Genomic DNA, 57671 nt, shown 5'->3' with positions numbered 1-57671 from the left:
GTACCAATGCTGTCGAGATTACCCAAAACATGGGCATTGCAGGGATACGGCGTATTGAAGAGTATTTTGCCACCAAGGCTGAAACTCCCCATTACGACCCCATGCTGCAGCGTATCTACAAAGGGCTTAACCAGCAGCTATTTACCATTAGCAAGCAACCCGAGCCTATTTTAGCCATTGACGATATCGATGCCTATAACAAACAAGAAGGCCTTGCGCTAAGTGCGGATGAAGTTGAATACCTGAACATTCTGAGTAAAAAACTGAACCGACCCCTCACCGACAGCGAAATATTTGGTTTTTCTCAAGTGAACTCAGAACATTGCAGGCATAAAATCTTTAATGGCACCTTTGTGATCGACGGAGTTGAAAAGCCCAGTACACTTTTTCAGCTTATTAAGTTAACCACCCGCAGGAATCCCAACAAAGTGGTATCGGCCTACAAAGACAATTGTGCTTTTCTTTCAGGGCCCGTTATCGAGCAATTTGCACCTGCAACTCAGGATAAACCCGACTATTTTGTATTAAAAGATATAGAGTCGATCATTTCGCTAAAGGCCGAAACCCATAACTTCCCCACTACTGTTGAACCATTTAACGGTGCAGCCACCGGATCGGGTGGCGAAATACGCGACCGGGTAGCCGGCGGGAAAGCTGCTATTCCATTGGCAGGTACAGCCGTGTACATGACTTCCTATTCCCGCCTTGAAGAAGGGCGCGAATGGGAAAAAGGCATGGCAGAACGCAAATGGCTTTACCAGACACCCGCCCAGATTCTTATTAAAGCATCCAATGGAGCAAGCGATTTTGGCAACAAATTTGGTCAACCCCTTATTTGCGGAAGCGTGCTAACCTTTGAACACAGCGAGCAGACAAAAAAGTTTGGTTTCGATAAAGTAATTATGCTGGCGGGAGGCATTGGTTATGGAAAAAAGGAAGATACCGAAAAAGGCACCCCTGGTATTGGCGATAAAATTGTATTGTTAGGTGGCGATAATTACCGCATTGGTATGGGTGGAGGTGCTGTGTCTTCGGTAGCTACCGGCGAATTCGAGAATGACATTGAACTCAATGCGGTGCAGCGCTCGAACCCCGAAATGCAAAAACGCGTAACCAACGCCATTCGTGCCATGGCCGAATCGGACAACAACACCATCGTATCCATTCACGACCATGGCGCCGGAGGACACCTCAACTGCCTTTCTGAGTTGGTGGAAGCTACCGGCGGGCGCATTTACATGGACAAGTTACCCATTGGCGACCCTACCCTTTCGGCCAAAGAAATTGCCGGCAACGAATCGCAGGAGCGCATGGGACTGGTGATGAAAGAGCAGGACATCGAAACTCTCAAGCGCATTGCTGAGCGTGAACGAGCCCCCATCTATGTAGTAGGCGAAACCACAGGCGACCATCAGTTTAGTTTTATCGACAAAGAAGGCAATAAACCCATCGACCTGCAATTGGGCGATATGTTCGGAAATCCGCCAAAAACTATACTGAACGATAGCCTTTTACACAATCCGTATCCTGCAGTGACATATTCTGCAGAAAAAATTACCGAATACATCCAACAAGTACTTCAGCTCGAAGCCGTAGCCTGCAAAGACTGGTTAACTAACAAGGTAGACCGTTCGGTAACAGGAAGAGTGGCCAAACAGCAGACCGCCGGTCCGGTTCAGTTACCTTTAAATAATCTGGGCGTTTCGGCGCTCGATTTCAGAAACAACAAGGGCATTGCTACAGCCATTGGTCATGCTCCGGTTACTGCGCTCATCGATCCGGCTGCCGGCTCGGTGCTATCCATAGCCGAAGCTCTCACGAACATTATCTGGGCTCCGCTGCCAGACGGATTAAAATCCGTTTCGCTCAGTGCCAATTGGATGTGGCCTTGTAAAAATCAGGGAGAAGATGCCCGCTTGTACGCAGCAGTAGAGGCAGCCAGCAATTTTGCCATTGCTTTGGGTATTAATATTCCCACTGGTAAAGATTCTCTGTCGATGACACAAAAATATCCGGATGGTGAAGTTGTGTATGCACCCGGAACAGTAATTATTTCAGCTACTGCCGAAGTTGCCGACATAACCCGGGTAATTGAACCTGTGCTCAAACCCATTGCCCAATCTGCCATTATTTATGTGAGCATGTCAGACGAAGGTTTTCCGATTGGTGGAAGCAGTTTCGCACAAACACGCAATTATCTGGGTGCTACCAACCCTCAGATTCGTGATTCGGCCTATTTCAAGCAGACCTTTGAGGCCGTGCAGCAATTGATTCATGAGAATAAAATTCTGGCCGGACACGATATCTCTTCAGGCGGGTTAATTACTGCTATGCTCGAAATGTGTTTTTGCCGCAACAATACGGGCATTGATGCCGATTTATCGATTCTAGGCGAGGTAGATCCTGTAAGAGTCCTGTTCAGTGAAACTCCCGGACTGCTTATTCAGGTTGAAAATGAATTTGAAACCTTAGACTTTCTGCATGACCACGGAGTACGTGCCGATATGATTGGCCGGGTGAATACCGACCGACGTTTTATCATAGCAAACGGTAACACTTGCCTGCCACTCGACATAGACCCTTTGCGCGATACCTGGTACCGCACATCGTACCTGCTCGATAGCAGGCAAACCGCTTCAGGTTTGGCCAAGTTGAGGTTTGAAAATTATAAGGAACAAGAACTGGAATTCTATTTTCCTTCTGATTTTAAAGGCAAACCAGAACGCTATGGAATTGATATGGCACGCAGAACACCTTCTGGAATAAAGGCAGCCATTATTCGTGAGAAGGGCGTAAATGGCGACCGCGAAATGGCTTATGCCATGTACCTTGCAGGCATGGATGTAAAAGACGTGCACATGACCGACCTGATAAGTGGCCGTGAGACCCTTGAAGAGGTAAACATGATTGTGTTTGTAGGTGGATTCTCAAATTCCGATGTATTGGGCAGTGCCAAAGGATGGGCTGGTGCATTTCTTTATAACCCAAAAGCCAAAGAGGCTCTTGATAAATTTTATGCCCGCCCCGATACACTCAGTCTTGGGGTATGCAATGGCTGTCAGCTAATGATAGAACTGAACCTGGTGGCACCAGAGTTGAAAGAGAAACCCTTTATGAGCCACAACGAATCGCATAAGTTCGAATCAATCTTCCTTTCGGTTGATATTCCTCAGAACAAATCGGTCATGCTTGGTTCACTTTCCGGTTCAAGATTAGGCGTATGGGTGGCACACGGCGAAGGAAAATTTAATCTTAATTTACCTGTAAATCAGTACAATATTGCCATGCAGTTTACCCATTCAGATTATCCCGGAAATCCAAACGGATCGCATTACGATACAGCAGCTCTTTATTCAGCCGATGGCCGTCACCTGGTGATGATGCCCCATCTCGAGCGATCCATTTTCCCATGGAACTGGGCTTGGTATCCCGAAAGACGTAAAGCGGAAATAGTATCACCATGGATAGAGGCCTTTGTAAATGCCCGCGAGTGGATTAAAAAACATAAAGAAGCCTAGATTATTAGAATTTTTGGTTTCTAATTTAATAGAACCGGACAAGGCTTATTCAGGATTTAATGTATATTTTTATAAAGCAGGTCATTTTACCTGCTTTTTTCGGTTTTACAAAGCTTATTTAATTAGAATTTCATTAACTTAATGCTGCTTAAATCGTTAGTGTTGAATGAATGAACCTGTTTTCGATAAATTGCTGATTAACCTGATGCCCGAAGCCATTGGTATTGCCGATATCGACGGAAGAATTCATTTTGTCAACGATCGTTTTACCAGTCTTTTTGGATACACCCAAAACGAAATTCCTAACCTGGAGAAATGGGTTTCGGTGGCCTACCCCGATGAAAATTACAGGGAAGAATCATACAAGAGATGGAAAGTTGCCATTGAAGATGCACTTCAAACTGGTGCAGCTCAAGAGCCTGGAGTTTACCAAATACAATGCAAAGATCAAACTATCAGAATAGTTGAAATAGCCTTTAGCATAAAGGATAATCTTATTTTAACCTTTTTCAGAGATGTAACCTTGCTGGTAAAGGCAAAGGAAGAATTGGTAAATGAACGCAATTTCTCCGAAAATCTCATCAATAGTTTACCGGGTGTATTTTTTCTTTTTCAAAAAACAGGTACAGAATTTAAACTTGTTCAGTGGAACAAGAATTTTGAGAGGTTAAGCACCTACAGTGTGGATGAACTTTTCGGTAGACCATACACGGACTTTATCGCAAGCGAAGACCAGGAAAAAGCCAACAAGGTATTGTATTCAAAAATTGGAGGCAATCCACTTGAAATAGAGTTAAATCTGGTTAATAAACAAGGGAAAAAAAGGCCTTACCTGATGGCCGGTTGCACTTTCCTGAGTGGAAATAGTGAATTTTTTCTGGGTATAGGCATAGACATTGCCCGGAGCAAGGAAACCGAAGAAAACCTTGGTACCCTTGTTGGATCTTTTCCGGATATCATCATGGTAATAGATTTTAATGGATTACCTCTTTTTGCTAATAAATCGCTCGAAAATCAAACCGGGTATACACTGAATGAGTTGCTCGACAGGCAGAACAAGATAATTCTTCACCCACCCGAAGACCGTGAGCTTATAAGGTCAGCTATTACCGACCTGCTTCAGAGCGATAAAACACAAACAGACATTATCGAAAACAGACTGATTGACAAAAAAGGTAACATTCTTTGGTATAGCGGGGTAATTGCAAAAACTACCTTCAATGGAGAACCTGCCCTCTTGTTGATTAGCCGCAACATTACTTCTACGAAATTTTCAGAAATCAAACTTGTAGAAAGCGAAAAACGCATGTCGGCTGTTTTCGACGGAGCACCGGTAATTATGATGCTGGTCAATGAGAAGCAGGAAATTTTACAGATTAATAAAAAGGGCCTGCAGGAATTAAATCTTATCAATCAACAAACCGGATATTCCAATTTTGGGCAGGCCTATAAATGTATTCATGTATCGAATATCGAACATGGATGCGATTCTGGGTCTGAGTGCAGAGATTGTATGATCCGTAAAACCATTAACGATACTTTTACTAACGGAACTGAGCATTTGAAGGTAGAAGTAAACTTACATTCATCCGATTCTGAATACCATTTGCTATTGTCAACAACCTTATTGCGTGCCGAAGAACCCAAAGAAGCACTTGTAACCGTTGACAACATTACAGAACGTAAAAAAATTGAGGTTGAACTCAAACGCTCCCAGGAAAAGGCTGTGGAGAGCGATAAGCTAAAATCGGCATTTCTTCAGAACATGTCGCACGAAATACGCACACCCTTAAATGGTATACTGGGTTTTTCGGGCTTGCTAAACAACGATGAGCTTAACAGTGACGACAGGCGTTATTACATTGAGGTCATTAACCAGAGTTCGAATCAGCTATTGTCCATTGTCGACGATATATTAAGCATCTCGAGGCTCGAAACAGGGCAAATAGAAATAGTAAATGAAAAGGTGAACCTGAATGCACTGATGCAGGATATATTTCTTAAATTCAATAAAAGGGCTGCCGACCGTAACCTGGTTATTTCGCACTATAAAGATTTAAACGACCGTCAGAGCCAAATCTATACCGATTCAGCCAAACTGAGCCAGATTTTAACCAACCTTTTAAGCAACGCCCTTAAGTTCACCCATCAGGGTCATGTATTGATGGGGTATAAGTTAAAGGACGAGACGTTGGAATTTTATATGGAAGATACCGGAATTGGAATTGCACCCGAATGGCACCAGCGTATTTTCGAACGGTTTCACCAGGTTGAATCTGATGCCACGCGTGCTTATGGTGGCACCGGACTTGGTCTAACCATTGCTAAGGGCAATGTGGAAATATTGGGAGGGAAAATCTGGTTGGAATCGGAGCATGGTGCTGGTTCGAAATTCTATTTTACACTGCCCTACAATCCTGTATATGAAGAGCCAGTAGAGCAAACCACTTTCAAAGTTACGCCGGTATCAGACAGTTCAGGTAAGCCTCTGATACTGGTTGCAGAAGACGAAGAAATTAATTACCTGTTTATTGAAGTGGCACTAAAAGAACTCAATTGCCAGATAATACACGTGTACGATGGTGTTGAGGCAATCGAACAAGTTAGCCTGAACGAAAACATTAGTCTGGTGTTGATGGATATTAAAATGCCCAACATGGATGGCTATACCGCATTGGAAACTATTCGGCAAATGCGCCCTAATCTGCCTGTAGTGGCACAAACAGCCTATGCCATGCTATCCGACCGCGAAAAAGCACTTAAGGCCGGATTTACCGAATACCTTGCCAAACCTATTCGCTCGAACGACCTGGTAGCAGTGGTTTCGAAATACATTTAGCGCTTATCGAAAAAGCTGTTTACTCTTCTAAAAATTGCTTCAATTAACATACTTTTATATACCCATTCACTTGACATTTTCTTTACAATGGTTTAAATTTAGTGTTCTGTTTAATCCTAAAATTGTCATTATCATGGGACACGACAAAAGCTTGCAAGATGGTAAAAAGAAACGCGAAGCCGTAAAAAGTATCAAGGAACGCAGATTAGAAAAGAAACTAAAGTCTGAGGAACAACCCCATTCACGTCTAAAACCACGCTGGAAAAGAGCAGTTGAAGCCTAATTTGTCTGGCTGCAATATTTATAAATTACTCTGTAAGCATTGGCTATGCCCAGTTCACCGGCCTTACTCAGGTCGGCGCAACCCAGGGTATAGTTTTTTATTCCGATATAGAGCAATCCCCTGTTAAACAATGCTCCTGCTCTGCTATCGGCTGCTTCAATGCATTTGTCTAAATCGGCAATTGCCCTCGCATAATCTCCTTGTTCACTGTAAGCAATGGCACGGTTAAAGTAAGCCGGAATAAAATCGGGAGAAATGTCTATGGCTTTTGTGTAATAATCAATGGCTTCCTGGTTCTGTATATTCTTTCTGTCTGGTTCAGACTGAAGTATTTCCGATCGTGCGGCATTTTCCAGCGAAAAGGAGTTTCCCTGGAGGCTGTTTGCAATGCTTCCGATTAAATAGTGGTAATTGGCTTGAAGGAACAGGTTGAAAGCATCAGGTTGAATACCTTCCGGCAATTTCAGAAGTACTTTTAATGCAGAATCGTACTCGCGTTGCCACGACAAAAGGATAGACTTCATTGCCCTGAAGGCTTCACTTTCCGGTCTGTCAAGAAGCGATTCTTCTACTTGCATTTGCATATTTTCAAGTTCTGAGGCTGTCAATTCCAGGTAATCAAAATTCACCAAACAAAGTTTTAAGCTATCGACGGGATTTTCATAAAACGATTCGATGGAAAGTGAAAGAGCATAATGGTGTTTTTTCGACTCAGGTACAGGATGAAAAACAGGAATCAGGCGTATTTGCTGTTCGATATACTGAATACGGCTTTTTTGCACCTGAGCGGCATTGGTAAAATCAGACCTCAGGTCGGTAATGGATTTAAAATAATCAAGATTCACATCATCCATTCCTTCTTCAGCTTGCGCAAGCAGGCTATCGACCTTGTTCTTGTCGGAATAATAGCCATCGATTTTATTCTGCAAACCGCGTGCATAAGCCCTGTTTTGGTATGCATCGAGCATAAGCGGGTAGAGTTCGATGGCTTTCGAGAAGTCTGATTCAGCCCCAGAATAATCTTTCAGATAAATTTTTACCACTCCGCGCAAATGGTAAGAGAATAAGTGATTTGGGTTGAGGGCTATAACCTTATCCAAATCAGCGATTGCCATAGAGTATCGTTCGGTTTCGGTATACAACAATGCCCGGTGGTAATAGCACACAGAGTTGTCAGGATTAAGTAGAATGGTTTTATTGAAATAGACTTCGGCACTATCGTATTTTTTTATCTCCTGGTAACATATTCCCAGGTAAAATGCGGCCCTTGCCATAACACTATCCTGCTCCAAAACCGAAAGATATTCGCTTATGGCCTCGGGATATTGCTGCTGAAAATGGGCTATGTTGGCCTTTAACAAGTGTGCTTCGCTGTTCGATGGATCAATTACCATAGCCTTGTTCGCATGCTCCGAAGCTTTGTAGTAGTCTTTACGGTATAAATACAACAAACCCAGGTTCAGGTGCACTCCCGGATTGGCAGAGTTGAGTTGAATCGATTTCTCATAGTCGCTGATGGCTCCCAGTGTATCCCCAAATACAGTGTGGAGGTAGGCTCTGGCATGGAAATACTCTCCCTGTCTGTCGTCAATGTCAATAGCCTGTATCAGGTCTTTCAGCGCTTGCTGGTATTGGTTCATTTCTATTGCCGCAATGGCACGGTAGTAAAGTGCATCGGTGAGAAAGTGATTGTTTTCATAAGCTTTTGTAAAATCCTCGGTGGCACCATAATAATCAGAAAGTTGAAATTTGGCATATCCTCTTAAAAACAAAGCATCGGAATGATCGGGATTGTAGTTGAGCACCAGGTTAAAACTTCTTATCGCCTGGGTATATTCTTCGTCCTGCAGGTATTGCCGTCCAAGCATAAGCTGGCGGGCTGGATTAATCTGGGCAGGCAAAGAAAGATTGATGCCAAAGAGCAATATCAGGCAACTCAAAATTAAGTGTCTGTATGAGTCCTGCACAATTCCCATGTTTTGTGTTTTTCGATTGATTATGGGTTTGTGTATAAACATGGTTTGTTTAGCAGGAGGCTTTATGCTTCAAAAATAAACAACATACTGATGAGCAGATTGTTTTCAACTAACAAATTATGTTAAATCGGTGAGACTATAATTTTAAAAGTTGAATTGATACCCTCTAGCGCGCGTTTAGCATTTGCGTAACGCGTGCTGGTTTTAGAAATATTACCCCCCAACTGCCGCAAGTTTAAGACTTGTGGCCATAAACATGTAACACTCTTATTAATATGTATGGCTAAAGTACCCCCTAGCGCGCGTTTAGCATTTGCGTAACGCGTGCTGGTTTTAAAAATAATACTTGTTCACCGTAGCTAAAAAAACTAAACTTAAGCCTTGTAATTATGGCTCTGCCAGCGGACTTCTCTTTTATTGTGAAAGAAGCAATAAATGGACGGAATAATACATCCGTTAAACCAAACTAAAAGTGAGTATTTATCATTAATTTTGTTGAAATTATGATTTTTGAAACAATGAATACAATCGAGTTAAAATCAGATTTACACCGGTTAATAGACAGGGTTAACGATGTAAGTATATTAAATGCAATCAAGGTCATATTATCTAGGGAAACAGTAAAGAAATCTGATTGGGCGGATACTCTTAGCGAAGATATAAAAGCCGAATTAGAAGAAAGTATTTTGGAGGCAGATCAAGGCAAAACCATATCTCATGAAGATGCCATGAACCAAATTAAAAGCAGATATACCCTTTAATATGACTGTAATCTGGACCCTAAAAGCTTTAAAATCTTATTTTAAGGTATCCGATTATCTTCAATCCGAATGGGGACATGCTGTAGTAAGGAATTTTGCGAATGAAGTTGAAAAAATGATCCAGTCGATAGAGGCAAACCCTCATATGTTCGAATTATCCAGAAAATATAAGGATATAAGAAAAGGCTTTGTGACAGAACATAATACAATGTTTTACAGGATAAAGCCACGAAAAAAAGAAATAGAAATACTTATCTTTTGGGATAACAGGCAAGACCTTAAAAAAAGGCCATATTAACAGAATAATCCCTCTAGCGCGCGTTTAGCATTTGCGTAACGCGTGCTGGTTTTAGAAATATTACCCCCCAAATGCCGCAAGTTTAAGACTTGTGGCCATAAACATGTAACACTATGTATAAATATGTATGGCTAAAGTACCAGGCATTTTTTGTTTTGAATTAACGTATCCCCACTACCAAGTAGGTCATGCTTAGATATTTTCTGCTAAGTTTGCTTTGTGTTACCATAAGAAAATTTTTTACCAACTTTTTTTGGCCTCTAAATCAATCATTATGATGAACAAATTTGAAGGCACAAGCGGATGCCAGTCAGGGGATTAATCGAAGAAATTTTAATGACAGGAGTTTATGCTATCAATGCTGAACTAGGGTTGATTTTGACTGGAAGTCAGATTCTTGTAAATTCTGTAGATGGTCAAAGGGCTCTAGAGAAAGCAAAATCAGAGGTTAATGCAGGGTCAATCGGTTTCCAATTACCACAAGGTCCTACATATATTAAACAAGGGTCATAACTTTAACATTCAATTTAAAATGAATATTTATCATTTAATTTATTACCGAATCTATAAAGCTACATACAGAACTAATAAAAGCGTAATTGAATGGTCAAGTATGATAGCATTAAGCGTATTAATCTATTTTAACTTTATCAGTCTAGTCACTATAATTGACCAAGGTAGGCTATCTAAAGACTTTGGAGAAATACTGTTCAAGTGGAGCGTATTTGGGATATTATATATCAATTACCTTATCTTCATAAGAGATAAAAGGTATTTAAATGTAGTAAGTGAGTTTAGTCAGAACAAGAAGGCTAATAGCTTTACTGCTGGAATCTTAATATTATCTTATGTTATCCTTAGTCCATTGTTATTTCTGAAACTATTAGGAGTTATTTAATTTGATTATTCGTTTTTGTACCAGTAATTATCAGCCATAGCAATTGCAAGTCTACCCTCTAACTGAGCGTAGTTTGTCCGAAATAATAAGCACGACAATTAAACAAAGAGACTAAGCGTAGAATTTTCTACGCTTTTTTATATATGTAGCATTTGCTATATTTATCAAAACATAGAAATCACTCCCACTAGCGCGCGTTTAGCTTGCGTAACGCGTGCTGGTGTTAGAAATACCGCCCGTTGTCCGTATGGTTCTGCCTACGGACTTTTCTTTTATTGTGAAAGAAATTGTTATTGGGCGGAACAATACATCCGTATCTTCGAGCTATGGATGTCTCAAATAGTATAGAAAACAGGAAAGAGAAGAATCCAAAATGTAAACTCAGCACCATCTTGTTTGAGAGTGCAGAGTTTAGCAAAAATTGAGAACTATTTCCGGTCAATCGTCACCTCTCCTGCTCCGTGGTAAGAATGGTATTCTCCGTCGTACATGGCATCGGCAGCAGCAGGCCCCATCACAAAAACACCGGGCGAAACGCAACGTACCAGGTAATAATAGTAACTGGTTGATGTTTCGGCATTGACAAACAAACTAATGCGGTCGTCTCGCACATCCATGTAGTCTGCAAAACTTTGGTAGTTCGGATAACTCATTCCCGGAGGAAGAGCAGTGAGTCGCGGATTTTCGATTTCGAAACCGGCAGGTAGCATGTCGGTGATGGCTACATTTTCGACATACGAATCATTTAACGAACGAAGAGCCAATTCTACCAACACCAACTCGTTCTGGACAAAGGACAAGGTGTTAAGAGATTGTCCGTTACGGTTGTATAGTGTTTTGCGCACGGCCAGGTAACTATCTTCTTCTTTGTACGATCCATCTTTGGTAATGCCTTCGCTTTCCCAGAAGTAATACAACAGCCCCTTGCCGGTGTTTTCAATGCTTATTTTTTTGCCTTTAAGCTGCGAGGTATTCAGTGTGACCGAATTGTTGCTGATGTTAGCAAGTGAAGTTCCATTTCCCTTCACCGTGCCAGAAGCTTCGGATTTTGAAGCCAGCCGGGCTACCTTACCCATGGCCAGAAAGGCAAAGGTTCTTTCTTGCGTATTGAGATATGGACTAGATAACAAGGATTTAGAAACATGTTGCGATAGTATGCCGATTTGTTGGTTTTCGGGATCGGTTTCTAGCATTACATTAAGGGCTATGGCCTCGTCGCGTAGGTAGGAATTGAAGCTGCCATCGAAGGTGCGATTGGCTTTTTCGCCTTCAAACGCCGGAGGCAGCACTTCTTTGAATTTCTGCTTGTCGCCGGTGAGAGCATAAGCCCCTGCCAGCAAGTATTTCGAGTCGAGACTTAGCTGGTGGGCGTTGGCTTTGTAATAGTTAAGCAAGGCAGTTGGTTTTTCGCCGGCCAGACTAAGTACATACAAAGAATAAGCTACTTCCTTGGGGGCTATCTCTTTTTTCTGGTTGAAATTGAAATAATAGGTCACAAGGCTTTTCTCTCTCAGTTTCTCTTTCAGGTATTTGAGAAGGCTATTCAAAAACTCTTCATCCACTTCGTAACCTGCCTTGCGTGCTTCGAGTGCAAAATGAGCACCATAGACACTGCCCCACCATGTTTCGGTACCGGAGCCAGGCCAATAAGTTAACGATCCATTGTAAAGCTGCATTAATCTTAACTTATCCAAAGCAGCCTGCACGTTTTGCAGTGCATCGTTAGAGGCCTTCGAGTTGCCTTTTAGGAGTTTCACCATGTCGGCATAATATATTTGCGGAAAAGCCTTTGAAATGGTTTGTTCCACACAACCATGCGGATAGCCCACAAGGTAATCGAGGCTGCTGCTGAATTGCACCAAGGGGTTGTTACTTAAAACCAATTTTAATTCCACACTTTGTGGAAGATAAAGTGCTGCATCTATTTCTACAGCCTGCGCTTTACCGGCTGCCACCTGCCCTGCTCCGCTTCTTTTTTGCAAAGGCGACGAGGGACGCACCGGAATCAGGGTGGTTTGCACAAACTCTTCGCCAAGTGCCGAAGTACGCACAACAACCTTTGCTTCGCCAATTTCCTGGTTGGCTATAAGCCTGAAAACTACCTGTCCTTCGGTCTGTGGGGCGATGCTGATACTCTGGCTGCGTTCCCCCTCAATGCTTACCGGTCCACTTACCTCAATGGTAGTTTTGCAGCGGGCCTGTTTGTCGGTGGTATTGGTAAGCATAACGGGCACTTCAATCTTATCGCCTGGACTTAAAAACCTTGGCAAGGCAGCACTCTGAACCAAAGGATCGGCCACGAGTATATTGGTTTCGGCTGAACCGAACACCTCGTGTTGTTTGTAGCCAACAGCCATTACACGCAGGCTGCCTGAAAATTCGGGTATAGCTACTTCAAATTGAGCTTCTCCCCTGCTGTTGGTATACAAGATACCACTCCAGAACGAGACCAGTTGTACCCTGTTGTTTTGTAGAGGGTTGAGCCTACGGGCATCCATTTCGCCATCGCCACCACCGGTGGCACTTCGAATGCCTTCCAGTTCCGGAAAGAGGTATGGATAGACCGAATAGCTGTTTACCTCCAGGGCGCGCTTCTGATAGAAAAACTCATAGGGATTGGGGCTGTCATATCCACCAACCTGCAGAATACCTTCATCGACAACTGCCACGGTGACGGCAGCATTCGGAGATGCTTTTATTTTTATAGTCTGTTTGGAATTTGAACGCGATTTTTCTGGAGCAGTGATACTAATTTTCATTTTATTGGCGGCCTTCTCCACTTTCACAGGAGCAAAACCATGCGCCACGGTAAGGGGCATATCCGATTTGCCATGAGGTTTAATGAGGCTGGCAGTAATGTAGACGTTGGGCACAAAGTTGTCTTTTATCTCAAGGTCGAAGGAGGCAGCACGAGCATCGGTCTCAATGTAAAAATGCTCGAGCACTTTGTTGGTTTCGATGGTAACCAGCACTTTGCCGGCAAAGGGTGTTTTTAACAATACCTTTGCCTTGTCGCCTGTTTGGTAGCTTTCTTTGTCGAGTTCAATGTCGATATTTCCTTCTTTGTTCACCTTAAAGGACGAATAGCTGGTACTTCCCCACCCATAGGCATAAATGCTCTGACTAACGTAAGTTGAAGCATCGGGCGCTGAAATCCGCAACTCGTATTGACCAGATAAATCGGGAACAAAACTGTAGCTGGCATTTGTTTCGTTAAGGGTAAGAGTCTTATCTTCCACTACCACTTCTACAGGCTCAGAACGATAGCGATAATAGCTTCCTGTGCTCGAAAGCACCGTTTTATACTCGTGCCGTATGAGCTTCATTCGGGCTTTCACTCCGCTCATTGCTTTTCCTTCCTTGTCTACTGCAATAAGGTCGAACCGCACAGGTTGTCCTGTGGAAGCATAATAGTTTTCCGTTTTGATGCCATAAAAAACATCCTGTGTCAGGACCTTAAAAGATGAAAGCCGGTTCACAGAGCGGCCTGTTTCGTCGAACACAGTTACAAACACATTGGAATTCAACATGCCGATGTGTTTCCAGTGTTCGGGAATATCAAAGCTCTCGGTGGCCCTGCCGTTTGCATCGGTCGATCCGCTTCGGTTAAAAGAGCTAAAGGATTCCTGAGTGCTTTCTATGCTATAATTGTACGAAGGATGGTGCTTTGAATAAAAACCCATGCGAGAGGTCGATACTTCAACTTCGTAATTGCGGTTTGCAGCTGGTGGACCAAAAAGATTGGTGGCCTCAATCAGCAAATCTTGCTTTTCTCCGGGTTTCACTTCTTTAAGGTCAAGCTCAGACTTAACTTTTATCCTGTCGGGCATAAACTCTTCTACCTTAATCACTTCTGAACCAATGAGCACATCATTGCTGGTAAAGACTTCGACCACATACGAACCCGTAGAGGCGTTAGCCGGAACAGGCACATCGGTTTCGAAGGAGCCATATTCGTTCAGGCTTTTTTTAATGAGCTTAAAGGTTTTGCCGGTAGGCGAGCTTATTTTTATTTTTAGGGGAAGCGTTCCGGGCGACTTCCATTGGTAATCGCGCAGTATCCCCGAAAGGTGTATGGTTTCGCCGGGACGATAAAGGTTGCGTTCGGCATACAAATACGCTTGAATACCCGACTGGTTTTGATACAATCCACCTACATCGAAACGCGAGGTATTCACCTGTGTTTGGTTAAAAGGTATTACGTTATAGTCTTTGGCAAGTCGGGCCGTAATCAGTTTTGAACGGAAATTAGGCGAAAGTACTTTGTCAAAACTATAGACTAATACACCCTCTTTGTCGGTTTTTCCTTTGAAAGTAGCCTGGTTGTTCAACCCAATAAAAGTAATTTCAACCTCGGCAAGGGGTTCGGTAGTTTTTATGGAATTGGCAAAAACGCTAATGCTGTTGACGCCTTCCTTCACAATAAGTCCGATATCGGAAATAGAGACCAACTTGGAGGTTTTTCGCCAATAGTTTTCCTTGTCTTTTACCTCGATCAAATATACACCGGGGAATTCGGAAAGCTGATCGGCAAAATCGAGTGTGAGCAGTTTATTGATACCTCTTCGCGGTAGCGAGGCAGTTTCTATTTCTTTTTCGAGAATTACATCGCCCAATTGTTCGGCATCAACCCCCGAGTTATAATAGTAATAGTCTTCGTAATAATATTCATCGTAATAGTCGTTGTAATAATTGTTTTCTGTGGCACGCAGGTAGGCAAGAATATTGTTCTCATAGATCTTGGTAACCTTTAACTGAACTGCAGGAATGTTAATAATGGCCACCTCCATGTTGCGGTTACCTTTTACTGAGACATAAAAGTCTTGCGAATCGTTAAAACGCAAGGTAGGCTCTACATTGCCAAAAGAAATGCTTTGTTCATAGTCGTGCTTTATTTCTCCACCTATTCGGCCGCTTAAGCCCTTTATCACAGTTAGTGTATACTGTGTTTCGACATTGAAATCCTCACTTTTAATGAGGAAATAATCGGGGAAAATCTCAAAGCTATATTTTACATCGGGAGATATCTGCACAAAACTCTTGAAATTATCGCTTTTAACAGCCTGAGTAGTGTAAACCATAATGGTACCTACGGACCCGTCGTGGCCTGTCTGAAAGTCGAGAATATTCAGTTTAAAGGGAGATAATACAACCATGCTCTCTTTGATCTCTTGTGTAGTTTTCAGGCTGCCACCCACAGGGAGCAATCCTTTGGCGAGAATAACGCGGGCATCGAGGTCTTTGTCTTCCGCTACAATTTCAGGAAGAGTAAGGCTGATATTTTTTGCCGGAGAGCTTTGTTCCAGCTGAAAATTTATTGATTTTCCTTCGATTTCTATTTCTAACAAATCTTTCAGGTGATTGGGGTCTACCTCCTGATTAAACTCCAGGATAAACTTTAACACCGCTTTTCCTCCCGATTCTGCAGGTGCATCCCAATAGGCACGCACCTGACTGAGAGAAAGAAAGGGAGTTTGAAAACTAAACTCAGTTTCTCCTGAGAAAGAGGCACCATTTTTATATTGAAGAATCTGGCGGTTAAGTTTTAACTCGTATTTAGTAGAAGGGGCAAAATTGGTGCGGGGAACAAATACAAGTTCTTCGCGGGATGTCCATTTGAAACTACCTTCGATGGCAGGCGTAAACTCCACCAATTCTTCGTTCAACCACAAGCCTAAAAGGGAGTCTGGCACCAGAGGTTCGCTAAAAGTAAAACCAATGAGGCTGTTGGTTTCAACAATCTCGCTGAACGAAGTGTTGGTAACGCGAATTTTATTTTCCTTGTTGCAGGCCTGCAAGGCTAACACAAAGATTAAAAGCGGGATAAGCTGCTTCATAGGTAGTTGGCTGTTTAAATAGTTTATTAGATGGAGTTTCCGAATTATCGCAGTTATAAAGCTACTAAAAAGTTTTTGAGAACAGATTGCGGTTTCGATACTTACCACAAAAAACCTAACTTTAGCCATTCCAAAAATCTACAGCTTGTTTTTTCCGACATTAGTACATATAGCTAACTATAAAGTATACGTTCAGAAATTGCATTTCCATTACCATAAAATACCCATCTTTCTCAGAAGATTTTTAAGCTTTATTGCGACTTTGTTTTTGCTTTTTCTAATATTGAATAGCTTATTCCCGCTTCGTGTACAGGTCTCGTACTCACCCATAATCATGGCCCGCGATAGCAGCATGTTGCATGCCTATCTGAGCAACGACGAAAAATGGCGCATGCAAATTCTCTCAGAAGAGATTACCCCGGAGCTAAAGAAAGCTTTTTTGTGGAAGGAAGACCGCTTTTTTTACTGGCATCCGGGTATCAATCCGGTATCTGTAGTGAGAGCAACATTCAATAACCTTCGAAAGGGAAAACGTACCTCCGGGGCATCAACCATAGGCATGCAGGTAGTGCGTTTGCTGAATCCTAAATCACGTACATACAAAAACAAAATGCTGGAAATGTTCAGGGCCCTTCAGCTTGATTGGAAATTTTCGAAACAGGAAATTCTTTCACTCTACCTAAACCTGGTACCCTATGGGGGGAACATCGAAGGAGTCAAAGCCGCCTCGATACTTTATTTTGGCAAACAACCTAACCACCTGAGCACGGGCGAAATTGCCACCCTCACCATTGTGCCAAACCGGCCTGTGAGTTTACAGCTTGGTTTGCATGAAAACAGATTGTTCGAAGAGAGAAACAAATGGCTTCAGCGTTATCTTTCGGCCGGTATTTTCGATAGTGCTGCATTGGCCGATGCCATTGCCGAACCCATTGGGGCTTTTCGAAGACCGGTTCCAAAGAAGGCCCCACACCTATCGTACCGATTGAAGCATAAATCAGGAACTACCCTTATCTATTCCTCCATCAATGCTGAAATGCAGGCAACCTGCGAATCGCTGGTTAGTAATTATGTGAAAGCTTTATACTTTAAAAACATTAAAAATGCCATGGCCCTTGTTGTCGATAATCAATCCCGACAAGTACTGGCTTATGTGGGATCGGCCGGGTTTAACAATGCCGACGATGGTGGGCAGGTCGATGGGATCAGGGCTCTGCGTTCGCCGGGCAGTACTTTAAAGCCACTCGTGTATGCTCTTGCATTCGATGCCGGTCTGGTAACTCCCAAAACTATCGTAAACGATGTGCCTGTAAGTTTCTCGGGTTATGAACCAGAGAATTACGATGGCAGTTATTACGGACCAGTGAGCATCGAAAAGGCGCTTGCAGCATCGCTTAATGTTCCTGCCATTAAGGTACTTGCCGAACTGAAAACAGAAGTATTCTTTAAAGGCTTGCAGCAAGCAGGCTTTTTGCACATCGAAAATTCATTGCCTGATCTGGGCTTGTCTGCAGCCTTGGGCGGTTGCGGTGCCACGCTCGAACAATTGGCCGGCCTCTATTGTACCTTTGCCAATGGAGGCCTCTTTGCCCCACTGAACTACCAGGTTTCAGACAATTATTCCGATACCATCCGTATTGTTTCGGAGATATCGGCTTATATGATTTCAGAAATCTTGTCGCAACTGGAGCGACCTGACTTGCCATTGGAATGGGAAAACAGTGTGAATATGCCCAAAATTGCCTGGAAAACAGGAACCTCATACGGACGAAAAGATGCATGGAGCATTGGTTACAACAAGCGGTTTACTGTTGCAGTTTGGGCAGGCAACTTCTCATCTGTAGGTGTGCCTCATTTAAGCGGTTCTGAAATTGCTTCTCCTTTGCTATTCAGAATTTTTAATGCCATTGATAAAAACAGCCGGAATGAATGGATTGCGATGCCCGAAAATATTAATTACAGGTACGTGTGTTCGCAGTCAGGAAATTTGCCCGATTTTTTTTGTAACGAACAGGTTCTTGATTTTTACATCCCGGGGGTATCGGACAATACTCTTTGCCGGCACCTTAAAAAAGTATTGATTAATAGCGACTCAACAGTTTCTTATTGTACGCATTGTTGCCCTGAATTTGGTTACGCCGAAGCTTACTATCCCAATCTTACTCCGGAAATTATCAGCCATTATACTGAGGCTCAGGTTCCGTTCAAAAGGATTCCGGAACATAATAGCGAGTGTGAACAGTTTCTTTCTGGATTAAAGCCGCTGATAACCTCGCCGGTGAAAAACAATACCTACTATATAAATGAAAACGATAACAACGAAATACCCTTAAGGTGCGAAGCATCCAATGATGTGAGCAGGGTTTATTGGTATATCAATCAAAAATTCTATCTCGAAGCTGCCCGCGACGAGCTTGTATTCTTTGTGCCGGAAGAGGGTGTCAATGTCATTAGCTGTTCCGACGACAAGGGCCGAAATGCTTCCATCAGCATAAAGGTGGTGTTTTCAGATTTGTAATAAGTCTGAATAATCGATTAGGGCTTGAATTATTCTTTTTTACTACTAATTGGATAGCACAAAATGGAATAAATATCAGAAAAGATTACAGCATGTTGTTGGCTAACTCGTTCGATTTCTTCGCGAATGCCTTCGTGAACACTGTAATGGCTATGCTGGCTGTCGATGGGGTAATCTTCGGCGTACAAAGCCATTTCCTGCTCTTGGGTTATTATTCTCGACTGAATAATCTGTACTGCACTCAAATGATCCTGTAATTTTTTCTTAATAGTGTCTTCCATTTGCCATTCCCTATGTTCATGCACAAGCACTGTTGAACGGTCCAGCAGCAATTCCAATTCGGACTCAAAAAACATCAATCGGTTTTTCCATAGTTTGTATTCGAAATCGAGGTCAAGAATCTGAATATTCCCTTTTTTCATCCGTAAATAATTTTTTAATAAGGTCGGATGGAACTCGCATGATAAATTTTTATCCTTGTTTGTTTTTAACGAATCATGCTCGTTTCATCATACCTTGTTTTTTGTGTAGGTAAAAGATAATTCTTTTAGCTTCAAGGAAAAAAATTGATTAATCATTAATTGCTTAGCTTAAAATTACACCAAATAAAAGGTCCTTGTAAATGTTATAATTCATGTGTCGTTTTAATTTTTATGCATATTTGAATGTTTGAGCAAAAGAATTCTAATTGGTGTTAAACTTTATTTTCAGAAAAAATGGAATAAAAAATTCAGTCAGCGCTTATATTTGCGAAAAAACGTCCATGTTTCGTACCATCTTTTATTTTCTTTATCAACCCTATAAATGGCTGGTGTTTCTTCCGCTGGCTTTTTTACTTACCCTTCTTTTTGGAGTGTTGGCTGTGGTGTTCTCATTGTCAATTAACCAAAAAACCGGAAGTTTTATTGGCGGGGCCATATGGTCGCGTGTATTGTGCTTTTTAACCCCTGTAACTGTAAAAGTACTTGGTAAGGAAAACATTGACCCGGGGCAATCGTACATCATTACGCCGAATCACCAGAGTATGTACGATATTTTTGTGCTTTATGGCTGGATAGGCATCGACATTCGCTGGATGATGAAAAAAGAATTAAGAAGAGTGCCCGGTGTGGGTTTTGGCAGTGAAAAAGTGGGACACATTTTCTTAGACCGATCGAATCAACGTGCTGCCCTTCAAAGTTTAAGCGAAGCAAAACAGAAACTGCAAGGGGGTACTTCTGTGGTAATTTTTCCGGAAGGAACCAGAGGTAATGGGCAAGACCTTCTGGCCTTTAAGCGTGGGGCTTTTAAGTTAGCGATTGACCTTCAGCTGCCCATTCTCCCGGTTTCAATCATTGGAACCAATAAAATTTTGGGTGCCAAAGCTAAATTCGATATTTTTCCAGGACGCGCCGTGATCCAGATTCACCCTCCTGTCGATATTGCACCCTATTCTGATAAAAATATCCAGATCCTTATGAACCTTGTGCAACAGACCCTTGCAAAGCAATCCAAAGACACCGCCCGGGATTAATTGACTTTTTTTAGCAGCTTGCAAACGGGATGTTTTTGTAAAAATTACATTAACACGTAGTTTTTTTTGATTAATATTGCTTTTTGTTATACCAAACCAAACCTTACTATGGGAAAATACACCGTTTATCTGTCACTCAAAGAGGGTGTGTTGCATTACCGCGACAATGACAACAAGAATAATCTTCAAGCCTTACCTGGAAAAAAGATTGTGTGGACTTTAGACGAAAACTCTGGCATTTCAGACATTTCTGGCATTAACATCCCGAATGCTTGCGACCTACTTCGTTGTGGACCCGAAAAAAAATCTTGTACCACCTGGGTAGCACGTATCAACAAAAAAGCTTCAGGCCAACTTGCTTGTCAGCTGTTTGTAAGCCCGGTTGAAGAGTCATCCAAATCTGGAGAAATAAAAACCAAATCTGCTTCAAGCAAAGATTATGATCCACCACAAATCATTATAAGAATCTGAGTTCGATGAAACGTTTTGTGCAATTTTTCTTTTTTACAATTCTACTTCTTACCATTACTTATTCGGCTGCCCAGGATATGAAGAAATCCGACAGCCTGATTTCTATTTACCATCAACAAGTAAGTGAGAGGCAAGAAGTAGATCCCCTTGTGATCTATGAAATAGCACGAAATCACAACAACCCCGACACCATTTTATATTACGCCCAAGCCCTGATTGAACAAACAAAAAAATTAAAGGATAAACGCCTTTATTTGTTTCGTGGCTATTATTATTCTGGCATTGCCAATAAACTAAAAGGAAGCTATGACAGGGCACTTTCCGATTTTTACGATGGTGCTGATGTAGCACGCCATATCGATTGTCAAACATGCCTGGCAGCCACCTATGTAGCCATTGGCAATGTGTTTTCGGTATCGCAAAGTCCGGGCAATGCCATTGCCTATTACAAAAAAGCCATCGAATTGTCTTTAGCTTCCAGAGATTCGCTTTTTATTGCCAGTACTTCGCTTAGTGCCGGAAATGAATACCTGATTATAGACAAGCTCGATTCGGCTAATTATCATTTCACCGAAGCCTACAAAATTTTTTCTAAATTGAATAACGAAGTGGGCGTGGCTTATTCATTGGGTAATATCGGAAAGATTTACACCCTAAAAAGGGAATTTGGGTTTGCAGAGAAAAACATCATGCGGGCAATTACTATTCTTGAAAAGTATCACGACAGCTATGCCCTGTCTATTTACTACGGTTACCTTTCCGAAATATACAAAGCCCGTCGCGATGTACCCACGGCACTTAATTATGCCCATATCTCGCTTAACATTGCCGAAGGAGCAGGCTTATTGCCTCAGATACGCGATGCATACCAGGTACTTACAGAGTTGTATGCGATGGCCGGGAAACTCGACAAAGCCTTCGAATGCCAGACTAATTATATCGATACCCGCGACAGTATTAATAACGAAGCTACCATTCGTAAAATGGCCGATTTGCGCACCGAATACGAAGTGGCTCAGAAACAGGCCGAGGTAGACTTATTGCAGAAAAAAAGGCAAAACCAGCGAATAATGCTCTCGGCTTTAATTATGGTACTGGTGTTTACTTTCGGATTGTTTTTTATTTTCTACACGCATTCCAACAAGCGTAAGAAATTGGCTGTTAAATTGGTGCAACGCCAAAAAGAGCTTCAGGAACAGCACGATGAGCTAGAAAAAGCCAACAAAACAAAAGACCGTTTTTTCTCCATTATTTCTCACGACTTGCGTGGACCTATCAATGTATTAAATGGCACTACCCTTCTCATTCGCGATTTTCTGAATTCGAAAAACTACGACGAACTCGAAGAATTGACCTCCAACATGGAATATTCTGTAAAGAAAGTACAGAACCTTCTTGATAATTTACTAGAATGGGCTGTGAGCCAGCAGGGTGAATTTCCCTGTAAGCCTGAGACCCTCGACCTGGAAGAAATCTGCGACGAAGTGTTGAACATTTTTATTGCCATGGCGGCCACAAAAAGTATTAATCTTACTTATGAGATTAAGTCAGATGCCCGCTACCTCTATGCCGACCGCAACAGCCTGATGACCATATTGCGCAACCTTGTAAGCAATGCCCTAAAATTTACCGATAAAAATGGATCGGTTAGCATACTGGCCACGATAAGCAATGGCATGCATTGTCTTTCAGTGAGTGATACAGGGGTTGGTATTGAGCCCGAAAAACAAGAAAACCTTTTTAAGCTGAACGAAACAAAAAGTACCTGGGGAACCTCCAAAGAAAAAGGACTTGGCATTGGATTGAGCCTGGTGCATGAATTCGTAAAAATGAACAAGGGCACTATTTCGGTGGATAGCACCCTTGGTGAAGGTTCAGTATTCACTGTATATTTTTCAACGAATGGCCATGGCGAACTCAACAATAAGAAAAGCCCCAAATCGAAGCTGTTTAAATCCATCAAGCAGAAAGTAACTTAAGCCAAACATCCAAGTTCTGGTATTTCAACAATTCTAATTGACAACTTGCGGTAGATACAAAACAAGTTTTTGTATATTTAGGTCTCTCAACCGCCACAATTCTTTTAAGTTGAAAAAACGTATTGCCTCTTTCCCATTTATCAAACAACCTGGCATGATGGAGTGCGGAACTACCTCACTTGCCATCATTTTTAAGTATTATGGATACTACGACATACGGGCATTTTTAACCGAAAAGGCTGGAATAACCAGCGAAGGTGTCGATCTATATACACTCAGTGAGTTAGCCGAAGGATTTGGTTTCGAAACAGAAGGATACAAACTGGAATACAAGCTTTTGGGCCAGGTGCATTTGCCTGCTATTGCCCATTACGATGGCAACCATTTTGTGGTAGTTTACAAGCACACAGCGGAAAAAGTCTGGATTTCTGATCCGGCCATTGGCAAATACACACTTAGCCGCGAAGAGTTTAATGCCCGGTGGAATGGGGTGGTGTTGGTGCTTAATCCTACTTCCGAAATTTTCAAGCACAACGAGCTTACTGAACTGGCAGAAGAATACCGCCATAAGCGAAAAAGTATTCTTACTAAATACTATTTACCTGCACTGCTTACCTCTCGAAAGTACCTGGTTCCTGTTTTGCTTGGCACCCTGGTGCTGCAATTTCTCGGACTGGCCCTGCCCTTTTTCACCCAAACCATCATCGATCAGGTTCTGGTAAACAACAACCTAAAATTGCTTTATGCCATTCTGGTCGGTATGATTGCCATATTTTTAAGTCAGGTGGTACTTACCTATGGTCGGAATATCTTGCTTACCCAGTTTAAAGTAAACTTCGAACGTTCCTTTTTCAGTCGTTTTTTCGACCATTTCATTCACCTCAAGATAAGTTATTTCGATAGCCACAAGCGCGAGGATTTTATCAACCGTTTTCAGGAGAATCTTCGCATACGCGCCGCGTTGAACCCTTCTATATTGCAAGGGTTTATCGACTCGGCCTTTGTGGTGATTTACCTCCTTGTTTTGTTTTTTTACAGTATGCCGCTTGCCTTGCTGTCGCTGGGTTTTGTAGTGGTATATATTGTACTTACCATGGTGTATACTCCCCGACTGAAAAACCTTGAAAACCGTATTTTTGGCGAAGACCTAAAAACCATGGGGCAATTCTTAGATACCCTATTAGGAATGCAAACCGTGCGATTGCTGGGAATCGAAAAGCTTAAATTCTGGAAATGGAAAAACCAATACACCAAAGCCCTGAATAAGGTTTTACAAACAGAGAAGACCTACATCAGCCTGTCTACCTTGCTGAGCGCAACCTTTTACCTGAGTCAGGCTTTTATCTATTGGTATGGCGCCTATCTCACTTTTAACAGCCAGCTTACAATAGGTCAATACGTTGGTTTTGTTACCATTTTTACCATTGTTATTCATGCACTTTCGCGCATTACCCAAATTTGGTTCATTCTTACCGAGCTTTCAGTAAGTTTCGACCGTTTAAATGATATTCTGATACAGGAAGAAGCTGACTTTAGCTTCGAAAATAAAGTGAGAGTAAAAAATCTCTTCCCGGTACGTTTCAAAAAGGTATCGTTCCGATACCGAGAACAGGATGAAAATTATGCTCTTCGTCACATTGATGTGGAAATACCACAGGGTAGCTTTGTGGGAATTGTGGGCCGCAATGGCTCCGGCAAATCGACTTTTGTAAAACTTCTGTGCAAGCTTTACGATAATTATGAGGGTGAAATTCGTCTGCACAATACCGAACTGCGTCATGTGATGCGCACCCAATTGCGAAAAAACATTGCCATGGTGCCACAGGATATTTTTCTGTTTAAAGGAACTATATTCGAAAATATTCAATTAGGAAATCCCGATGCCACAGAGGAAGAAATTCTTGAAGCTGCAAAAGCGGCCGATTTAAGTGATTTTATCGACGGCCTTTACCTTGGCTATAATACCATGATTGGTGACAGTGGTTCGAATTTATCTGGCGGACAACGCAATAAAATTGCCCTGGCCCGCTTGTTTGTCGCCAATCCCGAAATTATTGTTATCGATGAGGCCAGCAGTGCATTGGATATCGAAACAGAAAAGCGCATTATGGATAAACTGAAGGAAAAGTTTAAAGGAAAAACTATCATTTCAGTTGCCCATCGAATCCATACCCTGCGAAATGCCGATCTGATTTTGGTATTCGACAAGGGCGCCATTGTCGAACAAGGAAGCCATGCGGATTTGATAGCCCAAAAGGGGCTCTATGCGTCCTTTATAGAAACCTATATCCATTACTGAGATGGACAATACCTCCGAGAAATCACAAAAGAGAAACAATTATCTGCGCGACGATGTGCCCTTTCAGGATATAAGTAAGGGAATTGCACGGCAGCTTATTTATTTTGGAACTGCCCTGTTTGTTATACTTATTCTGCTTAGTCTGTTTATAAAAATACCCCGTGAGCTGAACCTCCCCTTTGAGCTGCGGGGCGGATTGAACGAAATCATTTTTCAATATCCCGAAGTGGTGTACCTGCAAAAATATTATGTAAAATCAGACGATACAGTAAACACTGGCGATCGGCTGTTACAAATCACTTCGCCTGGCATTATTAATTACCTCGAAGAATATAACAGCAAAAAAGCTGCTCTTGCACTTTTCGAATCCAATCGCACCCTCGCACACCAAAAGGAAATGGCTATTCTCGATACCCGATTGGAGAATGCTCAGAAAGAACTAAAAATTGTTGGGCAGGAAAAAACACTGCTGGAGCAGGCGTCGTTGAAAGAGAGCGAGAATCTTCAACGTCAGCTGGAAACCATAAATCTTCAACACCAGCGGAATATTGAACTTAAAAACGAGCAGGTAATTTCTGATTTGCAGCTCGAAGAATCGTTAAAACAATTACAAGACGCCCGGCAGCAACTAATCACAGTGCAGCAACGCTATGCCCTCCAAATAGCCGAAATTGAAAACCGCATCGAACAGTTGCAAAGCAGTAAGCGCCAGCTTCAGGCTTCGAAAGAAAAACTAATAGCCGATTTAAGTTTCGAATTGGCCGGAGTGAACAATGAGCTTGACCTTGTAAAGCGCAAAATAGAATTAAGCTATGGACCCCATGAAATTTCCGACAACTCAATTATTCTGCTAAGTCCTGCCAGCGGTGTTTTAACCTTGCGGAACCAAAGCGAATACGAAATTGCTGCCGGCGAAATACTCCTCCGCATAAAAATAAGTAGTCTTCAATATGTTGTATTTTCCGAAGCCGGTCCTGCAGAAGTAGGCCATATTCAATCGGGAACGCCAGCAGTGCTCAAATTCGAAAGTTTTCCGCATTATTATTATGGCACCATGCATGCAAGTGTTTCGAGCATCAGTAGCAGCCCGGCCGACAATGGATTTTATCCTGTAAGCCTGCAAATAACCGATACTGGCCGCCTGGCTTCGAAAGTAACCAAAGGAATGACCGGAACCGCCACATTTATTGTCGAAGAGAAACCACTTGCGGTATATTTGCTTCGGGGATTTTTAAAAATAGTGACTCTTGATTAGTTCGGATTCAATAATGTTTAGTTAAGTCTTAAAAAAAGCATATCATCACGAATCCTGATACTTTAGGATGAAGCAACGATAAAATTGGATTTAAAGGTTAATAATTATTACAATAACGTTATACAATTTCTAAAATTGTTGAATCTAAACGCTAAATAGATGTAATTAAATATCAACCTTTTATTAACAAATCACCTTTAAAACAAGGACAACTGTTCCAGTTTCTTGGGATGAAAAGTTCCAATTATCATAAATGGATTTTTACCTGTAAAATGATGGGTTTGTGCTGTTCCTAAGAAAAAATGCAAATCTTTTGTTTTAGAAAAATCATCAAAATATTTTTTACGAACATCTTGACAAGCTTTTAATTCATCTCCGTCATGATTTCGGAAACAATTCCAATATAATTGACCAGTTTCCCAGTCTTCAATCATTGTTGTACTTCTTTTGCCATTAATATCTTCAAAGACAAATGAAAACTTATAGGGTAATTTTTTTACTACCTCAAATTTCTTATCATTGACATTCTGAAATAAGTTCAACTGCTGAAACTGGGCAATTTTATCCTTTGTCCAATTTCTTTCTACTTCTTTCCAAACAAAATCAATAATCTTTGTTGGTTTAAAAACCGCAAGTGATGTACAAGTTTCTTTATCCTTGGCTTCAGATATTAAAGTCGATAAATTATCGTAAACTTTATTTAAAACTATCTTTCTCCGCTCAGTCCATGTATTACCGTCGGCTTTAATTTCACCTACTATTTTTATTTCAGTTTCGTGAGAAACAGGTCTATAACTTTCAGGCCTGAAATCGCTTTTATTTTTAACTAAATCAACTTCAATCCATTGATATTTTGAATATTGTTCGTTATAAGACTTCTTTCGAAATTGAATTGGATAAATACGAATCCATGTACCGTCTTCACGAAACCCCGCAGTACAAACTAGCTCTTCATACTTTTTTGATATTGCCGGATAAGTTTTAACAGTAATGAGAACTTTGGTAATCGCCATGTTAGATATGTTTCAATTCCCAATTGAAGGAAGGATGTTTGACTAATGTTTCGGCGAGATGTTTACGATGACATTGATTAATATTAGCCTCAAAACAAGTTAATGCAACCCTGTGTTTATCATTTAAAAGTTTAATTATTGTATCCTGATAATTCTTTGTTTGAGTAAGAATATCATTCCTATAAATAATAAAAAGTTTATCGTAATCGGATTGTATATTGAGTTCTTGTCGTTTATCAGAATCGATTCCTAATTGTGGCATATGATAATATTCTATACCTACTCCATTACAAGCATTTTGCAGTTGCGATTTGCTAAATCCAAATTTCATACTTAACGAATTCTTTCGAACATCACATAGAACTTTAATATTATTAGCAATTAACTTGTTAATATATTCTTCGAGACTAATCCCCTCGTAACCGATTGTAAATAGCGTAGTTTTATCTGATTTTGGTTTGCATTCAATTACTTTTTGGTATTCTTCTGATGTAAGTTTGTCTTCAGCAATTTTACTATTAATTGCATATTGCGGATATTTCAGATAAGTATGCCTAATAAGCTCGTCGCTTGTTTTATTGCCATACATTTGTTTAATATATCGAATAGCCTGCCTGTCCCTATCATTTATAATCAATAAATATTTTTCAGTATCGGTTTTAACCCAATCGTTACCTTGCAATTCAACTTGTTTATATTTGGTCATTGTTTGCAAATCGGCGGTAGCCTGAAATGAATAACAACCGTATTTGTATGGTACAAAATGAAAATCGGGTTTTTGTTGTTGTTTGGTTAATAACATCAAAAGTTTTTGAAGGCTTATTTTATCGAGCCTGTTTTCGAATGCCTCCAACAATGCGAGCAATATTTTACGACGATAATACATACTGCAAATTTAACTCAATTAATTGCTTTCAATAATTTTTGTTTCAACATCTGTTAAACCATAAAGTTGGTAAACTAATTGATTTATTTTATTATCTGAATGTTCAATTCGTGATTTTAACTGTTCAATTTTATCAGGGAGTTTTGAAGTTTGAAGTTCTTCATTAAGTTTTAGCATTAAATCAACAGAAGAAATAATATCATCACGAAGTTTAATTTCTAACTTATTACTTATTTGTTTAATAGGTAATGACGCCAATTCATAAATTCGAATCTCTGGAAATGTTTTATCTTGCCTGTTATATTTTTTCCTGAAATAAAAGGCTATAAGTTTTGAGTTAATAATACCTAATAAATATTTCGAATTTGAAGGAGTAAAAGGTTTAACTATTTGAAGAAGCTGACCTGTTACCAAATCTTTATCTATAAATGTAGAAATAAGAGTCTCTCCTACAATTCTTCTAACCAATAATCTTTCACCAGTAAATAAATCAATTGTTCTTGGCTCAGCTAAATGAACTCCATAATTTAACCAATCGCCATTCCAAGTATATGAATATTTATTAATGTCCTTACCTTTTAAATACGGGAGATAATTATCGTCAACCTTTTCTTTTGATTCAAATATTTTATTTACTGCCATATCAGCAGTTTGTTTTGGTTTTCCTTTTCCTGTTTGATAAACTTTTATCCCAAATTTAATATTGGCCAGTTTATCTAAGGTTTCAGACTGTATCTCTATTTTCTCTCTTAATTTTAAATCAATTTCATTTAAATCAATATTTATAATATTAAGATTTCCGTCATTCCAGATATTTTGATTTACACAATTTTTGACTATTAATTCATTCTCAAAAGGTTCGAGTATTTCTGTTAATTGATTCTTTATAATAGCTTTTTCGAGGACTGCAATTATTGGTAAAACGGTGGCTTGGTCAAAAACTTTTATTTTTGAATAATCTACAATATTGCGAATGCTTGTATTATCTAAAATATAGGTTCTAAGCTTTGTGTTGCTTTGATTATTTAACCAAGTATTTGGCGTAATAAATCCAATTAAACCATTTGGTTTTAGAATCCTAATTCCAAGCTCCCAAAATAAGGCATAAATATCAAATTGATATTCGGCTACTTTATATCTATTAATGAAATAGTCATAAACATTTCCATTTTCTTCTTTCCACTCTCGCCCTCCTAAATAGGGCGGATTTCCAATAATAAAATCAAAACCGCCCTGACTGAAAATATCGGGAAATGCTTTTTGCCAATTGAATGGTTTAATCTTCTTTTCTTCACCAAAGTCGATAACAGAATCGTAATAATCAATATCTACTATACTATTGCCACTTTTAATATTATTATCGAGGGTTGGTAAAATGCGTTCATGCCAAAGTTTATATTGCTGTGCAAGTGAATTTTCTGTTTCACCCTCCATACATTTAAGCAAAAGACTTAGTTTGGTAACTTCTACGGCATTTACATCAATATCGACACCGTAAATATTATTTAGCAAGATTCGCTTTTTTTCAGCAGAGGTAAGATTACCTTCGGGGGTTGTTGGGCTATCTTTTTTACCTATTTTAGTTCCTTTATCGGTGTAATAGTTTTTATGAAAATCCAGCAAATATTGATATGCCCCTATTAAAAAACTGCCACTACCACAAGCAGGGTCAGCTATTTTAATTTTTCCTATTTGTTTCGGGGTTTTGCCTTCTATGAGTTTACCAACAGTGTTTTCGACAATGTAATCAACCACATATTGAGGAGTGTAATAAACACCACCTGCCTTACGGACTTCAGGTTTTTCCTCTATTTTGGCACGGTGTCCCGTGTCAATTTTAATCTGTTTGCCAAGAAATTGCTCGTATGCACTTCCAAGAATTTCGACCGAGAGAACCGAAAACTCGTAAGGACTTTCAGGGTAATACATTTCACTGATAATAGTTTTTACTACTTTATTATCAATTGTCAGCGATTCTGAAATTACGTCCTTTTTGAAGTCGAATAAACCTGAATTGTATTTCTCATCAGCTTTTTTAAAGTTTTGAAAAAGGTTTTGGTATGAATCGCCCTTAGCGTTTACAGATAATTTAAGTTGTCCGTATGGCTCTACTCCCCTATCCTCGGCAATACGAAGAAAAATTAATCTATCAATGGTTTGTTGTACGGCAAAATTTATTTCGTCTTCGTCAAGCTGTTTGTTTTTAATACTAATGCTTGTAGCTAAATAAGTTCTCCAAGAATCAAGCGAGGTTAAAAACTCCTTATCAACGGTAGCTGTACCTTTTCTGACCGTATCACTTTGTACATAGCGGTCAAAACTACCTTTTAAAACTCTTTCTTTTGAAAAGATATCCCAGAGATATTCAAATTCATCGAGGTATTTATCGTAAGTGAGGTATTTAATCCTTGCAATGGATGATTTGTCTGTAGGATTGGGCTTTTTAGTACAATCGTAGACTGCAAATTCTTCAAAGTCGGTTACAATACTTACTGGTAGTTTTGCACTCCACCCATAACGACGAACCTGATAAGACACTGAAATATCTTCCCGCACAAGAACACTTGGTTTTTTTGCCTCAACAAAGAAAAGTCGTTTACCTCCGGGCAAACGAAATGAATAATCAGGTGCTTTTGTTGCCTTTCCAATTTTCACCTTGTCTTCGTGAATAACCTCACGATAAGCTTCGGCATATCCTTGTGAATTATCAATATCCCAACCTAAAGCTTTAAAAAATGGGTCAATAAAATCGCGGCGTGTTAAGGTCTCGTTATATTCACCGGATTTATAAGAATCGAGTTGTTCTGCAAATCTTTCAACTAACTGTTGAATAATTTTATATGCTTCGTCTTTTGATATCATGTCGGGTTTATCGAAAGTCTAAATTTAATCAGAATCTTCACTATTAGCATTGGCGGGGTGGAAAATTACAGCTCTTCGGGCAAACTTTGGTTGTGGGCAGGCCTTGTGGGGTTTGCCCGATGTACTGTAATGTGCGGGGGCTGGCTTTTTTCCCTAATTGCCCCTTAGGGCAAAAGCGCGAGGGCAAAAAAAATTATTACTGAAGGGTCTGGATTATTCAAAGCACCAAAACCTTTAAATTAATTACGAGAATGTTTGTTTTAGTTTGAAAAAAATTAAGTTGTGCCAACATGGACCGCCTTGCTACTAACTTAATAGTAGCAGAAGCTTAAGTTTTGCTTCAGCACAACATCAATCCTTAAGCAAACTGCTAAGCCCTACCTTATCTGCTATTTCTATCATTTTTCCATCGGTGTGTATATACCCGTCCTTAGCCAATTCGCTCATGGCCCGGCTGAGCGATGGCCGCGCCACACCAAAAAGTTCCGACAGTTCGTTGTGAGATTTCGGTAATACAAACCTGTCCGATTGCGTCTTTTGGCGCACCTGCAATAGATAATGGGCAATTTTTCCCTTGATGGTTTGAAAGGATAGAAAGCGGATTTTATTCGAAAGAAACTGGGCCCTGTTAGATATGCTATTCAGGTAATTGGTTAATATGCGTTTTTCGCTCATGAGCAGGCTGAGGAAGTTGTCTCGTGAAATACTCAGGATGCGCACCTCGTTATTGGCCACAATGCTCACAGGGTAGCGGTTGTTTTGTCCGAACATAAATGCCGGGGCGAGCATGCGCACACTCTCTATGTCTTCAATTTTAATGGTTTTTCCGCTAAAATCTACCATCTCGCCTTTCACACTGCCTTCCATTACAATAAGCAGATTGCGGCATTCTTCGTCGTAAGTGGCAATCAGCTCGTCTTTGGTATATTGCTTTTCCGACACTTCGATGCCTGAAAATTTCGACTCAATCTGGGTTTCTGTCAATCCATTAAAAAGAATGCAATGTGTGAGTTCTTCGTACATTTTATAAATGAATTAGGTTTTAAGCCTGTTAATTTGAGAAAAACAAAATTATCGAATTAATTTCGATTGTTGTAACATATGTTACCGTTTTGGCTCCTCCTATGCAATTAGCTTTGTGGCATACAAACAATATAATACTGAAACGATGATACGGGAACTGGTAAAAATTGACGAAGATCTTTGCAACGGATGCGGTGAATGTGTTCCGAATTGCCACGAAGGAGCCTTACAGATTATCGATAACAAGGCACGGCTGATCAGCGATTTGCTATGCGACGGATTGGGAGCCTGCATAGGGCATTGTCCGCTTGGGGCCATTACAATAGAAAAGCGTGAGGCTGAGCCCTACAACGAAACCAAAGTAATGGAAATGATGGTTGAAAAAGGTAAAAACACCGTAATTGCCCACCTGAAGCACCTGAAAGACCATAACGAAATGGCTTTTCTAAAAGAAGGAGTCCGGTATCTGCGGGCAAACGAAGCCAGCATCGCTTTCAATGTAGATGAAGTAATAGAAGTGGTGCATAACCATGGTCATAAACCACACGTACACACTCCACCATCGGCTCAACCAAATGTACATGCCCGTCCAATGGCTCATGCTGGCGGCGGGTGCCCGGGTTCGCAGGCCATGAGTTTCGAGCCACGCGGAATGGCAGTAGACACTACCCAAACTGTTTCAGCCCAATCGCAATTGCGTCAATGGCCTGTGCAGATGCACCTGATCAATCCGGCGGCAAACTATTTTCAGAATGCCGACCTGCTGATTGCTGCCGATTGTGTGTCTTACGCACTGGGTAATTTCCATCAGCAATACCTAAAAGGTAAGAGTCTTGCCATTGCTTGCCCCAAGCTCGACAGCGGCATGGACACCTACCTTCAGAAAACTGTAGCTTTGATTGATCAGGCTAAAGTCAATACTATCACGGTAATGATTATGTCGGTGCCATGTTGTGGAGGTTTATTGCAAATGGTAAAAACGGCAGCATCCCATGCCAGCCGGAAAGTACCCATTAAACTGGCCATTGTTTCTGTAGAAGGCGAAGTAATCAGCGAAGACTGGGTTTAGATTTCCTATAAGAGCACTTTATTAAGGGAAGGTGAAAAGACAAGTAAGGATTCTTACTTTACTTAAAGCTAATTCCATTCCCATGGAAAAGGAATGCCTCATTCAAATCAAAATAGATTTTAATAAATGTAAAACCAATAAATAAATTTATACTATGAGTATGTTTTGTTATCAATGTCAGGAAGCAGCCAAAGGAACCGGCTGCACTATCAAAGGAGTTTGCGGAAAAGGAGAATCCACTTCCAATTTACAGGATTTACTGGTCGACATAGCCCGTGGGGTATCTGTGTTTACACAAATGGCCAATGACGAGGGACAACGAAATAAGGCTGCCGATCAGTACACCTTTGAGGCGCTATTTATGACCATTACCAATGCCAATTTCGACGATGCAGCAATTATTAAAAAATGCCAGGAAGGTATCGAACTACGTGAAAACATGAAGGCTGAAATTCTCAGGAACGGACAGGATATTCCTGCCAATCTGCCTGAATGTGCTATCTGGAAACCCAAGAACGAACATTCGTTTATTGCCCGCAGCTTGCTGGTGAGTATTCTGCGCGAAACCAACGAAGACATCCGTTCGCTGAAAGAGCTCCTTATCTATGGTTTAAAAGGAATGGCCGCTTATGCCGAACATGCCTTCAATCTGGGTCAGGAAAACCTTGAGGTATATAAATTCATGCACAAAGCCCTTGTAGCTACTACCCGCAACGACCTTGATGCCAATGCACTTGTCGCCCTGGTACTCGAATGCGGAAAATTTGGTGTAGATGTAATGGCTCTGCTTGACCATGCCAACACCAGTGCTTATGGAAACCCGGAAATTACCAAAGTAAATATTGGTGTGCAGAACAAGCCCGGCATTCTTATCAGTGGTCACGATTTGAAAGACATGGAAGAACTGTTGCGCCAAACCGAAGGAACGGGAGTAGATGTGTATACACACAGCGAAATGCTTCCGGCGCACTACTATCCTGCATTTAAAAAGTACAGCCATTTTGTGGGCAACTATGGCAATGCATGGTGGAAACAAAAAGAAGAGTTCGAAAGTTTCAACGGTCCTGTTCTTCTTACTACCAATTGCCTTGTTCCACCGGCTGAATCCTATAAAGACCGCGTTTACACCACCGGTTCCGCCGGATTTCCGGATGTAAAGCACATCGCCAACAGGGCTGAGGGAAAGGCGAAAGACTTTTCAGCCATCATCGCACACGCCAAAAAATGTCAGCCACCTGTGGAAATTGAAACCGGTGAAATTATTGGTGGTTTTGCCCATAACCAGGTTATGCAGCTGGCTGATAAAGTAGTAGAGGCTGTAAAAACGGGCGCTATTAAAAAATTCGTGGTCATGGCCGGATGCGATGGCCGTATGAAGGGACGCGATTACTACACGCAATTTGCTGAGAAGCTGCCTCAAAACACCATTATTCTTACGGCAGGATGCGCCAAATACCGCTACAACAAACTCGAGCTTGGTGATATAGGAGGTATTCCCCGCATGTTGGATGCCGGACAGTGTAACGACTCATATTCCCTGGCCATTATTGCGCTTAAACTCAAAGAGGTGTTTCAGCTCAATGATATTAACGAATTACCCATTGCTTACAACATAGCGTGGTACGAGCAAAAGGCAGTAATTGTATTGCTGGCATTACTACACCTGGGCGTGAAGAATATTCACCTCGGGCCTACTCTTCCTGCTTTTCTTTCGCCCAATGTGGTAAAAGTACTGGTAGATAATTTCGGAATAGCCGGAATTGGTCAAGTTGACGAAGATTTGAAAATCCTGATTGGCGCAGAAGCTGTTGCGGTATCAGAGTAGAGGGTTCAATAATCGCCAGAAATAGTAAGAAACAATTTCTGGCGATATTACTAATTTTAAAGAGTGTTTTAAAAATTAAAATTATTCATATGACAGAAGTATTCGAAAAATCAAGTCCACAAAACCTGGCTGGCTCCGTGAGCTATGCTTCAGGTTCGATTGTAAGCAAGATTATTACCCGCAACGAAGCAGGAAATCTTACCCTGTTTGCCTTTGATAAAGGCCAGAACCTGAGCGAACACACTGCTCCCTTCGATGCCATTATACAGGTAATTGATGGTGAAGCAAGGGTTACCATCGACAAAAAAGCATACCAGGTAAAAACTGGTGAGTTTATTATCATGCCTGCTAACATTCCGCATGCCGTCGATGCCGACGAAAAATTTAAAATGTTGCTTACCATGATCAAGGAAAAAAAAGAGTTTAAGGTCAACCTTTAGTCTCTACGATGTATTGGAAGGATTCTATTCGTCCGATGTGCGGCTATAATAATATCACACTAATTTTTATTGATGGAATCCATTCCCTAACAATCCTATTATTCCCATCGGATAAACTAATTAAGAATGGGTTTAAATTAAATGAATGTGTTTATAGGCTTTAATATAATGCTTATTTTTATTCAACCTAAAACCATGCATGAGGCTCAACTGGATTCATAAAACCTTCGGCCCACCGGAAAACTGGAAGTTGCGAGCAATATTGCTTTCCGGCATTGTGTTTGGTTTAATGGCTTATATGTTTTTTCTTTCGCGTGCCCACTCCTACCTGTCCGACAAGCCCGAAACCTGCGTGAATTGCCATATCATGGCTCCCCAATATGCTACCTGGAACCACAGTGCACACCGCGAAGTGGCCAACTGCAACGATTGTCATGTGCCGCACAACAACGTATTCAACAAATATTATTTTAAAGCCAAAGACGGATTGCGTCATGCCACTATTTTTACCCTACGGCGCGAACCACAGGTTATTTTTATGCATGAGCCCGGACAGAAGGTGGTGCAACAAAACTGCATCCGATGTCACAGCTATAAGATAACCGATTCGAAAGTGCTGGCCTGGACAGCAGAATACCATCAATTCAGAACCGAACGGCAATGTTGGGAATGTCACCGCGAAACGCCACATGGCAGTGTTAAAAGCCTATCGAGCGTGCCCAATGCCCGTGTTCCTGTTCCCCAGAGTCCTGTGCCCGATTGGCTGAAACAAATTAAAAACGACTAAATTCAACGGTATGAAAACCCTCCGCGAAAAAATTAATCAAAAGCCCCTGTTCGGTTGGCTGATTTTCTTTGCCACACTGGTAGTGGTATTTTTTCTGGGCCTCTTGGCCTCTTCTATCATGGAGCGACGTGCCGAGGCTGTGTTTGCCTATACGAAAAAGGTCGATTACGGGCAGTTCGAACCGCGCAGCGAAGTATGGGGAAAGAATTTCCCCAAAGAGTACCAATCGTACATACAGACTGCTGATACTTCTTTCCGCAGCAAACACAACGGCAATGCCACTATCGATATGCTTGCAGTAGACCCGCGTTTGGTAGTACTTTGGGCTGGCTATGCTTTTTCGAAAGATTACAACCAGGGACGTGGCCACTACTATGCCATCGAAGATGTGTGGAATACCCTGCGTACAGGAGCTCCTGCCGAAGGAGTGCCCAGTCCGCAACCCAATACCTGCTGGACCTGCAAGAGTCCTGATGTGCCGCGATTAATGCACCAGCTCATAGAAGAAAATGGTGGAAACTTCGAAGCGGGAGTAGCTGCATTTTATAGCGGATCGATGGATACAAAAGGACACGAGATTGTCAACGCCATTGGTTGTGGCGACTGCCACGATGCCGAAACCATGAACCTGCGAATCTCCCGGCCGGCTTTAATCGAAGCATATCAACGGCAGGGAAAAGATATCAGCAAAGCTTCGCACCAGGAAATGCGTTCGTTGGTTTGTGCACAGTGTCATGTGGAATATTATTTCAACAAAAAGAAAATAGAAGGGGTTCCATACCTCACCTTTCCCTGGGACAATGGTTACTCGGCCGAACAAATGGAAGCCTATTATGACAACATTGAATTTACCGACTGGACACATGCTTTAAGCAAAGCACCTATGTTGAAAGCACAGCATCCCGATTACGAAGTGTACATGACTGGTGTGCATGCCAGCCGCGGGGTTTCCTGTGCCGACTGCCACATGCCTTATACCAGCGAGGGCGGGTTGAAATACACCAGCCATCACCTGCAAAGCCCGCTCAACAACATCTCGAACTCGTGTCAGGTTTGTCACCGACAAGAAGGCGCTCGCCTATTGGCCGATGTGTACGAGCGTCAGGACCGCATTATCGAAAACCGTGATAAACTCGAAGAACTGCTGGTGAGGGCGCATGTCGAAGCAAAAAAAGCCTGGGACCTTGGTGCTACCGAAGCTGATATGAAAGCCATACTCTTAGATATCCGCCATGCCCAGTGGCGTTGGGATTACACTGCTGCAGGCCATGGTAGTTCTTTCCACTCTCCGGTCGAAACTTCGAGAGTAATTGGCACCGGCATTGCCCTTGCGCAGGAAGCAAGAATCAAGCTTGCCCGTTTGTTTGTAAATCTGGGGTTTAATGGCGAAGTACCTTATCCGGATATTGCTACCAAAGCTAAAGCGCAGGAATACATCGGTCTGGATGTAAAAGTCATGCAAGCTGATAAAGACCGCTTCTTAAAAGAAGTTGTTCCTCAATGGCTCGAAGTTGCGAACGAACGTGAAGCTAACTACCTGCTCGATAATATGAATTAGTGCACTTTGCATAAAAACAGGAAGGTGGAAAATTATTTTCTACCTTTTATCATTTCTTTGCACGTTCACTTCCTTGCATAGGGGCGAATTTGATTTGTAATGTCCAAAACATTGCTTAACGTAAAAATCCTGTTTTCAATACAGCTTCGTAACGGCCTTTTTCGAAATGCCATTTGGTGCCAACTTGAATTAATATGCCATAATCGATCAAGCGTTTTACCAGTTTTTCAACCTGTTCGGGAATATTGATTAGCTGCAAATAGAATTTATACAAGTCTTTCAATTCAAAATCAACAGGCAGTATTTCCCGACCGATAACATGGAACAAAAGCTGTTGCCGCATTCTCTCTAAGGCTTTCCGTAAAAAAAGTTCGTGCCCAAACACCATAGCCGGTGATTGGTGAACCGGATGCCATGCGACCTGACTGGCATCGTCGCCAGGTAATATATCAATGGACGCAGGTACGAGGGCAAAATGGACAACAGAAATTATCCATCCACGCGGATCGCGGTGAGGATTGGTTTCGGTATACAATTGTTCGATGTGTATTCCGTGCACCCCGGTTTCTTCCCACAACTCACGCACGGCAGCCTGCCCGGCGGTTTCACCTTCGTCGACAAAACCACCAGGATAGGCCCACATGCCCTTAAATGGATCCTGTCCGCGCTGTATTAATAAGGTTTGCAATTTTTCACCGAACCAGGTAAACAAGACAGAATCTACTGTGAGTGCAGGACGTGGATAATCGTAGGTATATTTTCGCATGCAACAACTTTTTGCTGCTAATTTATACCATTCGCTTCAATACCCTTGTCGATATCTTCCTGAAATTGCAGCGGAGGCAGGAACTGGCTCATTTCGATTGTAAACTTTTTACTCATTACTTCATTGTAGGCAATTATATATTGCCAGGCATCGCACGAAGGGTCGTACTGAAAAAAAACAACCCTGTCTTTATCCTTTACGGGCAGCAAAGTGGTTTGGTCAAGGTTTACCTTGCTGGCAGTGTTAGAATATTTGTTCACCCGCAGGTATTCGAACAAGGTTTTATCGGCATCGATAATAGCCTCGCCACGTCGTACCGCTTCCGATTTCGAACTGAAGTTTACCGACCCTATCACTATTATCAGGTCGTTCCATTGGTAAATCCCTTCACGGTTCAGGCTGTCGCGGCGCGCTAAAACTGCCTGACCGGTAAGGGAAGACAATTCCGACGACAAGCCTTGCCTTTCGTTCCAATCGGCAATGGCATTGGCAGCAGCTATTTTTTGCAGGGCGAAATAATTAGTGTCTAGCTTGGAATTGGCTCCAAGCGTATAATTGTAACACTGTTTTGCTAACTCCTGCCCTTCGAGTATTTGCTTTAGCGAATCGCTTTCGAGCATAGGTTCAAAAGCTTTCAGAAAAGCGTTTTGGTTGTTTGTAAGTTCTGCTAAATCGTATTTGCTGTAAAAATCATACAACAAGGCCCTGGTATGTGTCTGATAAAAAAGAAGGTATGCACGGGTTTCGTTTCTGCCGGTTTCTTCGGTGTACTTTAAGGCCAGGTCAATCATACGGAGGGTTTTCAGGTAGGCAGCTTCGTCAGCTGGGGCAATGTATTGCAGGTACTCTTTTTTAAAGTTTTTTTCTTTTTCCAAAAGGCTTTGATAATGCCGCATCTTATCGGCTCTTAATTGGGTTATTTTGGCCTGGTAAGCCGAATAGTATTCGACCCCATAGTTATCAAAGCGCTTTTCCGAAGCAGCTTTACGCGAATCGGTAAGAATCTGGGCTTGTAGCAGATTTTCGTCATATACCCACTGGTCGAACTCGCGTACAAACAGGGTCATGTCAATTTCGCGTCGCACATAAAAATATTGTGCATGTCTTTCAGTGCCATAAGCTTTTAGCTGCTGATTCAATTGCACAATGCGCGAATCGAGGCTATCGAAGTGGTTTTTGGTGGCTTTATCTATAAACCCTTCCTGCGCCACCAATAGTGGCAACCAGAAAAGCAGCAATAGGAATAAATTAGTTTTTTGTGGTTTCATGGTGGTAAGTCATGTGATAGCTTGTACGGAGAAAATGTGTTATAGGTGAACTTTTATAGTGAGTTTTATTCAACTTTATTTAAACCTTAATTATTGCTTTTCTGAGGCAATTGATTAAATTTAAAACCTTAGCAAGGCTAAAAGCATTAACCTGAATTTTTTCATGAAGGAATTATACCTCTCAACCAGTGATTCTATAGCAGATTTGCAAAATTGCCTGAATGCCTATGAGCAGAATCAGTCGGTAAAAAGCATTCTAATTCTGGCATGCGATGCCAATCAGATGCAGCCTGAACAACTCGACCCTATTTTACAAAACATACAGAAACCTCTCTGGGGTGGCATTTTTCCGGCTCTGCTTCATAATACACAGAAACTCGACAAGGGGTTCATTGTTGCCGGATTCGAAACCGAAGTCCATGTGAGTGTAATAGAAAACATAAGTCATCCACAAACAGATTTCGAAGTCGTCATCGAAGAATTGGTGCACGACGATTTTGAGTTTAAAACACTGGGTGTATTGGTCGATGGGTTTTCACGCCGCATCAGTGCGCTTATCGAATCTTTGTTTCTGGTATTTGGGCTCGATTGCAACTACATTGGTGGTGGGGTTGGCTCGTTGACCATGGTACAAAAACCATGTCTCTTTAGCAATAAGGGCATGCTTACCGATTGTGCGCTTCTGGTAAGATTGCCTCTGGAATGTTTTGTGGAGGTGCAACATGGATGGTTTAGTGTGGCAGGGCCTTTTAAAGTTACATCGGCCGACAGAAATATAATTACAGAGCTCGATTACCGACCTGCCATGGAGGTATACCGTGAGGTGATTTTGCAACATACAGGCAAAAAGATTGAAGAGAATAACTTTTTCGATCTGGCAAAGGCATACCCATTTGGTATCCATAAACTGGATGCCGAAATGGTGGTGCGTGACCCTATTGCCGCGCAGGATAACCAACTGGTATGTGTGGGCGAAATTCAGGAAGGAACCTTTGTCGATGTGCTACATGGAAACAAGAAAAGCCTTGTAGAAGCCGCCAGTCTGGCGGCAGCAAGGTGCAAAGCAAAGCTGAATCCTGAAGAGCGCCTGTTCGACCTTTTTTTCGATTGTATTTCACGTACCCTTTTTTTGGGCAATGATTTTGAGCAGGAGCTCATGGAAGTGAAATCCAATAAGGTGCCTCTCATAGGAGCACTTTCCATTGGCGAAATTGCCAATAATAGGAAAGAATACCTCGAGTTTTACAATAAAACCGCTGTGTTGGCGTGCTTTACTAAGTAAGAATATCCTCATATGCCGCTTCGTGTCGACCAATTTAATTTCCAACCCTATGCCGCAAGCCGATAAGCAACTTAATATTCAGATATTGTTCGAAATAGCAATGGCTATTGGCAATTCAGGCAAGCTTGAAAAAATGCTGAAGGATACACTCATGATCTACCTTCGCAAACTAAACTGTTCTGCAGGGGCTGTACTGCAATTTCATCAGAACGAACAGGGTATTTGCTATTATAAAAGTGTACTAACAATTCCATACAAATCGAAATTCAACCACGAGTTTGAAAAAGTATATTCTCTGATACCAAACAAAACACTAGCGACGCAGGTAGATAACTTCATCAAAATCCTGCCGCATGAAAAGACTTTCGACGACGATGTTCATTTTTACCTGATGCTCCTTCCCGAATTCGGGTTGCTTTGTCTCAAAAAATCAGGCGCGAAACTTTCTAACGAAATGGTACAGAGCCTGCGGCAGATAAACGAAAAACTAGCCCAGGCATGCATAGCGTGCGTAAAAAATAACGAATTAAATAAAGCAAAAGAAAAGGCAGAAGAAAGCGACAGGTTGAAAACAACTTTTATTGAGAATATCTCGCACGAAATTCGCACACCGCTCAATGCCATTATGGGCTACAGTTCGCTTATTGCCGAAAAACAGATTCCTGATAATATGTTGCCCCCTGCCTGCCGTTCGATTGTAACCAGCTCTGAAAAACTCCTGCGTTTAATCGAAGACCTGCTGGAGGTATCGATGCTCGAATCCGGAAATTTGCACATCAAATACAACTTGTGCAACATTAACCAATTATTGCTCGATCAGGAGGATGTATTTTACAATCATGTGCGCAAAGAGCAAAAAGAAAATCTGAATATGAAGGTACTCACTCCACAGGATGAGCTATTTATTGTATCGGACAACGACCGCCTTAACCAGATTTTCGATGCCCTGATCTCGAATGCAGTAAGGTTTACTGATGAAGGCGGTATAGAAATAGGCTACCAGCCACTGAACCTAACCGACAATAATCCTAAGGAAACATTAGTATTTTATGTAAAAGACAGCGGAAGTGGAATTGCCCAAAATATGCATGCCAACATTTTCAAGCCATTTCAACGTATTGAAGATACCTCCGATAAACTATACAGCGGAACAGGTATTGGACTTACGCTCTGCAGACATCTGGCAACTCTGTTAAACGGACACATCTGGTTAGAATCGGAAACAGGCAAAGGAAGTACTTTTTATTTTTCTATCCCCGCTATTCGCGAGCTCGAACAACTGACGCAAACCCTATAATTCAGCACTAAGTTTTTTGTCCATACCATCTAATCCACAAAAACCAAAGGCTAAAAACCACGAGGTAGAGAATAAGGTTAAATACATAGTGGTGATAAAAATCGAGCAGATGAGAGGCTTCGAAGGAAAGCCAGGCCATAGCGGTAATGCGGATAAGATTGGCTGCTATTACAAGCAGAATACCCATGGGAATAAACCAGTATTTAGTTTTTCTAATACCCGGGTAAATAAGCACAAAACCAGCAAAAAGAGCCATTACCGACCATCCCAGGCAGGCATTGATTACCTTCACTCCCTGAGAGCCTTCAATCCAAACAATTCTGTTTACACTCTGGGCATTATAACCCGCCACATCGAGCAACCAGGCACTTGCCTCGGCCAAAAAACGAGCATAAGTGCGGCGCACTGCTTTGGCAAACTCATACAGAAAGGGTATTTGGGCAAAGGCCATGCGAGCAAGGTAATAGGCCATCAGGAGCATACCTGCCTTTAGCAAAAACAAATCGAGTTTGCTGCGTTTATCAATCCAATGCCTGATTTTTTCTATCATGGCAGTTGATTCTTATCTTTGAATGCCATACATTTAAGTCATTACCCTGATCAGATACGAATATACGCATAATAGCAGAAGGTTTTTATTTAGTGCGATAGGTAAAAAGAAATTATCAGGTAAAGAATGCATCTAGTTATGCAAAACAATTAGGCTGATGAAAAAAAAACACACACTTTCGGGCAGGTTTCTGCCTTTTCTTCCCTTTCTGCTGGCAGGTATCCTATTTGCCAGTCCGCTTCTGTTGCTTTCAGTAATTAAGCTGACACAAATGAATTTGCATTCTGCCGCTGTAGCGTTATACCATGCCTTGGTTACCCTCTTACTTTTTAGCCTGCTACCGGCATTGTTCCCTATAAAGCTAAGAAACTACCTTTTTCTGTCTGCCCCCCTCCTGTTCTTCACTCCCATGTTGGTGTATGGTGTGTTGTTCTTTCATAAAATGCCCACCCGTGCATTGATTTTGGTGCTATTGGAATCGACATCCAACGAACGTGTTGAATTTTTAAATGGCATGTGGTTGCTGAAAAGTATTGTAATTCTATTGCCTGCCTTAATTATTCTGGTTAATTGGCGTTTCACTCCGCAAAAGCTTTACATAACTGGCTACAGAATACATTTTCTGATAGGATTTTTTTCGTTAATACTTGCTGGTTCTGCTTACGAACTGAATAAGCGAAGTTCCTTTGAAAGAATTGTTCAGCATAGTCTGTATGCTTGTTTTCGCGATACCCCTGTGGGTATTGCACGAAGGAGTGCCAAGGCATTGAAAACATATCGTGCACAGACCAGAAAGGTATCCGGGGAAACTGAAGATTATAGTGTTCTGGCCGATTCGTCGGTACAAGAAGTTCCTACACTATTTGTATTGGTGATAGGAGAATCTTCCCGATACAAAAACTGGGGCTTGAATGGATACGAAAGGCAAACCTCTCCCCAACTTCAATCCTATCCTGCCTTGATTTCTTTCAGTAAGGTTATTTCGCCCTCATTTAATACACGCGAGAGTGTTCCTATATTGCTCACTGGTCGAACAGATTCCTGCCAGCAATCCTTAATGTCATTCTATGCTAAAAAAGAGTATGAGACTTTTTGGCTGGGAAATCAGCAAATTAAAGCTGGTCCGGTCGATTTGCTTGCTCAACAGGCCGATGTGAGGAAACAGACAGCTATGGGCAAATACACACCCTACGATGGAGAATTGCTTGAACCACTTAACAAAGTAATTTCATCGAATAAAAGCTCTGGCATGATAGTGCTTCATACCATGGGAAGCCATTATCCTTTTCAAAACCGCTATCCCGAAGAATTTGAGCAATTTAAACCTGCCACAAAAAAAAACAGGCACATTCCATTAAAACAAAAGCACCGCGAAACAATTCTGAATAACTATGATAACTCAATACTATATACCGATTTCTTCTTATCGGAACTCATCTCCAGCCTTAAACAAACAGAAAGGCCGGCAGTACTGCTTTATGTGTCAGATCATGGCGAAAATCTTTTCGAGGATGCTTCCATTGGTTTTGGCCGGGGCTTAGCAAAGAATTCGCCAGAATTGTATCATGTACCACTTTTTATTTGGTGCTCCGATTCCTACTGCGAATTGTTTCCGGAAAAATACCTGGCACTGCAAAAGAATCAATCTCAACCCGCTTCCACTACTGCGGTATTTCACACCCTCCTGCACATGGGCGGCATTTCGGGCAGCCAGGTTGATAGCACACAAAGTCTGGCATCTGTTTTTTACGAAGGCAAAGAAAGAAAGGTAATTCTGAAGGGAAGGGTACACAATTACGACAGTCTTTTTGCGAATAAGAAACTCAGAGGGCAACCTTAAGAAACAGGCCTATCTGTTCTTTTTCCGCAGCGAAACAAAGGCCAATCCTACTGCAGCCATCAACAAATACACCACACCACCAATGGGTGCACTTCCCGGGTTACCTGGCTGAGCAAAAACACTGGCAGGAACCGCAAGGCTGAATAAAACAAATAGGGTAGTTACTTTTTTTGTCATTTCTTTAAAGGTGAAACAAGCTTACAAATTTATAACAGTTTGTTGAATACTTCATGAAATTACCAAACGCTTACCTTGTTCAGAAACTGTTTTTCGCCCTGGATAATTTGAACAAGTATAACCCCCCGGTATTTTGTAGAAGGAAGTATCAATTCGCCATAAACGATTTTGTCCTGCTGATAAAGCATACGCCCCATTGCATCGTACAGTTGCACCGAAGAAATAGGTTTTGAAGTATCCACGGGTTTAATGTGCACCTCGCCGTACGAGGAATATACCAACATACCGTTTTCGGCTGATTCAAGCTCATCGTGCCTGGTTGATCCGCCAGTAGTATCGCTGTTGGTAGTGTCTGCCGCACCTTCGGGCACCAGAATTGTATCGACAAGCATTTTGCCGGCTGCATCGGTAATTTCAACAATGTAACTTCCTTCTCCAATATTGATCAGATCTTTGGTGGTAGCTCCGTTCGACCATTGAATGGCTTGTAAAGGTTGTTTACCTCCAAAAATGGTGAGTGCTATGCTTCCATCCGATTTTCCCTTTACTGTGGGTGCTGTAGCAGAATATTCAATCCGAAGAGGCATGCCCACATGCAGGATAAAGCGCTCTGTTATATCACTCATCTCAGTAACAAAGGTGTAATCTACTGTCGTGTGCAAATCAATCAGGGTATCGGCCAGCAAATCTTCCAGATAAACCGTAAGAGTAGGGTCAATGTTCCAGGCACCTTCGAATTCAAGTGAATACGATCCTGGTGCAGTAGCACGCACCAATACCGGAATTTGAACACTGTTTGTGTCGAGTGGGTAGGTATTAATGGCAAGCTGCTCGCCTTTGCCCGTTTGAGTATATATCTGCGGAACAAGCGGATTGTCGGAAAACTTTTTCAGGGCATCAAAGTCTGCATCGAAATTATATCCTGCATTCGAATCGAAACGCACTACCGTTTCGTCTGAAAAGTCATTTGAAAGGATACGTATCTTAATGCCTTCTGCTTCTGAATAGGTAGATTTAAACCGCTGCTGGGTATTGGCCGATCTTACTGCATTGTTCATGCCCAGGTAGCCTTCTCCCGGATTGGTAACCCGCACAAAGAAGCCTTGCATGGGGGCAATATACCTGCTACCCCCATTGGTACCCACTCCATTGATATAGGTGGCATAATTCTGTGTTTTCTGATCCCAAACATAAGTGGCATCACTTACATTGGTTTTTGTCCAGCCTTGTGGTGCATCCCAGTCAATAGCCGAAGGATAAGGATTGCCTATCAGGTTCCAGCCTTCGTGCTCAGCAATTTCGCTACCATCGGTATTGGAAAGCTGAATACCCATAGAACCCGTATTGAAGCGGCCTTCTAACGGAACAATGGAATTTACCAGACGGTACACATCATAACCCCGTGCCAGTTCAAGTGCTGTATTTTCAACAAGTACCCAGCCCTTATTCCAGTTGCTGCTGGCAACAACTTCGTTGTAGAGATAAACCTGTTCGCCAAATTGGTTGCTGTTGGCAATTGCTATTGGCGACGAAATGTAATGCCAGTGTTTGGCCGACAGGTAAACCGAAACTTTTCCGTTTCCGGAAATGGTAACAGAACCATGATCGATAAAAGCACCATAGTTCTGATAATCAGTTTCAATCTGCACATTGCCAAATACCGTTAGGTTTCCGCTGCTGGCAACTTCCAGTGAGGCATTTTCTCGTATAATGATTTCGTTACATACAGCGGTGCCGGTAATAATTGGCCTGTTGGCAGTGCTTTCGACGTACACATTCGAAACAGAAGTAGGTACATTTCCCCCGCTCCAGTTTGCAGCATTTCCCCAATCGGTGGATTCAGCACCCGTCCAGTTTGTGACAGGGGAGAATACCCCGGCAATGGCAATGTCGTCGATGTTCCAACCCGCATAGAAAACACTTACATCGCTCACAGATCGCCAACGAATGTACACAGTCGATTGACGGTCGGCTATGGCTGAAATATCGATGGCAACCTGCGTCCATTTGTTGTCGGCCGGAAACAATGGCTGATTGAGATTAATCCAATCAGTACCGTTGGTACTGATTTCTACCAGAGCAGTATCGTAATAGGCTTCGAAATTTGCCCAGCGCCAGAAGGTAAGCTGGGTATTGTAATAGTTCGAAAGGTTTATTGCCGGTGACATTACCCATTCATTCGAATTGTTGAAATGGCCAGAAACACCCTGTGTGGTCGAGGAGTTTGACAAACCTTGCCCATAGACATAATTTAGAGTATTGTCTGTTGAGTGGTCAGTGGTGGGGTCGGCGTTGCCCACATAGCCTTTGGGACTTACATCAGAAAATCCCCTGCCCCCTCTGGGTGAGCCTGATTTCCATGAGTTGCTTCCGCGCAATGCGCCTGAAGTCCATCCGCTAAGCGTTCCATCAAAATTTTCGCTATAAGCCGTATTGAGAAGGCTGTTGGCAATAGTTATCTGTACCTGTGTGGTGGCATTGCCTATACCTGTCGATCCATTGTGTGTGGCGGTCAGGCTAACCGGGCCACCAGTCTGGGTAAACTGAATATTGTTAAAAGCTGCTATTCCCTTAATGGCAGATACGGCAGTACCTGTCATGCTTAAGTTGCCGGAGTTGCTGAGGTTAATTTGGTTCGTAAAATCCGTGTCGGTATTTCCGTTGGCATCGGTAGCTGCCACATGGATGATTGGCAGCAAAATGCGATTGGGGGCTACCAGCGAGGCAGGCTCGGTGAGGAAACTCAATGTGGTGGCTTGTATGTCTAACTTCAATTTGGTACTTCCGGTGCTGAAACTTCCAGAACTTAACAAAGAACCGCCGGCATTGACTACAAAATTGCTGTAATCGACCTTAAAATCGAATCGCTGGTTGTCAGTTGCCGAACTAAGATCCACTTCCAGATAATAACTTAGTGTAAAGGTTCTGGAACTGCCATCGGGTATCGCAAGCAGGCTGGGGTGAGTAAACAAAACTTTGTTATTTTTAATAATACCTGCAATTTCGGTATTGCTCACCGAATCGTAAAGATAGATGTTGGTGATTGATTTTTTCCAATCTGCTATGGTGTTGAAACTTCCCGGAACAATGACCAAGGTATCGATGAGGGTTGGCAGACCATCGCCAGAACCTGCATCGGTAAGGGTGAAATCCATTATATCAAGCTTTTCGGCATAAGTATCGAGCAGAGAAGAGATAGTGGATGATGCTGTGATGGTAGCCGCACTGATGGTGGAAGTAAAATCGTTGGTATTGTATGTACCGCTTACTATTACATCGTCTATATTCCAACCCGAATAGAAAACACTGCCGTCGCTTTCGGAGCGCCAGCGAATGTAAACAGTGGTTTGCCGGTCGGCATAGGCCGAAATATCGATTCGATGAAATACCCATTGATTGTCCTGTACGCTGGTTGAATTGAATACTACCACCCAGGTAGTACCATTGGTCGACACTTCGATGATGGCGCGGTCGTAGCCTGGCTCGAAGTTGGCCCAGCGGTAATATTCCAGTACAGTATTGTAATAATCCGAACAATTTATAGCAGGCGAATGCATCCATTCACTGGAGTTGTTGTAATGCCCCGAATTGCCTTGCTTGGTATCACTGGCCAACAATCCTTGTCCGGCAACCTTGTTAATGGTATTACCAGCAGTGTGGTCGGTGGTGGGGTCGGCGTTCCCAATGTATCCCTTTTGTCCGGGTATATCGTTATACCCTCTTCCACCCTTAGGTACACCTATAAGCCAGCTGTTGCGGTTGTTGGTGCCGCCATTCAATCCGGTGGCACCAAAGGTCCATCCGGTGGCAACGGTATCGAAATTAAAAGTGTAAATTGTGGTTTGTGAATAGGAAAGCAAATGAATAAACTGCAAAATAACTGCAGTTACTATAAAACCTTTTCTGATGCTGGTAAAACCGGCAAAAGGATGAATTTTGCAAAGTGTAATATGAGTATTAATCATCTTCAATCTTATCGGCACTTTTTAATGCTTATAGTACGAACAGGAGAATGGTTAGTTTCGTTTTAAAGTGATTGTTTTATGGGCATTTAGGCTAATTTTATCAAATACATAAACAAATATGTATATATCTCAATTTAAATGACGAAAAATGGTAAAAAAAATGGAGAAATTTTTAATAATTGAGGTAAATAAAATATGAAAAGCCTTTATTATGTCATTTACAAGCTTATTTAAAATTTTGCTCATACTCACCACTCTTTCCCTTATAGGGGATGAAACCCCGCGCTGTTTCTGGGAGGTGGTAAAAAATGCCTGTCGGGTTTAATAACTAAAATCAGAATTTCAACCATATAATAGAATTTTACACACCCCTACACCCCTCTCAAGAGGGGATTATTTGGTGTTGAAATTACTGATTTTAGTTACTAGTTATCGTTACCCATTATAGATTATACTTTTGGTGTATTCACCATCCAGATTGAAAAGATATCGAGAAATTTCCAATAAGAAAGAATAAGCTCTTCGGATAGGTTTAGCTTGGGCAATAGTTGCCGGTAGCAATCGAGCCATGTTTCGCGCGCCTGCATGGTGATAGCAAAGGGTTCGTGGCGGCGGGTAAGCATAGGTTTTCCACGGTTTTGACTGTAATAATCCGGGCCACCAAAACGCTGAATAAAAAAGTCGGCCGAATGCTGTTTGGCTGCTTCAAGTGCGCTTCCTGTCGGAGGAAAAAGATGCTTTATATCGCTTTGCGAAAGCAAATCGTAATGCTGGCTGATAAGTTCACGAATTCCCTTTTCTCCAAGTTGCTGAAGTATAGCGCAATCAGGCTGCGGTACCAGTGGCCGGGCACCTATTTCGTATGGGGTGATCGTAAGCATCATAGGAGTTAAAACCAATTAATCAAACAGCAGGTTAACGCCATAAAAGGAAATTTGTTTAAGAAAAGCCGAAACAAAAAAACCCGCCGGTTAAATGGCAGGCTTAATTGAGATAGTTTTGTATCAGGTCTGCAGACTAGCTACAGCTGTTTACGAGAATAATAAAGAGACTGATACCGGTAACAATCAGCACATACTTTAAAAGCAGTACTTTGTATTCAACCCTGCTCTTCACTCTGCTTTTGTAATAGTTTGTCATTTCGTTGGTTATTTGTTAATCGTTTGTGGTAAACCCTCTTACGACACAAAACCACATTTCGTTACACTTTTATAAATAAATTCTGAAAACTCACTACACAGCGTGTAGGATGTATCTACCAGAAGCATGAAAATTGAAAACAACCAATTCACCAGATGGCGGATAAGTCAAGAATAAAGCATCACATGGATCTAATCGTTGAATTTTCGAAACCCAATGAATTTTTCTCTTAAATATATCCCGGTAATAATTGCTATTACTGCAAGCGAAGAAATTCTTCATTAGTTTTTAACAAGATGGCATTTAGCAGGTCTGTTGAATAATAACGTTTATGCTTAATAAAATCTTCGAATATTGGTTTTAAGGCATCAATAAACCCTTTATCTTTTGCAAACGAAAGTAATCCAATCGTTCCAATACACCTTACACCAATATTCTCAGCAATACTTCTTGCTTTTTTATCATCAATCAATAAGTAATCTGCTGCCAATTCTTTATAAAGTATCACGGATTCAGACTCTCCAGAATCCATTATAAAAGTTAAATCGTTGAATCCTTTGATGGGTTGAACTTTATTTTTAAAATAATCAATCACTCTGTCGTAAAATAGTTTGGTTTCATCGGCTGAAATTTCATCCCAAACTGCTTTGGGAATAAAAACCTCATTAAAGATGGAATCAAGCAGATTGAGTTTGTCGATAATTGCTAAAGAAAAAATAGGGCCAGTATCGGCTATAACAATACCATTCATTCTATTTAAGCTTCAAAGCATCACCTAATACATCATCAACAGATAAATTCGAAATGGAAATTTCATTCTCAGAAAGCAAGGTCTCAAAATCAAACCTCGATAATCCAGATAGTTGTGCGGCTTTTCCAATTGTTAACTTCTCGAGTCGATATAATCGAATTGCCAGTGAAATTTTAATATCCCTTTTAAGTTCGGTTTCATTTTCATTCAGAGCTAAAAGAATATCAGAAGGAAAATCGATTGATATTGTATGGGTATTCATTGCTTTATGCTTTAAACAAAAATACAATTTTTTATTGATTAGCCTCTATTATGCCAGTTACAAGCTTATTTAATATTATGCCCACGCTCACCCCTCTTTCCCCTAAAGGGGCTGACCCCCGCGCTGTTTCCACTAAGGAAGTAAAAAGAGTCTGTTAGCAAAAAGGAACAAATGCTTGAACATTAATATTTATACAAGCATTATCTATCTTTCTGGTATAATAATGCATATTCAAATTTTTTATTACATCTGTGACGAACGAAATATGATGGAACTATTTTACGCAGTGTGCATAGTATTATTTGGTGTTTTGTTAAAATGAAACGGCTATGCATCCTTAATACCTAAAGACGCGTGAATTGAAAATCGACAAATTCAAAATTCAACCACACTCTTAGCTTTGCTTAGCTCTACTGTGTCATCTGTTAGTCACTATATGAGTCTTTTCAGCCGAAAGTTCAAAGCGTTCGGGTTGTTGGGTCCTGAATATTTCTACAGGTTTTATTTTATAATTATTTATGGTTGAAAGGCAGATTATTTATGCTTCATTTTTTGCCGCATCGGAAGCGGGAGGAGCATTTTTTAAAAATTCGTCTTTGATACGGTACATATCATTCTTTAAACTGGCTACTGTACGCAGCAGTTCGGTCTGTGGCAGCACCGGTTCGGGCAATTCGTTGCTGATGTAATGCACAAATTTCCACACTTCTTTTACTTCCGACACATGCAGTTCGTAGGGTTCGTAAAGCGGGTTGAGCGAAAACAACCTGAAAATGCCGCCTTTCGCAATTAAGTTCTCCACTACCTTAAATACAATGCCGTCGTCGAGGGTAAATACTACATAACCTTGCCCCGATACAATCTGGCTCCAGTCCTGCACGTATTCGCCGGTAACCCAGGCGCCTTCGGGTATGGGCAGCATCGAATCGCCACTCAGCTGAAAGGTGCGGTATTTCTTTTGTTTCGACAAAAATGGGAGCTGGAACACAGGCAACTGGCTGATAAACTCCGGATCGGCAAAACCGGTGGCATAGCCTGCTTTGGCCTTTTCGTTCACCAGTTCGATGTTTTCGTCGTTTTCGTTGTTGATGGTGGTAGCCAGCACACGAAGTGTACCACCGCGAATGTACACATCTTCGCCATTCTCGAGCTGGCGCAGTTGCAACTCCGAAAGCTTAGCCAGGTTAATGTTGAGCAAAGTGTCGATGGCAATTTTATAAAACTTCGAAAAAATGAGTAACGCCTGCACGGTAGGTTGGCTTACTTCATTTTCGTAACCGCTCAGGGTGGGGCGTTTCATCTCGAGGCTTTGCGCCAGCTGATCCTGGGTGTATCCCTTGCGCTTGCGCAAAAACTTAATGTTCTGACTAAAATACATTGGTTCAATATTAAATCTGTAACAAATTTATATAACGATTATATAAAAAGCAAATTTCAGATTGTATATTAATCAAAATTGACTCATTCATCTGTCATCGGCTCATTTAGGCTTAGTATAAAAGATTATTTTGACCGAAAGATTGGATTCAAAGTAAATAAATATTATATTATAATCGAAATAATGATTGCATTATAATCATAATAATTGAAGCGATGGATTGGCAGGGACGCAGCATTGTACACCTCGACCTCGACACCTTTTTTGTGTCGGTAGAGCGTTTGATAAACCCCAAACTGGCAGGCAAGCCGGTAATTATCGGCGGCAGCTCGGACCGTGGTGTGGTAAGCAGTTGCAGTTACGAAGCCCGCCAATACGGGGTGCATTCGGCCATGCCAATGAAAATGGCCCGCCACCTGTGTAACGATGCCATTCTGGTGCGGGGCGACATGGAACTTTACAGCAAATACTCGCACCTGGTAACCGATGTCATTGCCAGTCGCACCCCCTTGTACGAAAAGGCCTCTATCGACGAATTTTACCTCGACCTTACCGGCATGGACCGTTTCTTTGGCTGCCAGAAATGGAGCCACGAGTTACGGCACGCCATTATCGACCACACCGGCTTGCCCATTTCCTTTGGCCTTTCGGTCAATAAAACGGTGGCCAAAATCGGTACGGGCATTGCCAAACCTAACGGCGAGATTCAGGTGCCGGGCATGCAGGTAAGGCCTTTTCTGCAACCTTTGTCTATCAGTAAAATACCCATGATAGGGCAAAAAACCTTTCACCTGCTGCGCTCGATGGGCATCGATACCATAGGCACCCTGAGCATGATACCTAAAGAGATGATTGAAAGGGTTTTGGGGAAAAACGGACTGGTGATATGGGACAAGGCGAATGGCGTTGATCCAACTCCTGTAACACCATATTCGGAGCGTAAATCAATCAGTACCGAGCGCACCTTCGAAACCGACTCGATTGACCTGGTGCGGATGAATGACCTTCTGGTGGTGATGGTAGAGAAGCTTTGTTACGAGTTGCGCAGCAAACAAAGGCTCACATCCTGTATCACCATTAAAATAAGGTATTCGAACTTCGATACCCACACCCTTCAAAAGCGGGTGCCCTACACCTCGTTCGACCACCAGCTGATACCTGTTGCCAAAGAGTTGTTTGACCGCCTGTATCAGCGGCGTATGCTCATAAGGCTTATTGGCGTTCGTTTTAGTCACCTGGTGCAGGGTTCGCAGCAGCTCAACATGTTCGAAGACACTCCTTCGCAGGTGAACCTGTACAAAGCCATGGACATGCTGCGTAATCGTTACGGGCGCAACTCGGTGCAACGGGCGGTGGCGGCTTCGCGCTTTCGCGGCGGGTAAACTGGCTGGCAAGGTGAAAAAGTGCCAGATGAATCAATTGTGTACAAGTTATTCATAAAATCACCTGGCTAAAAGATTCAACCGCCATCAATAGACTTATATTTGCCGCCCTGAAACATTAAATACCCCCCGCGATGAGTACATGGTTTGAATGCAAAGTGAAGTACAAAAAGACCGATGCCAACGGTAAAGAAAAATCGGTAAGCGAACCCTACCTGGTCGATGCCGTATCGTTTACCGATGCCGAGAGCCGCATACATGCCGAGCTAGAAGCGTATATTTCGGGCGAGTTCAATGTAACCAACATCAAAAAAGCAGGTTTCTCTGAATTAATTTTCAACGAGCAGGGCGATCGCTGGTTCAAGTGCAAACTGAGCATGACTCTGCTCGACGAAGAAAAGGGCATGGAGCGCAAATCGAACACCTATTTGCTGATGCAAGCCAACAATGTAAAAGAAGCTTACCTTGCGGTAGAGAAGTTAATGGCCGGATCGGTGAGCGATTACAGCATACCATCGGTGGCCGAATCGCCCATTATGGATGTATTTTCGTACAACGCAGGAATTGCAGAAAAGAGACCCGGCAACAATGAAACAGAAAGTGCTGGCAGCCAGGAGGAAGATATTTAGTCTGGTAGGTTTTTAGGGCTATCTGAAATAACTGCCAAACCTACGTTGCAGTCCACTGTAGGTGATGATGCCTGTGTAGCTCATCATAAACAATCCATCGTTCTGATGCACCCCATAACCAGCACTTAGCTGGTAGTTAAGGTTATCGGAATAAACGATGCCCATGTGGAAGATATTTTCCATGTAGGCATAACGGTTGGTAGCCAGCGAATAAACACCCATACGGTTGTCTCGGTCTTTCATTACAAAGCCCAGGGAATAATTTAACTGGCTGGAGCCCCCTCCTATTCGTGGCCCTGCTGCAGCATTTAGTTTGATTGCTTTGAAGATGTATTTGTCGACAATGAGCATGGCCTCTATGTGCGAATAAGTATTGTAGAACAGGTATTCTGTAAGTAATGCAATACCGGGTGTTGAGCTGCTCTCGGCCAATAGGTTCACCTTTATTCCGGCACCCACAGGTGGTGTTAGTTTTTCGATTTCAGGATTGTTGTAATGGATGTTGTTGCCCGGAAATCCAAACACCAGCCTGGCTTCGAGTTTAGAGCCAATACCGATGCGAAATAGATTAGAGTTGTAGCCATACAAACGCTCGTTTTCGCGGGTTTGAAACAATGCACCAAAGCCCAGTGCCGATTCGAACTGATAGTAGCGTTTGGGAATGATGTCGGCCTGCAGGCTCATGCCCGAGTAGTCGGAGCTAAGGTGCGTAAAGGCTGATGGAAAACGTTTGGGGCGTAAGCGGCATTCTTTTTTCTGACCCTGTGATGGTAAAGCAAATATAAGCAGCAAAAAGAGCGGTAGAAAAGTTATTTGTTTCAATGAATTACGAGTATAGGTTTTTCTGTTTCGTACGGCAAATATAAAGTTGGGTTTTAAATATTCCGAAATAAATATTAACCATCTATGAACAGTGTTGAATTGTTTGGTAGTAGTGAGACTTAAGAAGGCATCTATAAGTATTTATAGGATACTTTTATAGGCTATGTTTTTTTTGTTGATTATTTTTTCAACATAGTTATGTTTTTATGCGCATTTCTTGGCAAATTAAATTTTAATTGCTAGTTTGCACAAGTTTCCTTTCGTATCAACAGTTACCTCGTTTCCCTTAATGTGAGTGACGGGGCGGAGCTCCACAAAATCGCCAACTTTTGCTGTTTTTTCTTCCCATTTTTCTTGATTTTAGTCATTTGTTTGCTTAAATTATTGAATGCGTTTTTGATTGTAATATAATCAATATGAAAACTGTTATCTGCGAACCTGTGACGCACAAGGAGCAAAACCGTGTAAAGATTATTTTCGAGTATGACTCAGAAATAAATCAGCTTTTAAAGCGAATACCTGGTTCTCTATGGAGTAAGAGCATGCGTTGCTGGCATGTGCCGAATACAGAACATAGCAAAAGATACCTGGTAAAGCTTGGCCTTATCAATCCTTCTACCCTTGTATTGAAACATAACCCACATGTAGCACCCTACCTGCAAAAATTCAGCGATTACCTCGACTATCGCCGTTATAGCGAAAACACCAAAAGGGTGTATATGTCGATGATAAAAGTGTTTTTTCAGTTTTTTCCACAATTAAAGGTGGAAGAATTGAATATGGACCATATCATAGTTTTTAACCGTGATTATTTGCTGCGCAACAATTTTTCATTCAATTACCAGAACCAGATAATAAGTGCCATTAAACTGTTTTTTGAAAAAATTGAAATCCGGCAGCTTGATCTGGAGAAGATAGAGCGGCCAAGACGGCCCAGGTACCTGCCAGAAGTATTGTCGAAACGAGAGGTGGAGTTAATAATAAAGGCCATCGACAACCAGAAACACAGGGCCATTATCAGCCTTATTTATTCGGCCGGTATGCGCATTGGTGAAGCAGTGCATATTAAAGTAAAGGACATAGATTATTACCGGGGTTTGATACACATACGTGCTGCAAAAGGGAACAAAGACCGTATAGTGAATTTGTCTGACAACCTGGGGAGGATGTTGGCGGACTACATAAAAAACTATCAGCCAGAGACCTACCTTTTCCGAGGGCAGGGAAACGAAGAATACTCGGCATCGAGTATAAGAAATATCTTGCGCAGGGCATGCCGAAGAGCGGGAATAAAGAAAGAAGTGCGGGTGCATACCCTGCGGCACAGTTATGCCACCCACATGCTGGAGAAAGGAGTAGACATACGCTACATACAGGAGATGCTGGGGCACAGCGACATTAAAACCACGATGATTTACACCCATGTAAGTGAGCGACGGATCAATGCATTAATTAATCCGTTTGACGAGTTAAATATTGATTAGAGTAATAATAGAAATAGAGACAGAATTTATAATTGAACTTAAAAAGGAGCATTGACCTAGAAACCACATACCATTCGAAAAAACGCCAATCATGCAGAAATATAAAAACAGGATATCACGCATAAAAAGATCATGCTTTTTTCCGACCGTTAGTTATGTATCAACAACTTTTATGTATTTTTAGCTCAAGATATAACGGAGTTACAGCCAAGTGTCACCTGCCAATTTTAAGGTCATTTTACTGATAGTGCATCTAAGTTAGCTCCGGTTTGATAACACATTTTGCATGCCCCAGTCCCACCCCTTCATTTAATTGGAGCGCTATTGTAACGGATTGCAAAGTGTCACAAAACTTGGGTAAAGTTCAAAACCAATTCCAAAACCATGAGTAAGCTTTGGCTCTTTTGGCAATAAAGCCTTTTGTCTGCTGAATAATAACCATTTACTCAGCCTCTGAGCCAATGGTTTGGCTAATGGTTTTTGAAACAACTTTTCCGCCACTTTGCTTTGCACCCTGACAAGTCCTGCAGCTATTAAATGCCCGGCAGATAGATGAGATAGCAATTAAATCCGGTTCCGGGGGCAAAATGATGTTCCAAACCTTGTGCGCCCATATAGCTTTGCGCTTTTAACACGCCGCCACCAGGCTATAACAGCCAATATAAGCAAGCTGGGGGTTGCAGAAATAGAAAAGTTTGTATATTTAATCCGCGGTATCGCTGGTTTTTTGGGTTGGCGGTTTTAAGCCCAGCCTGCTCATATAGGCGTAC

The 57671-nt window shown here is 41.8% G+C and carries 40 protein-coding genes (1 of these 40 running past the window's edge); 23 read left to right on the top strand and 17 right to left on the bottom strand.

The window, feature by feature from the left end; all coding sequences use genetic code 11:
* The 3 genes from purL to IPM71_00190 form a co-directional block, all read left to right on the top strand.
* Nucleotides 1-3518 carry the 3' portion of a phosphoribosylformylglycinamidine synthase gene (gene purL, locus IPM71_00200; protein ID QQS51181.1) on the top strand. Its footprint begins 178 nt before the window's first position, so only the last 3518 of its 3696 coding nucleotides appear in the window; the start codon falls outside the window, past its left edge; the stop codon is at nucleotides 3516-3518.
* A 166-nt stretch (nucleotides 3519-3684) separates the two neighbouring features.
* The gene (locus IPM71_00195) at nucleotides 3685-6357 is read left to right on the top strand and encodes a PAS domain S-box protein (GenBank protein ID QQS51180.1); all 2673 of its coding nucleotides are present in this window, start codon (nucleotides 3685-3687) and stop codon (nucleotides 6355-6357) included.
* Nucleotides 6358-6490: 133 nt separating this feature from the next.
* Nucleotides 6491-6640, top strand: coding sequence for a hypothetical protein (locus IPM71_00190; protein ID QQS51179.1), 150 nt, complete (start codon nucleotides 6491-6493; stop codon nucleotides 6638-6640).
* Here the strand turns inward: IPM71_00190 and IPM71_00185 are convergent.
* A complete protein-coding gene (locus IPM71_00185) occupies nucleotides 6637-8658 on the bottom strand; it encodes a tetratricopeptide repeat protein (GenBank protein ID QQS51178.1) in 2022 nt (673 codons plus the stop codon). The two genes, IPM71_00190 and IPM71_00185, sit on opposite strands and share 4 nt — an antisense overlap.
* A 461-nt stretch (nucleotides 8659-9119) precedes the next feature.
* Here IPM71_00185 and IPM71_00180 point away from each other — a divergent pair, with 461 nt between their 5' ends.
* The 3 genes from IPM71_00180 to IPM71_00170 all read left to right on the top strand — a co-directional run bounded on the left by IPM71_00180 (nucleotide 9120) and on the right by IPM71_00170 (nucleotide 10188).
* Nucleotides 9120-9377, top strand: a complete 258-nt coding sequence (locus tag IPM71_00180) for a hypothetical protein (GenBank protein ID QQS51177.1) — start codon at nucleotides 9120-9122, stop codon at nucleotides 9375-9377.
* Between the two features lies 1 nt (nucleotide 9378).
* A complete protein-coding gene (locus IPM71_00175) occupies nucleotides 9379-9675 on the top strand; it encodes a type II toxin-antitoxin system RelE/ParE family toxin (protein ID QQS51176.1) in 297 nt (98 codons plus the stop codon).
* A 303-nt stretch (nucleotides 9676-9978) separates the two neighbouring features.
* A complete protein-coding gene (locus IPM71_00170) occupies nucleotides 9979-10188 on the top strand; it encodes a hypothetical protein (protein QQS51175.1) in 210 nt (69 codons plus the stop codon).
* Between the two features lie 813 nt (nucleotides 10189-11001).
* On the opposite strand, the gene IPM71_00165 is transcribed toward IPM71_00170, so the two are convergent.
* The gene (locus IPM71_00165; protein ID QQS51174.1) at nucleotides 11002-16410 is read right to left on the bottom strand and encodes an alpha-2-macroglobulin family protein; all 5409 of its coding nucleotides are present in this window, start codon (nucleotides 16408-16410) and stop codon (nucleotides 11002-11004) included.
* 220 nt (nucleotides 16411-16630) lie between these two features.
* Here IPM71_00165 and pbpC point away from each other — a divergent pair, with 220 nt between their 5' ends.
* The gene (pbpC, locus tag IPM71_00160; protein ID QQS52748.1) at nucleotides 16631-18928 is read left to right on the top strand and encodes a penicillin-binding protein 1C; all 2298 of its coding nucleotides are present in this window, start codon (nucleotides 16631-16633) and stop codon (nucleotides 18926-18928) included.
* Between the two features lie 29 nt (nucleotides 18929-18957).
* Here pbpC and IPM71_00155 read toward each other — a convergent pair whose 3' ends face one another.
* Nucleotides 18958-19350 carry a hypothetical protein gene (locus IPM71_00155; protein QQS51173.1) on the bottom strand — a complete coding sequence of 131 codons (393 nt, stop codon included), beginning with the start codon at nucleotides 19348-19350 and terminating at the stop codon, nucleotides 18958-18960.
* 341 nt (nucleotides 19351-19691) lie between these two features.
* Here IPM71_00155 and IPM71_00150 point away from each other — a divergent pair, with 341 nt between their 5' ends.
* From IPM71_00150 to IPM71_00130, 5 genes are all read left to right on the top strand, one after another.
* Entirely contained in the window at nucleotides 19692-20441 is a 750-nt protein-coding gene (locus IPM71_00150; GenBank protein ID QQS51172.1) for a 1-acyl-sn-glycerol-3-phosphate acyltransferase, read from the top strand.
* Between the two features lie 108 nt (nucleotides 20442-20549).
* Nucleotides 20550-20912, top strand: coding sequence for a hypothetical protein (locus tag IPM71_00145; GenBank protein QQS51171.1), 363 nt, complete (start codon nucleotides 20550-20552; stop codon nucleotides 20910-20912).
* A gap of 5 nt (nucleotides 20913-20917) precedes the next feature.
* On the top strand, nucleotides 20918-22891 hold the full coding sequence (locus IPM71_00140; protein ID QQS51170.1) for a tetratricopeptide repeat-containing sensor histidine kinase: 1974 nt from the start codon (nucleotides 20918-20920) through the stop codon (nucleotides 22889-22891).
* A gap of 109 nt (nucleotides 22892-23000) precedes the next feature.
* Nucleotides 23001-25190, top strand: coding sequence for a peptidase domain-containing ABC transporter (locus tag IPM71_00135; protein QQS51169.1), 2190 nt, complete (start codon nucleotides 23001-23003; stop codon nucleotides 25188-25190).
* Nucleotide 25191: 1 nt separating this feature from the next.
* Entirely contained in the window at nucleotides 25192-26445 is a 1254-nt protein-coding gene (locus IPM71_00130) for a hypothetical protein (GenBank protein QQS51168.1), read from the top strand.
* A 197-nt stretch (nucleotides 26446-26642) separates the two neighbouring features.
* On the opposite strand, the gene IPM71_00125 is transcribed toward IPM71_00130, so the two are convergent.
* From IPM71_00125 to IPM71_00110, 4 genes are all read right to left on the bottom strand, one after another.
* A complete protein-coding gene (locus IPM71_00125; protein QQS51167.1) occupies nucleotides 26643-27458 on the bottom strand; it encodes a hypothetical protein in 816 nt (271 codons plus the stop codon).
* A 1-nt stretch (nucleotide 27459) separates the two neighbouring features.
* The gene (locus tag IPM71_00120) at nucleotides 27460-28344 is read right to left on the bottom strand and encodes a DUF488 domain-containing protein (protein ID QQS51166.1); all 885 of its coding nucleotides are present in this window, start codon (nucleotides 28342-28344) and stop codon (nucleotides 27460-27462) included.
* 18 nt (nucleotides 28345-28362) lie between these two features.
* Complete coding sequence (locus IPM71_00115) at nucleotides 28363-31206, bottom strand: N-6 DNA methylase (GenBank protein QQS51165.1); 2844 nt, start codon at nucleotides 31204-31206, stop codon at nucleotides 28363-28365.
* A gap of 351 nt (nucleotides 31207-31557) precedes the next feature.
* The gene (locus IPM71_00110) at nucleotides 31558-32229 is read right to left on the bottom strand and encodes a Crp/Fnr family transcriptional regulator (GenBank protein ID QQS51164.1); all 672 of its coding nucleotides are present in this window, start codon (nucleotides 32227-32229) and stop codon (nucleotides 31558-31560) included.
* 145 nt (nucleotides 32230-32374) lie between these two features.
* Between IPM71_00110 and IPM71_00105 the strand changes: the two genes are divergently transcribed.
* From IPM71_00105 to nrfA, 5 genes are all read left to right on the top strand, one after another.
* Nucleotides 32375-33298, top strand: coding sequence for a 4Fe-4S binding protein (locus IPM71_00105; protein ID QQS51163.1), 924 nt, complete (start codon nucleotides 32375-32377; stop codon nucleotides 33296-33298).
* 154 nt (nucleotides 33299-33452) lie between these two features.
* Nucleotides 33453-35123, top strand: a complete 1671-nt coding sequence (gene hcp, locus IPM71_00100) for a hydroxylamine reductase (protein ID QQS51162.1) — start codon at nucleotides 33453-33455, stop codon at nucleotides 35121-35123.
* An 89-nt stretch (nucleotides 35124-35212) separates the two neighbouring features.
* Nucleotides 35213-35563, top strand: a complete 351-nt coding sequence (locus IPM71_00095) for a cupin domain-containing protein (GenBank protein QQS51161.1) — start codon at nucleotides 35213-35215, stop codon at nucleotides 35561-35563.
* Between the two features lie 199 nt (nucleotides 35564-35762).
* On the top strand, nucleotides 35763-36350 hold the full coding sequence (gene nrfH / locus IPM71_00090; GenBank protein ID QQS51160.1) for a cytochrome c nitrite reductase small subunit: 588 nt from the start codon (nucleotides 35763-35765) through the stop codon (nucleotides 36348-36350).
* A 10-nt stretch (nucleotides 36351-36360) separates the two neighbouring features.
* Entirely contained in the window at nucleotides 36361-37908 is a 1548-nt protein-coding gene (gene nrfA, locus IPM71_00085; GenBank protein ID QQS51159.1) for an ammonia-forming cytochrome c nitrite reductase, read from the top strand.
* 115 nt (nucleotides 37909-38023) lie between these two features.
* Here the strand turns inward: nrfA and IPM71_00080 are convergent, their stop codons facing one another.
* Complete coding sequence (locus IPM71_00080; protein ID QQS51158.1) at nucleotides 38024-38674, bottom strand: NUDIX hydrolase; 651 nt, start codon at nucleotides 38672-38674, stop codon at nucleotides 38024-38026.
* Between the two features lie 17 nt (nucleotides 38675-38691).
* Nucleotides 38692-39942 carry a hypothetical protein gene (locus tag IPM71_00075; protein ID QQS51157.1) on the bottom strand — a complete coding sequence of 417 codons (1251 nt, stop codon included), beginning with the start codon at nucleotides 39940-39942 and terminating at the stop codon, nucleotides 38692-38694.
* A gap of 163 nt (nucleotides 39943-40105) precedes the next feature.
* Between IPM71_00075 and IPM71_00070 the strand changes: the two genes are divergently transcribed.
* Both IPM71_00070 and IPM71_00065 read left to right on the top strand, forming a co-directional pair.
* The gene (locus IPM71_00070; protein ID QQS51156.1) at nucleotides 40106-41224 is read left to right on the top strand and encodes an FIST C-terminal domain-containing protein; all 1119 of its coding nucleotides are present in this window, start codon (nucleotides 40106-40108) and stop codon (nucleotides 41222-41224) included.
* Between the two features lie 22 nt (nucleotides 41225-41246).
* Nucleotides 41247-42521: a hypothetical protein gene (locus IPM71_00065; protein QQS51155.1), complete on the top strand. Its 1275-nt coding sequence runs from the start codon at nucleotides 41247-41249 to the stop codon at nucleotides 42519-42521.
* A 7-nt stretch (nucleotides 42522-42528) separates the two neighbouring features.
* Here IPM71_00065 and IPM71_00060 read toward each other — a convergent pair whose 3' ends face one another.
* Nucleotides 42529-43071: an archaeosortase/exosortase family protein gene (locus tag IPM71_00060; protein QQS51154.1), complete on the bottom strand. Its 543-nt coding sequence runs from the start codon at nucleotides 43069-43071 to the stop codon at nucleotides 42529-42531.
* A gap of 157 nt (nucleotides 43072-43228) precedes the next feature.
* Between IPM71_00060 and IPM71_00055 the strand changes: the two genes are divergently transcribed.
* The gene (locus IPM71_00055; protein QQS51153.1) at nucleotides 43229-44911 is read left to right on the top strand and encodes a phosphoethanolamine transferase; all 1683 of its coding nucleotides are present in this window, start codon (nucleotides 43229-43231) and stop codon (nucleotides 44909-44911) included.
* 9 nt (nucleotides 44912-44920) lie between these two features.
* On the opposite strand, the gene IPM71_00050 is transcribed toward IPM71_00055, so the two are convergent.
* The 6 genes from IPM71_00050 to IPM71_00025 form a co-directional block, all read right to left on the bottom strand.
* Entirely contained in the window at nucleotides 44921-45088 is a 168-nt protein-coding gene (locus IPM71_00050; GenBank protein QQS51152.1) for a hypothetical protein, read from the bottom strand.
* Between the two features lie 59 nt (nucleotides 45089-45147).
* A complete protein-coding gene (locus IPM71_00045; GenBank protein QQS51151.1) occupies nucleotides 45148-49053 on the bottom strand; it encodes a hypothetical protein in 3906 nt (1301 codons plus the stop codon).
* Nucleotides 49054-49502: 449 nt separating this feature from the next.
* The gene (locus tag IPM71_00040; protein ID QQS51150.1) at nucleotides 49503-49937 is read right to left on the bottom strand and encodes a globin; all 435 of its coding nucleotides are present in this window, start codon (nucleotides 49935-49937) and stop codon (nucleotides 49503-49505) included.
* Nucleotides 49938-50449: 512 nt separating this feature from the next.
* The gene (locus IPM71_00035; protein QQS51149.1) at nucleotides 50450-50944 is read right to left on the bottom strand and encodes a DUF3368 domain-containing protein; all 495 of its coding nucleotides are present in this window, start codon (nucleotides 50942-50944) and stop codon (nucleotides 50450-50452) included.
* A gap of 1 nt (nucleotide 50945) precedes the next feature.
* On the bottom strand, nucleotides 50946-51206 hold the full coding sequence (locus IPM71_00030) for a UPF0175 family protein (protein QQS51148.1): 261 nt from the start codon (nucleotides 51204-51206) through the stop codon (nucleotides 50946-50948).
* A 538-nt stretch (nucleotides 51207-51744) separates the two neighbouring features.
* Entirely contained in the window at nucleotides 51745-52584 is an 840-nt protein-coding gene (locus tag IPM71_00025) for a LexA family transcriptional regulator (GenBank protein ID QQS51147.1), read from the bottom strand.
* A gap of 215 nt (nucleotides 52585-52799) precedes the next feature.
* On the opposite strand from IPM71_00025, the gene dinB reads away from it, so the two are divergent.
* Both dinB and IPM71_00015 read left to right on the top strand, forming a co-directional pair.
* Complete coding sequence (dinB, locus tag IPM71_00020; protein ID QQS51146.1) at nucleotides 52800-53966, top strand: DNA polymerase IV; 1167 nt, start codon at nucleotides 52800-52802, stop codon at nucleotides 53964-53966.
* Between the two features lie 134 nt (nucleotides 53967-54100).
* Nucleotides 54101-54595 (top strand): DUF4494 domain-containing protein, encoded by a 495-nt coding sequence (locus IPM71_00015; GenBank protein QQS51145.1) that lies wholly within the window; start codon nucleotides 54101-54103, stop codon nucleotides 54593-54595.
* 18 nt (nucleotides 54596-54613) lie between these two features.
* Here IPM71_00015 and IPM71_00010 read toward each other — a convergent pair whose 3' ends face one another.
* Nucleotides 54614-55417, bottom strand: coding sequence for a hypothetical protein (locus IPM71_00010; GenBank protein QQS51144.1), 804 nt, complete (start codon nucleotides 55415-55417; stop codon nucleotides 54614-54616).
* Nucleotides 55418-55833: 416 nt separating this feature from the next.
* On the opposite strand from IPM71_00010, the gene IPM71_00005 reads away from it, so the two are divergent.
* On the top strand, nucleotides 55834-56901 hold the full coding sequence (locus IPM71_00005; protein QQS51143.1) for a tyrosine-type recombinase/integrase: 1068 nt from the start codon (nucleotides 55834-55836) through the stop codon (nucleotides 56899-56901).
* The last annotated feature ends 770 nt before the right edge of the window (nucleotides 56902-57671 follow it).

The organism is Bacteroidota bacterium, from assembly GCA_016699695.1.
Lineage (GTDB): Bacteria > Bacteroidota > Bacteroidia > Bacteroidales > UBA10428 > UBA10428.
The sequence above is the reverse complement of the archived record's forward strand: the minus strand, read 5'-3'. Positions and strand labels throughout refer to the sequence as shown.

What these genes read in the sequence shown, in the direction of transcription:
- IPM71_00185 (QQS51178.1), bottom strand. Translation starts at nt 8,658, where the DNA reads ATGTTTATACACAAACCCATAATCAATCGAAAAACACAAAACATGGGA.
- dinB (QQS51146.1), top strand. Translation starts at nt 52,800, where the DNA reads ATGGATTGGCAGGGACGCAGCATTGTACACCTCGACCTCGACACCTTT.
- IPM71_00150 (QQS51172.1), top strand. Translation starts at nt 19,692, where the DNA reads ATGTTTCGTACCATCTTTTATTTTCTTTATCAACCCTATAAATGGCTG.
- IPM71_00050 (QQS51152.1), bottom strand. Translation starts at nt 45,088, where the DNA reads ATGACAAAAAAAGTAACTACCCTATTTGTTTTATTCAGCCTTGCGGTT.
- IPM71_00125 (QQS51167.1), bottom strand. Translation starts at nt 27,458, where the DNA reads ATGGCGATTACCAAAGTTCTCATTACTGTTAAAACTTATCCGGCAATA.
- IPM71_00055 (QQS51153.1), top strand. Translation starts at nt 43,229, where the DNA reads ATGAAAAAAAAACACACACTTTCGGGCAGGTTTCTGCCTTTTCTTCCC.
- IPM71_00060 (QQS51154.1), bottom strand. Translation starts at nt 43,071, where the DNA reads ATGATAGAAAAAATCAGGCATTGGATTGATAAACGCAGCAAACTCGAT.
- IPM71_00040 (QQS51150.1), bottom strand. Translation starts at nt 49,937, where the DNA reads ATGATGCTTACGATCACCCCATACGAAATAGGTGCCCGGCCACTGGTA.
- nrfA (QQS51159.1), top strand. Translation starts at nt 36,361, where the DNA reads ATGAAAACCCTCCGCGAAAAAATTAATCAAAAGCCCCTGTTCGGTTGG.
- IPM71_00130 (QQS51168.1), top strand. Translation starts at nt 25,192, where the DNA reads ATGGACAATACCTCCGAGAAATCACAAAAGAGAAACAATTATCTGCGC.
- hcp (QQS51162.1), top strand. Translation starts at nt 33,453, where the DNA reads ATGAGTATGTTTTGTTATCAATGTCAGGAAGCAGCCAAAGGAACCGGC.
- IPM71_00175 (QQS51176.1), top strand. Translation starts at nt 9,379, where the DNA reads ATGACTGTAATCTGGACCCTAAAAGCTTTAAAATCTTATTTTAAGGTA.
- IPM71_00190 (QQS51179.1), top strand. Translation starts at nt 6,491, where the DNA reads ATGGGACACGACAAAAGCTTGCAAGATGGTAAAAAGAAACGCGAAGCC.
- IPM71_00195 (QQS51180.1), top strand. Translation starts at nt 3,685, where the DNA reads ATGAATGAACCTGTTTTCGATAAATTGCTGATTAACCTGATGCCCGAA.
- nrfH (QQS51160.1), top strand. Translation starts at nt 35,763, where the DNA reads ATGAGGCTCAACTGGATTCATAAAACCTTCGGCCCACCGGAAAACTGG.
- IPM71_00110 (QQS51164.1), bottom strand. Translation starts at nt 32,229, where the DNA reads ATGTACGAAGAACTCACACATTGCATTCTTTTTAATGGATTGACAGAA.
- IPM71_00115 (QQS51165.1), bottom strand. Translation starts at nt 31,206, where the DNA reads ATGATATCAAAAGACGAAGCATATAAAATTATTCAACAGTTAGTTGAA.
- IPM71_00170 (QQS51175.1), top strand. Translation starts at nt 9,979, where the DNA reads ATGCCAGTCAGGGGATTAATCGAAGAAATTTTAATGACAGGAGTTTAT.
- IPM71_00005 (QQS51143.1), top strand. Translation starts at nt 55,834, where the DNA reads ATGAAAACTGTTATCTGCGAACCTGTGACGCACAAGGAGCAAAACCGT.
- IPM71_00120 (QQS51166.1), bottom strand. Translation starts at nt 28,344, where the DNA reads ATGTATTATCGTCGTAAAATATTGCTCGCATTGTTGGAGGCATTCGAA.
- IPM71_00030 (QQS51148.1), bottom strand. Translation starts at nt 51,206, where the DNA reads ATGAATACCCATACAATATCAATCGATTTTCCTTCTGATATTCTTTTA.
- IPM71_00145 (QQS51171.1), top strand. Translation starts at nt 20,550, where the DNA reads ATGGGAAAATACACCGTTTATCTGTCACTCAAAGAGGGTGTGTTGCAT.
- IPM71_00025 (QQS51147.1), bottom strand. Translation starts at nt 52,584, where the DNA reads ATGTATTTTAGTCAGAACATTAAGTTTTTGCGCAAGCGCAAGGGATAC.
- IPM71_00015 (QQS51145.1), top strand. Translation starts at nt 54,101, where the DNA reads ATGAGTACATGGTTTGAATGCAAAGTGAAGTACAAAAAGACCGATGCC.
- IPM71_00045 (QQS51151.1), bottom strand. Translation starts at nt 49,053, where the DNA reads ATGATTAATACTCATATTACACTTTGCAAAATTCATCCTTTTGCCGGT.
- IPM71_00165 (QQS51174.1), bottom strand. Translation starts at nt 16,410, where the DNA reads ATGAAGCAGCTTATCCCGCTTTTAATCTTTGTGTTAGCCTTGCAGGCC.
- IPM71_00080 (QQS51158.1), bottom strand. Translation starts at nt 38,674, where the DNA reads ATGCGAAAATATACCTACGATTATCCACGTCCTGCACTCACAGTAGAT.
- IPM71_00140 (QQS51170.1), top strand. Translation starts at nt 20,918, where the DNA reads ATGAAACGTTTTGTGCAATTTTTCTTTTTTACAATTCTACTTCTTACC.
- IPM71_00035 (QQS51149.1), bottom strand. Translation starts at nt 50,944, where the DNA reads ATGAATGGTATTGTTATAGCCGATACTGGCCCTATTTTTTCTTTAGCA.
- IPM71_00155 (QQS51173.1), bottom strand. Translation starts at nt 19,350, where the DNA reads ATGAAAAAAGGGAATATTCAGATTCTTGACCTCGATTTCGAATACAAA.
- IPM71_00180 (QQS51177.1), top strand. Translation starts at nt 9,120, where the DNA reads ATGATTTTTGAAACAATGAATACAATCGAGTTAAAATCAGATTTACAC.
- IPM71_00095 (QQS51161.1), top strand. Translation starts at nt 35,213, where the DNA reads ATGACAGAAGTATTCGAAAAATCAAGTCCACAAAACCTGGCTGGCTCC.
- IPM71_00075 (QQS51157.1), bottom strand. Translation starts at nt 39,942, where the DNA reads ATGAAACCACAAAAAACTAATTTATTCCTATTGCTGCTTTTCTGGTTG.
- IPM71_00070 (QQS51156.1), top strand. Translation starts at nt 40,106, where the DNA reads ATGAAGGAATTATACCTCTCAACCAGTGATTCTATAGCAGATTTGCAA.
- IPM71_00105 (QQS51163.1), top strand. Translation starts at nt 32,375, where the DNA reads ATGATACGGGAACTGGTAAAAATTGACGAAGATCTTTGCAACGGATGC.